General features: G+C 39.1%; 42 protein-coding genes and 1 pseudogene. 31 read left to right on the forward strand and 12 right to left on the reverse strand.

Annotated features, from left to right (window positions below; all coding sequences use genetic code 11):
- The first annotated feature begins 260 nt into the window (after nucleotides 1-260).
- The 4 genes from tsaE to tsaD are packed head-to-tail and all read left to right on the forward strand — an operon-like array spanning nucleotide 261 to nucleotide 2,901.
- Nucleotides 261-716: a tRNA (adenosine(37)-N6)-threonylcarbamoyltransferase complex ATPase subunit type 1 TsaE gene (gene tsaE / locus FS608_RS25980; RefSeq protein WP_144555469.1), complete on the forward strand. Its 456-nt coding sequence runs from the start codon at nucleotides 261-263 to the stop codon at nucleotides 714-716.
- On the forward strand, nucleotides 713-1,411 hold the full coding sequence (gene tsaB, locus FS608_RS25985; RefSeq protein ID WP_144555470.1) for a tRNA (adenosine(37)-N6)-threonylcarbamoyltransferase complex dimerization subunit type 1 TsaB: 699 nt from the start codon (nucleotides 713-715) through the stop codon (nucleotides 1,409-1,411). The genes tsaE and tsaB overlap by 4 nt, the downstream gene beginning before the upstream one ends.
- 21 nt (nucleotides 1,412-1,432) lie before the next feature.
- Complete coding sequence (gene rimI / locus FS608_RS25990; RefSeq protein WP_144555471.1) at nucleotides 1,433-1,882, forward strand: ribosomal protein S18-alanine N-acetyltransferase; 450 nt, start codon at nucleotides 1,433-1,435, stop codon at nucleotides 1,880-1,882.
- The gene (tsaD, locus tag FS608_RS25995; protein WP_144555472.1) at nucleotides 1,879-2,901 is read left to right on the forward strand and encodes a tRNA (adenosine(37)-N6)-threonylcarbamoyltransferase complex transferase subunit TsaD; all 1,023 of its coding nucleotides are present in this window, start codon (nucleotides 1,879-1,881) and stop codon (nucleotides 2,899-2,901) included. The genes rimI and tsaD overlap by 4 nt, the downstream gene beginning before the upstream one ends.
- Nucleotides 2,902-3,183: 282 nt before the next feature.
- On the opposite strand, the gene FS608_RS26000 is transcribed toward tsaD, so the two are convergent.
- Complete coding sequence (locus FS608_RS26000; RefSeq protein ID WP_144555473.1) at nucleotides 3,184-5,103, reverse strand: ABC transporter ATP-binding protein; 1,920 nt, start codon at nucleotides 5,101-5,103, stop codon at nucleotides 3,184-3,186.
- A 178-nt stretch (nucleotides 5,104-5,281) separates the two neighbouring features.
- Between FS608_RS26000 and moaC the strand changes: the two genes are divergently transcribed.
- From moaC to FS608_RS26030, 6 genes are all read left to right on the forward strand, one after another.
- Nucleotides 5,282-5,779 (forward strand): cyclic pyranopterin monophosphate synthase MoaC, encoded by a 498-nt coding sequence (gene moaC, locus FS608_RS26005; RefSeq protein WP_144555474.1) that lies wholly within the window; start codon nucleotides 5,282-5,284, stop codon nucleotides 5,777-5,779.
- A 35-nt stretch (nucleotides 5,780-5,814) separates the two neighbouring features.
- On the forward strand, nucleotides 5,815-6,477 hold the full coding sequence (locus FS608_RS26010; RefSeq protein WP_144555475.1) for a redox-sensing transcriptional repressor Rex: 663 nt from the start codon (nucleotides 5,815-5,817) through the stop codon (nucleotides 6,475-6,477).
- A gap of 272 nt (nucleotides 6,478-6,749) precedes the next feature.
- Nucleotides 6,750-7,373 carry a YhbD family protein gene (locus FS608_RS26015; protein WP_144555476.1) on the forward strand — a complete coding sequence of 208 codons (624 nt, stop codon included), beginning with the start codon at nucleotides 6,750-6,752 and terminating at the stop codon, nucleotides 7,371-7,373.
- A gap of 12 nt (nucleotides 7,374-7,385) precedes the next feature.
- Nucleotides 7,386-8,108 (forward strand): polymer-forming cytoskeletal protein, encoded by a 723-nt coding sequence (locus tag FS608_RS26020; protein ID WP_144555477.1) that lies wholly within the window; start codon nucleotides 7,386-7,388, stop codon nucleotides 8,106-8,108.
- Between the two features lie 16 nt (nucleotides 8,109-8,124).
- Nucleotides 8,125-8,838 carry a cytoplasmic protein gene (locus tag FS608_RS26025; protein ID WP_260871830.1) on the forward strand — a complete coding sequence of 238 codons (714 nt, stop codon included), beginning with the start codon at nucleotides 8,125-8,127 and terminating at the stop codon, nucleotides 8,836-8,838.
- Nucleotides 8,839-8,850: 12 nt separating this feature from the next.
- Nucleotides 8,851-10,365 (forward strand): MDR family MFS transporter, encoded by a 1,515-nt coding sequence (locus FS608_RS26030; RefSeq protein WP_144555478.1) that lies wholly within the window; start codon nucleotides 8,851-8,853, stop codon nucleotides 10,363-10,365.
- A gap of 186 nt (nucleotides 10,366-10,551) precedes the next feature.
- On the opposite strand, the gene FS608_RS26035 is transcribed toward FS608_RS26030, so the two are convergent.
- Nucleotides 10,552-10,770 (reverse strand): YdiK family protein, encoded by a 219-nt coding sequence (locus FS608_RS26035; RefSeq protein ID WP_144555479.1) that lies wholly within the window; start codon nucleotides 10,768-10,770, stop codon nucleotides 10,552-10,554.
- Nucleotides 10,767-11,489 (reverse strand): CPBP family intramembrane glutamic endopeptidase, encoded by a 723-nt coding sequence (locus tag FS608_RS26040; protein WP_144555480.1) that lies wholly within the window; start codon nucleotides 11,487-11,489, stop codon nucleotides 10,767-10,769. Before FS608_RS26040 ends, FS608_RS26035 begins: the two co-directional genes overlap by 4 nt.
- A 371-nt stretch (nucleotides 11,490-11,860) precedes the next feature.
- Between FS608_RS26040 and groES the strand changes: the two genes are divergently transcribed.
- From groES to FS608_RS26065, 5 genes and pseudogenes are all read left to right on the forward strand, one after another.
- Nucleotides 11,861-12,148 carry a co-chaperone GroES gene (groES, locus tag FS608_RS26045; protein WP_026565252.1) on the forward strand — a complete coding sequence of 96 codons (288 nt, stop codon included), beginning with the start codon at nucleotides 11,861-11,863 and terminating at the stop codon, nucleotides 12,146-12,148.
- A 107-nt stretch (nucleotides 12,149-12,255) separates the two neighbouring features.
- Nucleotides 12,256-13,890, forward strand: a complete 1,635-nt coding sequence (groL, locus tag FS608_RS26050; protein WP_026565251.1) for a chaperonin GroEL — start codon at nucleotides 12,256-12,258, stop codon at nucleotides 13,888-13,890.
- 227 nt (nucleotides 13,891-14,117) lie between these two features.
- A pseudogene (locus FS608_RS26055) lies at nucleotides 14,118-14,369 on the forward strand (MrcB family domain-containing protein); the annotation flags it as partial.
- Nucleotides 14,370-14,783: 414 nt separating this feature from the next.
- The gene (locus tag FS608_RS26060) at nucleotides 14,784-17,129 is read left to right on the forward strand and encodes a carboxypeptidase-like regulatory domain-containing protein (RefSeq protein WP_144555482.1); all 2,346 of its coding nucleotides are present in this window, start codon (nucleotides 14,784-14,786) and stop codon (nucleotides 17,127-17,129) included.
- A gap of 58 nt (nucleotides 17,130-17,187) precedes the next feature.
- Complete coding sequence (locus FS608_RS26065; protein ID WP_260871835.1) at nucleotides 17,188-17,451, forward strand: MFS transporter; 264 nt, start codon at nucleotides 17,188-17,190, stop codon at nucleotides 17,449-17,451.
- Between the two features lie 321 nt (nucleotides 17,452-17,772).
- On the opposite strand, the gene FS608_RS26070 is transcribed toward FS608_RS26065, so the two are convergent.
- The 9 genes from FS608_RS26070 to FS608_RS26110 all read right to left on the reverse strand — a co-directional run bounded on the left by FS608_RS26070 (nucleotide 17,773) and on the right by FS608_RS26110 (nucleotide 25,082).
- On the reverse strand, nucleotides 17,773-18,093 hold the full coding sequence (locus tag FS608_RS26070; protein WP_144555484.1) for a DMT family transporter: 321 nt from the start codon (nucleotides 18,091-18,093) through the stop codon (nucleotides 17,773-17,775).
- Between the two features lie 40 nt (nucleotides 18,094-18,133).
- The gene (locus FS608_RS26075) at nucleotides 18,134-18,463 is read right to left on the reverse strand and encodes a DMT family transporter (RefSeq protein ID WP_144555485.1); all 330 of its coding nucleotides are present in this window, start codon (nucleotides 18,461-18,463) and stop codon (nucleotides 18,134-18,136) included.
- A 29-nt stretch (nucleotides 18,464-18,492) separates the two neighbouring features.
- Nucleotides 18,493-19,365, reverse strand: a complete 873-nt coding sequence (locus tag FS608_RS26080; protein ID WP_144555486.1) for a Cof-type HAD-IIB family hydrolase — start codon at nucleotides 19,363-19,365, stop codon at nucleotides 18,493-18,495.
- 132 nt (nucleotides 19,366-19,497) lie between these two features.
- The gene (locus FS608_RS26085; RefSeq protein ID WP_144555487.1) at nucleotides 19,498-20,280 is read right to left on the reverse strand and encodes a DeoR/GlpR family DNA-binding transcription regulator; all 783 of its coding nucleotides are present in this window, start codon (nucleotides 20,278-20,280) and stop codon (nucleotides 19,498-19,500) included.
- A 28-nt stretch (nucleotides 20,281-20,308) separates the two neighbouring features.
- Nucleotides 20,309-21,322, reverse strand: coding sequence for an ABC transporter ATP-binding protein (locus FS608_RS26090; RefSeq protein WP_144555488.1), 1,014 nt, complete (start codon nucleotides 21,320-21,322; stop codon nucleotides 20,309-20,311).
- Nucleotides 21,322-22,194, reverse strand: coding sequence for an ABC transporter permease (locus tag FS608_RS26095; RefSeq protein ID WP_144555489.1), 873 nt, complete (start codon nucleotides 22,192-22,194; stop codon nucleotides 21,322-21,324). The genes FS608_RS26090 and FS608_RS26095 overlap by 1 nt, the downstream gene beginning before the upstream one ends.
- The gene (locus tag FS608_RS26100; protein WP_260871831.1) at nucleotides 22,191-23,048 is read right to left on the reverse strand and encodes an ABC transporter permease; all 858 of its coding nucleotides are present in this window, start codon (nucleotides 23,046-23,048) and stop codon (nucleotides 22,191-22,193) included. The genes FS608_RS26095 and FS608_RS26100 overlap by 4 nt, the downstream gene beginning before the upstream one ends.
- Before the next feature lie 98 nt (nucleotides 23,049-23,146).
- On the reverse strand, nucleotides 23,147-23,980 hold the full coding sequence (locus tag FS608_RS26105; protein ID WP_144555490.1) for an alkaline phosphatase family protein: 834 nt from the start codon (nucleotides 23,978-23,980) through the stop codon (nucleotides 23,147-23,149).
- Nucleotides 23,970-25,082: an ABC transporter substrate-binding protein gene (locus tag FS608_RS26110; protein WP_144555491.1), complete on the reverse strand. Its 1,113-nt coding sequence runs from the start codon at nucleotides 25,080-25,082 to the stop codon at nucleotides 23,970-23,972. Before FS608_RS26110 ends, FS608_RS26105 begins: the two co-directional genes overlap by 11 nt.
- Nucleotides 25,083-25,569: 487 nt before the next feature.
- On the opposite strand from FS608_RS26110, the gene ystJ reads away from it, so the two are divergent.
- The 16 genes from ystJ to FS608_RS26190 all read left to right on the forward strand — a co-directional run bounded on the left by ystJ (nucleotide 25,570) and on the right by FS608_RS26190 (nucleotide 44,885).
- Complete coding sequence (gene ystJ, locus FS608_RS26115; RefSeq protein ID WP_144555492.1) at nucleotides 25,570-26,763, forward strand: NADP-dependent malic enzyme; 1,194 nt, start codon at nucleotides 25,570-25,572, stop codon at nucleotides 26,761-26,763.
- Nucleotides 26,764-26,937: 174 nt separating this feature from the next.
- The gene (gene dcuS / locus FS608_RS26120) at nucleotides 26,938-28,533 is read left to right on the forward strand and encodes a DcuS/MalK family sensor histidine kinase (protein ID WP_144555493.1); all 1,596 of its coding nucleotides are present in this window, start codon (nucleotides 26,938-26,940) and stop codon (nucleotides 28,531-28,533) included.
- A 1-nt stretch (nucleotide 28,534) separates the two neighbouring features.
- Nucleotides 28,535-29,242 carry a response regulator gene (locus FS608_RS26125; RefSeq protein ID WP_144555494.1) on the forward strand — a complete coding sequence of 236 codons (708 nt, stop codon included), beginning with the start codon at nucleotides 28,535-28,537 and terminating at the stop codon, nucleotides 29,240-29,242.
- Nucleotides 29,243-29,364: 122 nt separating this feature from the next.
- Complete coding sequence (locus FS608_RS26130) at nucleotides 29,365-30,333, forward strand: 2-keto-3-deoxygluconate permease (protein ID WP_144555495.1); 969 nt, start codon at nucleotides 29,365-29,367, stop codon at nucleotides 30,331-30,333.
- Nucleotides 30,334-30,554: 221 nt separating this feature from the next.
- Complete coding sequence (locus FS608_RS26135) at nucleotides 30,555-32,270, forward strand: NAD-dependent malic enzyme (protein ID WP_144555496.1); 1,716 nt, start codon at nucleotides 30,555-30,557, stop codon at nucleotides 32,268-32,270.
- A 341-nt stretch (nucleotides 32,271-32,611) separates the two neighbouring features.
- Nucleotides 32,612-34,537, forward strand: coding sequence for a BglG family transcription antiterminator (locus FS608_RS26140; protein WP_144555497.1), 1,926 nt, complete (start codon nucleotides 32,612-32,614; stop codon nucleotides 34,535-34,537).
- 138 nt (nucleotides 34,538-34,675) lie between these two features.
- Nucleotides 34,676-34,810 carry a hypothetical protein gene (locus FS608_RS31495; RefSeq protein WP_260871832.1) on the forward strand — a complete coding sequence of 45 codons (135 nt, stop codon included), beginning with the start codon at nucleotides 34,676-34,678 and terminating at the stop codon, nucleotides 34,808-34,810.
- 195 nt (nucleotides 34,811-35,005) lie between these two features.
- The gene (locus FS608_RS26150) at nucleotides 35,006-35,314 is read left to right on the forward strand and encodes a PTS sugar transporter subunit IIB (RefSeq protein ID WP_026565245.1); all 309 of its coding nucleotides are present in this window, start codon (nucleotides 35,006-35,008) and stop codon (nucleotides 35,312-35,314) included.
- 17 nt (nucleotides 35,315-35,331) lie between these two features.
- Nucleotides 35,332-36,672, forward strand: a complete 1,341-nt coding sequence (gene celB / locus FS608_RS26155) for a PTS cellobiose transporter subunit IIC (RefSeq protein ID WP_144555499.1) — start codon at nucleotides 35,332-35,334, stop codon at nucleotides 36,670-36,672.
- A gap of 89 nt (nucleotides 36,673-36,761) precedes the next feature.
- Nucleotides 36,762-37,082 carry a PTS sugar transporter subunit IIA gene (locus FS608_RS26160; protein WP_144555500.1) on the forward strand — a complete coding sequence of 107 codons (321 nt, stop codon included), beginning with the start codon at nucleotides 36,762-36,764 and terminating at the stop codon, nucleotides 37,080-37,082.
- Nucleotides 37,083-37,183: 101 nt separating this feature from the next.
- On the forward strand, nucleotides 37,184-38,677 hold the full coding sequence (locus tag FS608_RS26165; RefSeq protein ID WP_144555501.1) for a family 1 glycosylhydrolase: 1,494 nt from the start codon (nucleotides 37,184-37,186) through the stop codon (nucleotides 38,675-38,677).
- 169 nt (nucleotides 38,678-38,846) lie between these two features.
- The gene (locus tag FS608_RS26170; protein ID WP_144555502.1) at nucleotides 38,847-39,842 is read left to right on the forward strand and encodes a LacI family DNA-binding transcriptional regulator; all 996 of its coding nucleotides are present in this window, start codon (nucleotides 38,847-38,849) and stop codon (nucleotides 39,840-39,842) included.
- A 188-nt stretch (nucleotides 39,843-40,030) separates the two neighbouring features.
- Nucleotides 40,031-41,482 (forward strand): sucrose-specific PTS transporter subunit IIBC, encoded by a 1,452-nt coding sequence (locus FS608_RS26175; protein ID WP_144555503.1) that lies wholly within the window; start codon nucleotides 40,031-40,033, stop codon nucleotides 41,480-41,482.
- Between the two features lie 58 nt (nucleotides 41,483-41,540).
- The gene (locus FS608_RS26180; RefSeq protein WP_144555504.1) at nucleotides 41,541-43,016 is read left to right on the forward strand and encodes a glycoside hydrolase family 32 protein; all 1,476 of its coding nucleotides are present in this window, start codon (nucleotides 41,541-41,543) and stop codon (nucleotides 43,014-43,016) included.
- 28 nt (nucleotides 43,017-43,044) lie between these two features.
- A complete protein-coding gene (locus tag FS608_RS26185) occupies nucleotides 43,045-44,013 on the forward strand; it encodes a carbohydrate kinase family protein (protein WP_144555505.1) in 969 nt (322 codons plus the stop codon).
- A 164-nt stretch (nucleotides 44,014-44,177) separates the two neighbouring features.
- The gene (locus FS608_RS26190; RefSeq protein WP_144555506.1) at nucleotides 44,178-44,885 is read left to right on the forward strand and encodes a hypothetical protein; all 708 of its coding nucleotides are present in this window, start codon (nucleotides 44,178-44,180) and stop codon (nucleotides 44,883-44,885) included.
- Nucleotides 44,886-45,888: the final 1,003 nt, after the last annotated feature.

A 45,888-nucleotide genomic window follows, 5' to 3' on the forward strand; every position in this document is an offset into this window, starting at 1 on the left:
CCGGTAGTTCAGTTGGTTAGAATGCCTGCCTGTCACGCAGGAGGTCGCGGGTTCGAGTCCCGTCCGGACCGCCATTTATATTGTAAAATGAGTACGAAACAAGGTTTCGTCTTTTTTTATGCCCTTTTTTGCTCAATTGTAAAAAATCAGGTAAACTACATATGAAATAGGACCCTTAGGAGCAATCCTAAGGTTTTTTTGCAGATAAATAAGGTAAAATGAAGATATGTGCCACGATGTTAAAATAAAAAGGTGATTGAATGAAACAATTCGAACGAATTACAACGGATTCTGAGGAGACTTCCCAATTTGCCGAAAGATTGGCTGGGTGCTTACAACCAGGGGATGTCATAGCACTGGAAGGTGATTTAGGTGCAGGAAAGACAACCTTCACAAAGGGGTTGGCTAAAGGCTTAGAAATTAAGAAAACCGTCAACAGCCCGACATTTACCATTATTAAAGAATATAAAGGAAAATTGCCATTATATCATATGGATGTCTATCGGGTTGCGGATGCCTTTGAAGACCTTGGATTTGATGAGTACTTTGAAGGGGACGGAGTGACGGTAGTGGAATGGGCTCATTTGATTGAAGAGCAGCTTCCCGAGGAAAGATTAACCATCTTCTTGTATCGTGAAGAAGGGGACCAAAGACGAATGGTTTTCAAACCACAAGGAAAAAGATATGAGCAATTATGTAAGGAGACATTTTCATGACCATATTAGCGATTGATACTTCTAATTATGCATTAGGAGTTGCGCTTTTAGAAGAGAACCAAGTAATTGGTGAATATATCACCAATTTAAAAAAGAACCATTCAGTTCGAATTATGCCTGCTATTCAAACACTAATGAAAGATTGTGAGCGGGTGCCGGCTGATATAACGAAGATTGTGGTAGCCAAAGGACCAGGCTCCTACACAGGAGTTCGAATTGGGGTTACCATTGCTAAAACGTTAGCCTGGACCCTAAACATACCACTTGTCGGTATTTCGAGCCTTGAAATCCTAGCAGCAGGTGTCAGCCGTTATTTTGATGGCTATGTATCGCCTCTATTTGATGCCAGAAGGGGACAAGTGTATACGGGATTATATCAAAATCATGGCAGTGAATTCCTAACGGTTCAAGAGGATGGCTTGGTCATGTTAGCGGATTGGGCAGAGTCTCTAAAAGGAGCAGGTAAATCAATCTTATTTATCGGAAATGATGTATCACTCCATCAAGCAACAATCGCTGACCATTTGGGATCACAGGCTGTTTTTGCAGCCATTACGGAACATAACCCTCGTCCATCTGAGCTTGCCTTTCTTGGCAAGGATAAACCTGGAGAGGACATACATTCTTTTGTTCCAAATTATATCCGTTTAGCTGAAGCAGAAGCGAAATGGTTAGAAGCGAAAGGAAAAATATGAAATGGATAGGAATAGAGAGTTATGGTAGATTCATTCGTTTTTCGTAACATGAGGGAAGAGGATATTGACCAAATCTTAGAGGTAGAGCATGCATCCTTTACTACTCCATGGAGTCGTGAAGCTTTCTATAATGAATTACACAATAATCGATTTGCTGTTTATATTGTTTTAGAAGAAAATAATAAAATTCTTGGATACTGCGGGGCATGGATTGTCATTGACGAAGCCCATGTTACGAATGTAGCAATCTTGCCTGAATTTAGAGGCCGGAAACTGGGGGAAGCTATATTGCGAAAAATGATGTCAGTAGCCCGGGAGATGGGAGCAAAGAGCATGACACTTGAAGTGCGTGTGTCCAATCATGTGGCACAATCTCTATATCGAAAGCTAGGCTTTCAAAATGGAGGAATTCGTAAAAATTATTATTCTGATAATCAGGAAGATGGTTTAGTGATGTGGGTAAATTTATGATAAAAGATCAATGGATTATGGGAATTGAAACAAGCTGTGATGAGACTGCTGTCGCAATCATTAAAAATGGACGTGAAATTGTTGCGAATGTTGTGGCATCGCAGATTGAAAGTCACAAACGTTTTGGTGGTGTTGTCCCGGAGATTGCTTCCCGCCACCATGTTGAGCAAATTACTATTGTTACGGAGGAAGCATTAAAACAAGCAAATATTACATTTGCCGAGATAGATGCAATTGCTGTCACAGAGGGACCTGGGCTAGTCGGTGCCCTGTTAATCGGGGTGAATGCTGCGAAGGCATTATCTTTTGCGCAAAATAAACCATTAGTTCCCGTTCACCATATTGCCGGACATATTTATGCAAATCGGCTGGTAACCGAAATGAAATTCCCGCTCCTTGCTCTCGTCGTTTCAGGCGGGCATACCGAGCTGGTGTATATGAAGGAACATGGTCATTTTGAAGTGATTGGGGAAACAAGGGACGACGCTGCAGGGGAAGCCTACGACAAGGTAGCGCGTACATTGAATATGCCGTACCCTGGCGGACCTCATATTGACCGCTTAGCGCAGACTGGAAATCCGACGATTAACTTACCTCGGGCATGGCTGGAGGAAGGCTCCTATGATTTTAGTTTTAGCGGTTTAAAGTCTGCAGTTATTAATACGGTCCATAATGCTGAGCAACGCGGTGAGGTGATTGCCCCTGAAGACTTGGCTGCAAGCTTTCAAGACAGCGTCATTGAAGTGTTAGTCACTAAAACAGAAAAAGCTGTCGCGGAGTACGGTGTGGAGCAAGTTTTAGTTGCCGGCGGGGTTGCCGCAAATAAAGGACTTAGACAGGCGTTAGAGAAGGTTTTTTCACAGAAACCTGGGATTGAATTAGTTATACCGCCATTATCGTTATGTACAGATAATGCGGCAATGATTGCTGCGGCGGGCAGTGTGATGTTTGAAAAGGGAATTCGAGCAAATTTGACGTTAAACGCCAATCCTGGGCTTGATATTGAATTATATAATTAATAACTCTTCTGGATAAGAAGAGTTTTTTTGTTGATAAGATTTTTTAAAAAATCATAAAAATCATCATAATTGTGGATAAGTGGCCTTTATTCTGTGTATAATGTGGATAAGTAGGGTTATTATTGTGGATATTGTGGAAAAGTGAAAAAAGCATTGAAAATACTTTGTTTACAATGTGAATAAGCTTGTGGAAAAGTGAATAATTTTTTAAAAAAGTGCATTTAGCGAATGTTGTCGATATATGTCTTATTAGAAAGAAAAAAACCGAGCACTGCTCGGTTTTTACTCTGCCAGCTCCGCCCATGCTTCCATTAGTTGCTCGAGTTCCGCTTTGGCTTTTTCATTTTTTAAGTTGATTTCTAATACTTTTTCATGATTTTGAAAGATATCGGGATCACATAGTTGCTGGTCGAATTCCTGAATTTGTTCTTCCAGTTCTTCAATTCTTTGTTCCACTTCTTCTAATTTTCGTTTGCGCTGGCGTTCTTGTTTTTTACTTTCCTTATCCTGTTGATAAGTATTTTTTTCAAATGCCTCTGTTTGTACAGCCCCTTTTTGAAAATCCGCTAGCGCTAGGGCAACAAGCTCTTCCTGCTCCAATTTCTTCTCTACATAATAATCATAATCCCCTAAATACTCTGTACTGCCATGGCGGCTCAGTTCTAAGACCTTTGTGGCAATTCGGTTAATAAAATACCTGTCATGTGAGACAAAGAGTATCGTGCCAGGGTAATCGATTAATGCATTCTCAAGAACTTCCTTGCTATCTAAATCCAAATGGTTGGTAGGCTCATCCAAAATTAAAACATTGGCTTTTTCCAACATTAGCTTAGCTAAAGCAAGTCGAGCTTTTTCCCCGCCGCTTAAGGTGGAGACAATTTTTAAGACATCATCACCGGAAAATAAGAAATTACCAAGAACTGTTCTAATCTCTTTTTCGTTTTTTAACGGGTAATCATCCCAGAGCTCATTCAAAACACGCTTGTTGGAAGTTAATTCTGCCTGTTCCTGATCGTAATATCCGATGGAAAGGTTTGTTCCATAGAGAATGGTTCCGTCTAAGGCAGGAAGTTTTTTAATAATGGTTTTTAATAAGGTTGATTTACCGATTCCATTGGGGCCCACTAAGGCAATGCTTTCTCCTTTATAGGCGCGAAAAGAAATGGCTTCTGAAACCTTTTCCCCCTGATAACCGACAGCAAGGGAATCAACTGTTAACACGTCATTGCCGCTTTGTTTTTCAATCTCAAACGAGAAAGTTGCCGACTTTTCATCCCCTAGAGGGCGATCCATCAACTCCATCTTCTCTAACTTTTTGCGACGGCTTTGGGCACGTTTGGTCGTTGATGCACGTGCTAAATTCCGGTTGATAAAATCCTGTAGATCCGCCACTTCCTGCTGTTGTTTTTCAAAAAGCTTTAAATCACGTTCATAATTTGCCGCTTTTTGATCTAGGTAGGAACTATAGTTGCCTGTGAAGCGTTGGATTTGCTTGCGGGAGACCTCATAGACCTGCGTAACCACTTTATCTAAAAAATAGCGGTCATGGGAGACAATTAAAATAGCCCCGTGATAACTTTGCAAATATTGCTCCAGCCAGGAAAGTGTATCTATATCAAGATGGTTGGTCGGCTCGTCCAATATTAAGATATCAGGCTTGGTTAATAGCAGCTTACCAAGAGCAAGCCGCGTTTTCTGCCCGCCGCTTAAGCTGGATATCATTAAGGTCTTGTCTGGAAAATTTAACCCATGAAGGACCGAACGGAGCTCTGCCTCGTATTGATATCCACCCTGCTCCTTAAATTTCACTTGAAGATGGTCGTACTCTTTTAAGATTCTCTCGTATCTTCCATTGTCTTCAAATACATGGGGGTCGGCCATTTGTTCTTCAAGAGTTCGGAGTGACTTTTCCATTAAACGCAGTGGTTCAAAAACAGTCAGCATCTCGTCCCAAATCGACAAAGTGGATTCTAAACCAGTATTTTGTGCTAAATAGCCAATCATTACTTCTTTTGGCTTGATGATTTCACCGCCATCATGCGACAAGTGGCCGGCAATAATCTTCAATAATGTCGATTTTCCTGCCCCGTTGCGCCCAACTAGAGCCACACGGTCTCGGGTTTGTAATTCTAATTTAATATTCGATAAAATAAGGTCAGCACCATAATATTTTTGTAGTTGATTAACCTGTAACAAAATCATTCTTATTCACCTCTATATATAGGTTTAGTGTACCTTATTCCCCGTATGTCGGCAATAAACTGCGATGCAGATTAGGTGGCTCAAAGTCTTAAAATCGACAAAAACCTTGATTTTCGTTCAAAGTTTCACAGACAGATAAGGAAAAATAGTGTATGATTTGAAGGGAGGATTTTTTTATATGGCAGAATTTACGCATTTTAATGAAGAAGGCCGAGCAAAAATGGTCGACGTCAGTGATAAGCCAGAAACGGCACGGACGGCACTTGCTCATTCCAGCATTACTGTAAGGAAAGAAATTTACGATAGAATTACGAATAACGAAATTAAAAAAGGCGATGTCTTAGCAGTGGCTCAGGTAGCTGCAGTCATGGCAGCAAAGAAGACGTGGGATTTGATTCCGATGTGTCATCCGATTCCCTTAACAGGGGTTAATATTTCTTTTTCCTGGGAACAGGAATCTGAAGAGAATTATCGTTTAAATATTTCTGCTGCCGTTAAAACCAAGGGGAATACAGGGGTGGAAATGGAAGCGTTAACAGCTGCTTCTGCGTGCGCTTTAACGGTTTATGATATGTGCAAAGCCGTTGATAAAGGTATGGTAATTGGACCCACTTATCTTGTCGAAAAAACGGGCGGTAAAAATGGTGATTTTAAGAGACACGAAAAAGTTAAATGATATTTAACTAAATTATTCATGGGGTGTGGGAGATTATGAGTAATGAAACAATGAAAATACCACAGGCGACAGCCAAACGGCTGCCTCTTTATTACCGATTTCTTAAAAACCTGCATTCTTCCGGTAAGCAAAGGGTTTCATCAGCCGAACTAAGTGAAGCTGTAAAGGTAGACTCAGCCACGATTCGCCGCGATTTTTCTTATTTCGGGGCATTAGGAAAAAAAGGTTATGGGTATAATGTCAATTATTTGATTTCCTTCTTTCGTAAAACCTTGGACCAGGATGAACTGACAAAGGTTGCCTTAATAGGGGTAGGGAATTTGGGTACAGCATTTTTAAACTATAATTTTTTAAAAAATAATAACACGAAAATAGAATGTGCCTTTGATGTGGATCCAGATAAAATGGGGACAACGATCCGCGAGGTCCCGGTTTATCATATGGATGAATTGGAGAAGGTTTTATCTGAGGGAGATATCTCCGTTGCGATATTAACGGTTCCAGCTCCAGTTGCACAGATGATTACTGATCGACTTGTGAGTTCAAATGTAAAGGGGATATTAAACTTTACGCCAGCACGCTTAAATGTTCCTCCACAAATTAGGGTCCATCATATTGACTTAGCAGTGGAACTGCAATCGCTTGTTTATTTTTTAAAGCATTATCCGACGGTGGAATTAGAGGAAGAAGAACAATAAGTAGTTAAGAGCTTTTCACAAAATTTGTGGAAAGCTCTTTTGTGTTGATTAGATATGTATTAAAAATGCGATGGTCCTGACCCCTATTTTGGCAGGTTCATTTTGCTCATAAGTTAAGGAAAGTTAAAAAGAATAGGTCTAAAAGGTCTTTCGCGTTAATCAACGTGAAGGGCCTTTTTTTGAATCATAATTAGGACAACCTAATATTTACATTTGCACTTTACGAGCGTAACAGTGTTATGTTATATTGTTTATGGAAAGGGGTTTTCATTATGAGTGAGGAATTAATCTCAAAGAAAGACCTATTAGAATTAGCGGGAATATCTTATGGGCAGCTATATAGATGGAAACGAAAGGACTTAATCCCGGAAGAATGGTTTGTGCGCAAGTCTACGTTTACAGGACAAGAAACTTTTTTTCCTAAGGAAAAGATCTTAGAAAGAATCGAAAAAATCCAAACGATGAAAGAGAACTTATCCTTAGATGAGCTAGCGGATATGTTCTCTCCTAATGTAGCAAATTTAAATTATAGCAAAGATCAATTAGTAAAACGTAACATTGTTTCGACAACCGTTGTCGATTTTTACTTAGAACAGGAAAAGGGGAGTCTGGATTTTAATTTCACAAGGATGCTAGAAGTGTTTGTATTAGAGAAATTGCTTCAATCGGGTGAAATAAACCTAGAGGAAGGGAAAATGGTCTTGCAGGTGTTAAAGGACCATACAGCATTAATAAAGCAAAAAAGCTGCGAGTTAGTGGTTACTCGGAAGTTGGGGATGTCATCCTGTCTGTTACTCATAAATGCTGAAGAATTTCACTTTGATAGCAGCACGAAGGTTGTCACTGTGCTTTCACTGATGAAGTGCATGGAAGAGATTAAAGCGAAATTATTATAAAGGAGAATGACGATGGATACGAAAAGCAGAGGAGACTTGCTGATTAATGGCTTCGGGGCATCCAACGGGGGGCAGTTCCGCGTTGTTACATTAAATGGCAGAGGGACGATTAACAGCGATTTAGAATGCATGGAACTTGATTGTAATGGTTCAGGTATCCTTAATGGCAATGTTATTTCTGAGAAAGTAAAGGTGAACGGGAATGGGAGGTTCAAAGGGAATCTCGAGGCCCAAAATCTATCGATTGATGGATCTGCACGGATCGACAAAAACCTAACAGTGGAAAAACTAAAGATCTCTGGTAAAGGAACGATAGGCGGCAGGGTCAAAAGTGAGGAAATAAAAATTGAGGGAATCTTTACGGTAAGTGAGGATTGTGAAGCGGAAATCTTTAAAGCAGAATCGCAGTTTACGATTGGCGGACTTCTAAATGCCGACCATATCGACATAAAGATGTTTGGAGAATGTAAAGCAAAAGAAATCGGCGGGCAAACGATTACGGTTAAGCAGAAAGGTTCATCCTTAGTCGGTAATTTGCTTAAATCCTTTTATAAACCACAGCTGGAAGCGGAATTAATCGAAGGGGACAAAATTGAACTCGAAAATACAACCGCCAAAATCGTCCGCGGAAACCAGGTATCGATTGGTCCAAATTGTCAGATTGGCCTAGTTGAATATACAGAGGAATTTTCGATGGAAAAAAAGACCGTAGTTGCTGAATACAGAAAGATTTAAAGGAGGGAAAAGCGAGATGATGGAAAAGAACGGAAATCTTATTATCAATGGATCGGGAAGCTACCCTGGCGGCTGTTATGATAAAATCAGTATCCGCGGGGAAGGGACCATTATGACTGATGTGGAATGTTCGGCTCTCAAAGTATATGGCACAAGTGAAGCTGCCGAAAATGTTAAAACAGGCTCGGTAAAAGTATTTGGTGAAGCTGAGGTCAAAAGGAATATAGAAGCCGAGGATACACTTGTGATGGGGACGATGATGGTCGGCGGCAATGCTCACTTGAAAAAAATTAAGATTTTAGGATTGCTGGAAGTCGGCGATGGACTTACTGGAGATGAGGCAAACATTAAAGGAAGTATTGCGGTGAATGGTGATGTGGAATATGAGACATTTGACTCGAGCGGCGGTTTTGAGATTAAAGGCTTACTGACGGCGGATACCATTAAGGTTGGTCTTCGTTTCGGAGAGAGCAGTGCTGAGGAAATCGGCGGCGGGAAAATAACGGTGAAAAAAAAGAGTAACACACTGCTGCCATTTGGAAAAGAAATCGGGTCTCTTAGTGTGAAAGTTATTGAAGGGGATGACATTTACCTTGAAAATACAAAAGCAGATATTGTCCGCGGTAACAAGGTGAAAATTGGCCCTGGCTGTCAAATTGGAGTGGTGGAATACAGGGACGATTTCACACATAATTCAAAGGCAACGGTAAAAATAACGACAAAGATATAAGGGAGAAATGTGATGGTGACAAAAGAAAGTAAATTAGGATTAGTGGTTGCGGGGCTATTACTGGGGATTTTGATGGCCTCGATGGATAATACGATTGTCGTTACAGCGATGGGAACGATTGTTGGCGATCTTGGGGGACTAGAAAGCTTTGTCTGGGTTGTTTCTGCGTATATGGTCGCTGAGATGGCGGGGATGCCAATATTCGGTAAGCTATCGGATATGTATGGGCGAAAAAGATTCTTTATTTTTGGATTAATCCTGTTTATGGCAGGTTCGGCATTGTGTGGAACGGCTGAAACCATCACACAATTAAGCATTTATCGGGCGATCCAGGGAATTGGCGGCGGAGCACTGGTTCCGATTGCCTTTACCATTATGTTTGACTTGTTTCCTCCTGAAAAGCGTGGGAAAATGGGCGGTCTGTTCGGAGCAGTATTTGGCTTATCGAGTATTTTTGGGCCATTGCTTGGGGCGTATATAACAGACTATATCAGCTGGCATTGGATTTTCTATATTAACATGCCTCTAGGGATTCTTTCACTAATCTTTATTACCATCGCCTATAAGGAATCTCCAATTCACAAAAAACAAATTATTGATTGGTCGGGAGCAGTAACCTTGGTTGGAGCGGTTGTTTGTTTAATGTTTGCGCTTGAACTTGGGGGACAGAAATATGACTGGGATTCTACGGTGATTTTGAGCTTGTTTGGTGGATTTGGGCTTTTGTTTTTAATCTTTTTATTTGTGGAGACTAAAGCGAAGGATCCGATTATATCCTTTTCGATGTTTAGGAACCGCTTGTTTGCAGGCAGTACGATTGTCGGCTTATTTTACGGGGCAGCATTTATGGCAGCAACGGTGTACATTCCGATTTTTGTGCAAGGGGTGTATGGCGGAACGGCCACCAACTCTGGGTTGATATTATTGCCAATGATGCTCGGTTCGGTCGTTACTGCACAAGCGGGCGGTTTCTTGACGACAAAGATGAGTTACCGAAACATCATGTTTATCTCCGGAGTGATTTTGATTGTCGGCTTATTGTTATTGAGCACGATTTCACCGGATACAAAGAGAGCGGTATTGACTCTTTACATGATAATTATCGGTTTAGGGGTCGGCTTTTCCTTTTCAGTGTTAAGCATGGCTGCGATTCATCCGTTTGGAATCGAACAAAGGGGCTCTGCCACATCAACCAGTAACTTTATACGGTCCTTAGGAATGACGATCGGGATTACCATTTTTGGTACGATTCAACGAAGTGATCTTAAGGAAGGATTGGAAAATGCTTTTGCAGGAATGGGACTGATGCCAAAGGGACAGAGTTTCGGGGATTCTCGTGCGTTATTATCGGAGGAAGCGAGAAAACTAATTCCCTCACCATTTCTCGACAAAATCACAGATGCACTCTCAAGTTCGATCGTCCACACCTTCACATGGGCACTCGTCCCAGCAGGTTTAGCTTTCCTATTTATCTTTATCCTCGGGAAAGAGCGGATGGTCATTAACAAGGGGAAAGTGTCGAAATAAGTGTTTTAAAAATAGTATTGTGTCCTCTTTTTTGAGATTTTCAAGTTGTGATTGGTTCTATCAGCGAATTTACTTATCCAATCAGCGAATATGAGGGTTTAATTGGCGAATTTGGACTTCCAATCAGCGAATTGTAAAAAGGTGTCAGGCACATGTGAAGGAAGAATTCACATGGTGCCTGACACCTTAATTTTTTTTCTGATTCTTTTTCTTTAACTGATCTTTGTATTTGAAGTGAAAAATGATCATTTTAAGGCCTGAGCCAAAGTCAAAGGTGGCTAATAGGATAAGGAGATAGCTGAAAAACCCCCAGCCGCTACTTTGAACATGATCAATGGCGAAGTAGGTAAATAACCCGCCAAGAAGAAAGTAAATCAATCCGGAAAACAATGGTGAACGTCTCATAGAAATCCTCCGATAAAGTTTTGAACGGCCTCGGCTTGTCTTTGCAGTCGTTCAATATCGTCTTTATATATAGACTGAACCAAGACAACCATGGTATTCATCGCGACATGGGCAAATATTGGCACGAAAATGGATTTAGTCATGACATAAAGAAAAGCGAACGTAAAGCCCATCGCGGAATAAAGCAAAATGTGCTGGAATTCCATATGTGCTGCAGCGAAAATGACCGAACTAATAAGTGCAGATATAAAGAAATTATAGCGATTATGAAGCGATCCGAAAATGATTTTGCGAAAAACGATTTCCTCTAAGATGGGTCCAATGATACTCGTAACAATAATCGCTAAAGGAAAAGCCTCGATAATCTTAAGAATACCCTTTGTGTTTTCAGAACCCATTTCCACCCCTAATAGGTTCTCAATGATTGCCGCAACATACTGGGCAAAGAGAGCAAGGAAGATTCCGGCAAAGGCCCATATCACTGAATGACCAATTGAACCTTCCTTCTTGCGGAAGCTGTGATCGTTCATTTCCTTCCGCAGCAGTAAAAGAATGATTAATAAGGCAATTGTAAAACTAGCGAGGAGCCATGAAGGAACCGCAAGGCTTTGGTTAATCCCAAAATATTTAAATCCATACAAAAAGAGTGGTACACCGATTAAACTGGAAAACTGCATGGCGATGTAAACAATTATGATCATCCAATAATTCCGTTTCAAATATCTAGTCCCCTTTAGATTCCATTTTATAAATTTTGCAAAATAGGTCATTATAATCATCCAATTTCAAGGATGCCAAATCGCTTAAACCTTAATCTATACTATTCTTCATTCTACTCTTAAAACCAGGATTGTTTCAATTTAGAAAGCTTTTTAAAAAATAGGTATAGAATATTGTGTCTTTCAAATACTTAATAAGGTTGTCAGAAGGATCATTAGACGGTTTCGCTTTTCAATTTTTTTTGTAAAATTTTATGCTTCACACTTGCAAAAGATTTTGAGATTCATTATTATAATAATTGTGTTAGCACTCATTAATAGAGAGTGCTAATAAGTCAGAATTACATATATCTTTGAGGAGGTTGTTTGATTTGTTAAGACCATTAGGTGATCGTATTATCATTGAGCTTGTTGAATCAGAAGAAAAAACTGCAAGCGGGATCGTATTACCGGATTCAGCGAAAGAAAAGCCTCAAGAAGGAAAAGTTGTTGCCGTTGGTACTGGTCGCGTACTTGAAAGCGGAGAGCGTGTAGCACTAGAAGTTTCTGTAGGTGATCGTATCATCTTCTCAAAATACGGCGGTACAGAAGTTAAATATCAAGGTACTGAATACTTAATCCTGCGCGAATCAGATATTCTTGCAGTCGTTGGCGCTTAATTAGAAAAAATGCAGCGCCCTTTAAAAACTAATACGAGGGCGTTCGTGCCTGACAAATAGATAAGTTTACAATAAACAGTTAAACAATATGAGGAGGTTTTTAAACAATGGCTAAAGAGATTATGTTTAGTGAAGATGCACGCCGCAAAATGCTTAGTGGTGTTGATGCTCTAGCAAATGCAGTAAAAGTTACTCTTGGACCTAAAGGGCGCAACGTGGTTCTTGAGAAAAAATTCGGTTCACCACTAATCACAAATGACGGTGTAACAATTGCAAAAGAAATCGAATTAGAAGATGCATTCGAAAACATGGGTGCAAAACTTGTTGCTGAAGTAGCAAGCAAAACTAACGATGTTGCCGGTGACGGTACAACAACTGCAACTGTTCTAGCTCAAGCGATGATTCGCGAAGGCTTAAAGAACGTAACTGCTGGTGCGAACCCAATGGGTATCCGTAAAGGAATCGAAAAAGCTGTTGCAACTGCTGTTCAAGAATTAAAAGCAATTTCTAAACCAATCGAAAACAAAGAATCAATCGCACAAGTTGCTTCCATCTCTGCAGCTGACGAAGAAGTAGGCCAATTAATTGCTGAAGCAATGGAGCGCGTTGGCAACGACGGCGTTATCACTATTGAAGAATCTAAAGGTTTCACAACTGAATTAGATGTAGTAGAAGGTATGCAATTTGACCGTGGTTACACTTCTGCTTACATGGTAACTAACACAGATAAAATGGAAGCTGTTTTAGAAAATCCTTATATCTTAATCACTGATAAGAAGATTTCTAGCATTCAAGAAATCCTACCAGTTCTTGAGCAAGTCGTTCAACAAGGCAAGCCGCTATTACTAGTTGCTGAAGATGTTGAAGGTGAAGCACTTTCTACTTTAGTAGTTAACAAGCTTCGCGGAACATTCAATGCTGTTGCTGTTAAAGCTCCTGGCTTTGGTGACCGTCGTAAAGCAATGCTTGAAGATATCGCTGCATTAACTGGCGGTGAAGTGATCACTGAAGAGTTAGGCCGTGAACTTAAAACTACACAAATCGGCTCTTTAGGCCGTGCGGCTAAAGTTGTTGTAACAAAAGAAAATACAACAATCGTTGAAGGCGCAGGAGATACTAATGAGATCGCTGCACGTGTGAACCAAATCCGTGTTCAATTAGAAGAAACTACTTCTGAATTTGACCGTGAAAAATTACAAGAGCGTTTAGCTAAATTAGCTGGCGGTGTAGCAGTAATCAAAGTTGGTGCTGCAACTGAAACTGAATTAAAAGAGCGCAAACTTCGTATCGAAGACGCTTTAAACTCTACTCGTGCTGCAGTTGAAGAAGGTATCGTATCCGGTGGTGGTGTAGCCCTTCTTAACGTATACAGCAAAGTAGCTGAAATCCAAGCTGAAGGCGACGTAGCAACTGGTATCAACATCGTATTACGTGCGATGGAAGAGCCTGTCCGCACAATCGCTCACAACGCTGGCCTTGAAGGATCTGTTATCGTTGACCGCTTAAAGCGCGAAGAAATCGGCACTGGTTTCAACGCTGCAAATGGCGAATGGGTAAACATGATTCAAGCTGGTATCGTTGACCCAACTAAAGTTACGCGTTCTGCATTACAAAATGCTGCATCTGTAGCGGCTATGTTCTTAACAACTGAAGCAGTTGTTGCAGACAAACCAGAACCTGCTGGCTCAGGCATGGGTATGCCTGATATGGGCGGTATGGGTGGAATGGGCGGCATGATGTAATTAGGGTTTCAAAGCCTTGTTATATCAACGTCTAAAATGATAATATGCTTTTCTTGTCCTCGGATTTGTCCTCGTTTTATAAAAACACGGCAACCTATGACATAAAAGCTAACTATAGGAGAAGGTCTTTCATCAGTTTGCTAAACTGTTGGGAGGCCTTTTCTTCCATATTGGCGGTCATATGAGCATCTTTTACAGCTAGAAAAACACGGAGACCTTACCAAGAAGTCCATCATCTTATCCCTTTAGAGTTTCAAAATGAATTTGAATGCTCTTTGGATTGTATTAGCAATTTGACGGTCTTGTGCAGTCGAGATCATGACTGCTTGCATTACGGTGTACAGGAAGAAAGAGAAGTAATTCTTGGGAAGTTGTTTGATGAACGAGTAGAGTCTTTAGCAAAGTCGGGGATAATTATTACTAAGGCTGAGCTTTTTAACATGTATAGAAAAGAAGCTAATCAAGATGATGAAGAATAAAAAGCGTGCAGTTGTGGAAGAACTACACGCAAAAAACAAAAACAACGTTTGTGGTCTACAGGATTTTTTACAATCACAAAATGATATTGGTACCCTTGATTTTTGAACTGCCCATGAAGTAGACAGTGGAAATAAACGATACTAGGCGGCTTTATCCCTGTATTCTAAGGGGTTAAGGCCGTTTAGACTTATTATAGGGAATTTTCGACACGTTTCATTTTATTCCTTTCGACAACTTTATGAACGAAAAGCTCTTTTTAATTGATTTTCTCGAAAATTTCCATCAAGTATAAAATATATGCCAAAATACCTAGAGGAGTTATTTAGAAAAAATCGAATTAATTAAGTTGGAAAAAAATGGTAGTTTCCAAGAAGAGACTATATTTTTAAAATACTTTAAGAGGGGGATGAGAAATGAGAAAAAAACTAATGTACATGCTATTAATAATTGTATGTATCCTGGGTGTATCAAACGGTCCTGTAAACGCCGCTGCACCAACCAAAGCCAAAGCAGATGTGGTGAAGGGGACGATTAAAGAGCACGGCCAACCGTTAAAGAATACCCAAGTTATGATTAAGGAACAAGGAACGTTAAAGTGGATTCAGGCGATTACAGACACAAACGGAGCCTTTAAAACAAAGTTGGCTGACGGTACATATACGGTAAAAGGGATCAAGGACAAAAGTAATTCCTGGTATAGTACAAACCAAAGTTTTGTCGTAAGTAAAGGTAAGATTCAAGGTTCAACCGGAGGGGAAATCAACCTTTCCAAAACGAAAAAGGGAAAAACTCCTTCAGAAACATCCGGTAACTTCAACGGTGTTTTAAAGGAAGGAAAAAAGGGCTTAAAAGCAGATTTAATTATCTCAAAATATAATGAATATCAAGAAGATATTTATACAGTATCCTCAAAAGGCAATGGAAGCTTTTCAGCTTCATTACCAGATGGGCAATATTTCCTGTTCGATATAGAAGTGGATCATGGCTCTTATCGCTATCAGTTAGCATTCACAGTCAATGATGGCAAGGTATATGTTGGAGATGAACAGCAAACGAGTATATCCATCACCATCCCTGTCAACAAAATAGCAGGGAAGGCAGCAGACTCTACTACTCCATTAACTGAGGCTACGATTCTTGTAGAAAAACGCCTGGAAGATGATATTCAATTTATTCAAAGTGTGTTAACAAACAAAAAAGGGGAATTTTCGTTAAGGGAATTAGCGGATGGAACCTATAGCATTAGTGTTTATCACCCAACCTTTATTTCAGTAGATCCTATCACCGTTGAAATCGTAGACGGAGCTATTTATATCGATGGGAAGAAGACTCCATTACTTACCATTACTGTTCCCGATATTAACGTAAAAGGAACAGTCTCTGATGGTGTGCAGTCCCTGACGAATGCGTATGTCAATTTTGAATGGCAGAAGTCCGAGACAGATTATTATATGTTCGGGACACCTGTTGACGCAAATGGGAACTTTGAGTATCGATTCCCGGACGGCCAGTATACCATTAGGACTATTGATGAACAAAACCGATTTAATAGGGTTGACATTCCATTTGAAATACGTGATGGAAAACTCCTTCAAAATGGAGAGCCAGCTTCAACTTTAGACATTAACCTGCCGCCTGTTTCCTTCCAAGGGAAGCTTGTCGAATCAGGGACTGCCCTTCAAGGTGCGATTAATGTTGAAAAAATTTCTGAAGACGGAACGACGGAGTACTATGATGGCGTAACAGATGAAAATGGAATCTACTCGATGCGCTTGAAGGATGGCAGCTATCAAGTCACCAACACGTTTCTATTTGATGAAGGCGAAAACCTTCAGTTTAATAAGAAGTTTGAAATTGTTAACGGCAAGCTATTCATCGATGGCAATGAGCAATCCTTACTAGAGTTGCGGATTCCGCCAGTTACTGTGCATGGATTAGTGAAAGATGGAGATACTGCTGTATCATATGGCTTCATGTGGATTAGTTCAGCAGACGGAAGTTACTCTAATGGGAAAAACCTAAACCCGGATGGAACCTTCTCCCTGCGTTTAGCAAATGGGGATTATTCAGTAAAAGAAATTAGTTTAGATGATGGAACCGCAGCGTCTATGGATTTCGCTTTTTCAGTTGTGGACGGGAAGACATATGTGAATGGTCAGGTAACGGATTTGCTTGAGGTTACTGTACCTGCGGTCACGGTGACAGGAACGTTAACGGAAAATGGAAATCCGATCATGGGGAACATGTACATCATGGAAACTGGCGATGCAGATAATCCTGTCCAAGCGGGGGGCTTAACCACTGAGGATGGCAGATTCCAATTCCGCCTGCCAGATGGCACATACAAAGTCTATGATATCTATCTTAATGATGGCACAGCTTACAGTCCTGGCACAGAGTTCACTATCGAATCAGGACAATTATATGTAAATGGTGAACAAGCGGAGCAGCTTGACATTGCTGTTGCCCCTGTAACATTATCAGGTACTGTGTATAATGGGGAAAACCTTGTTACCGATGGTTACGTTGCAATCACTTCTTTGGATGGAAACTGGACAGCCGGTTATCCTAGCTGGATCCAATACGGCCTTTATCAAGGTCGCCTGGCGGATGGGCAATACGAGATTTCAGCAGTGGAAGATTTCCAAAATGGTACTTATTACTTAAATAAACAGTTTACCATCTCAGATGGGGAACTTTTTGTAGATGGCAATGAAGTAAGTTCATTAGATCTAAACCTGGCCGACGGCTGGCAATAAACCACTGGCGGATACTGTAGACTATGGTGAATGGAAGTCTGGTGTCCGTGCACTGGGAATTCTTGTTTCCTCTTCAGGAATAGCAGCTAAACTAGGTTCAGGTCTTGGTGGTGCCATTCCAGTTTGGTTACTTGCTGCTGGTGGTTATGTTGCCCATCAAAAGCAATCCTCAACAGCATTGCAAATGATTTCTTTAAACTACATTTGGCTGCCAATTATTTTAAGCGTAGTAGCCATTCTTATTATGGCTTTTGTCTATAAGTGGGAAAAACCGCATGATGAAATTGTAGCTGAATTAGAAGCAAGAAGAGCACAACGTTAATTAAAAGTTTGATAAAAATTAATTAAATTTCCTGGTCTCTTCAATTTAGTGTCCTCGGATTTGTACTCGTCTTCGCTTCTTTTTATTTAAAAATATTGAAGGGAAACTTCAAAAACGCTTATATATTGGTGTTTATTTAAAACCTGTTTCTTTCTATTTTATATAAAAATGAATGGGCGGCATGATGTAAGTCTCTTGAGCCATACATTTGAGAAATAGTTACGGCTATTTTCCCCCCATTTTGAGAAGTCGTCATGTAAATTATTTTTATATCAATAGCAAAAACCACTTCCTAATAAATTAGGGAGTGGTTTTTTAATCTTAATGTCCAGAAGTTATTTTAATACCTGCAGCCCCTGTAATAATACACATAATCAATAGGATTGTTCTTAAACTTCTAGGTTCATTAAAGAAAATCATTCCTGCTAAAACACTTCCAACAGTTCCGATACTGGTCCATATTGCATAAGCAGTCCCCACTGGAAGAGAAGTTAATGACAAAGAAAGAAAATAAAAGCTTAAACTCCCAAAAAAAAGACACCCTACAGAGGGGAGTAATTTTTTAAACCCATTTGCACGTTTCAGGCTTATAACACTACCAATCTCGGCAAATCCGGCAATAAGAAGAAAAAACCAAGCCATTGAATCATCCCCAAACCTTGTATAGATCATTTCATTTCCTTTAATGTTTAGGTTGTGATGGACTAATTTTTATTCCAATTATCCCTAATATCATTAAAGCTACAAAAAATACTTTTAGTTGATTAATAGTCTCTCCCCAAAAAAGTATCCCCGTTACTACTGTTCCCACCGTTCCCAATCCAGTAAAAATGGCGTAACCAGTTCCTAAGGGAATTGAATGTAAAGCTTTTGAAAGTAAAAAGAAACTAAAGATTATAATAACTACCGTTACTATACTAGGTATAATTTTGGTGAATCCGTGTGAATATTTAAGACCAATCACCCAGACAATTTCCAAAAGTCCTGCTATTATGATATAGATCCATGCCATTTTATCGCTCTCTCCTTCGGCGTTGACACTTATTTTTGAACCACGAAGTTCTCCATATATCGATAAATCGCATAAGCTACCCCATTCTCATCATTTTTAAGGGTTGTCGTTGTACAAACAGCTTTTATGACATCTTTCGCATTTCCCATCGCTACACTGTATCCAACTTTCTGGAACATGGATAAATCATTGTTGCTGTCCCCGATTGCCATAGCCTGATCTAAGGAGCCGTTCATCGAGAAGACCAATTTTTCAAGGGACATTCCTTTTGAAGCTCTTTTACTAGTAATTTCAATGTTATGATCAGCAGATGAAACAACCATCAACTCATCAAACTTTTTGAATTGGTTCCATCCTTCCTCTAATTTCTTTTTATCAAAAGAACATGCTATAATGTTATAAAATTCTTCCTCCTGTTTTAAGATATCATCATAGTTTTCAACTAAAACATATCCAAACTGGTCAAATTGCCTTTCCGCTACTTCAACTAATTCTTTCATATCTGTATTCAAATCTGCGCTTTTCAAACTTTGAATCTCATTATGGAAATGTTCTCTTCCCTTTTTAAGAGTATAAATGGCTTTATCAGTAAACACTTCGTAATAATAATTCCTTTCATCTAACCATTGGAGAATAGATTCGACACAATCTTTAGTTATCGTAATAGAAGAAATGCACTTTCCGCTTTTTGAATGAATGGTTGCGCCATTTGTCCCGATTACAAATGGAGAAATCCCGGCTTTTTCACAAATTGTTTGAACGTCAAAATAAGCCCGTCCTGTTGAAATAACTACTTCAAAGCCTTTACCTTGAGCATATTGAATCGCCTTTATATTTTCTTCACTTATTTCATTCTGGTCGTTTAATAATGTTCCGTCTAAATCTATCGCAATGAAATTCATGCTATATAGCTCCTTTTCTCATTCTATCTATTAAATTTTCTTTCTAGCTTTTTTACCTGCTATCAATAAAAATCTAATCAAAAAAGAGAGAGAACTCTCTCATCCGTTTCGATATGTCCTTTTAAGGATTGACTATGCTTGAATCCAATTGATTTCCTCTAATTTTGAATGATTTCTCCATTCCTCTGGAAATGGTTGCTCGCAGACAATCACATCGACTTTTTCTAGAGGACAAATTTTACAAAATGTATCGACACCAATTTTAGAGTAATCCGTTAGCAATACAACTTGCTTTGATACCTCGACCATCTTGCGTGAGACTAATGTTTCATGTAAATGATAATTACTAACCCCACTTTGAATAGAAACACCACCAGCTGAAATGAACGCTTTATCAATATTAAATTGATTTAACATTTGTTCTGTGAGACCGCCGCATATCGATTGCTGCTTTGGATCAATTTGACCACCTAGTAATAGAATTTGTCCTGTAAACTTATTTTGATTGAGCGATTCGGTCAACACAGACGACACAGGAAGAGAATTGGTTAAAATCGTAATGTCTTTTTTATTTTCAATACACTGCGCAAATTCAAGCATGGTTGTCCCTACATCAATGACAATCACATCTCCGTTAGAAATGAGTTCTACTGCTTTTTCACCAACCTTAACTTTCGCTTCTTGATTCACCGTTGTACGCTGTGTGAATGGAGGTTCCTCAAATTCAAAGACTGTTTTAATCGCTCCGCCGTAAACCCTCTTTAAAAGTCCTTTTTCCTCTAATATCATCAAATCGCGTCGAATCGTTTCCTCTGAAACATTATATTGATCAACTAATTCCATAACTTTTACTTTTCCCATTTTGTTCAGTTCTTTTAAAATTTCATTCTTTCTTTCTTCTGGCAATACAGACATATTTCTTCCCCCTACGATCATTAATAATTTATAAAATAATGCATTCTTTCTTCGGTACAAGAATATGAACGCGTGCTCCTTGCTCAAACATTTTCCCTCGGTGGTGAAGATAGTCTACATGGAAGGCTGACAACTCTGTTTCAACTTCATATCTTAAAACATTCCCTGTCATGGTTACATCTTTAACAATTCCTTTAATTCCCCAGTTCGCTTGTAAATCCAAGCTATCCTCTCCAGAAGAAACTAATTGTATAACTTCAGGACGGATAGCGACTTCATTTCCTTTTAATTCCTTACTACGGACAAGTTTATGGAAAACCTCCATGTTACAAACATTATAATTTCCGATAAACTTTGCAACAAATGTATTGATTGGAGTGGTATAGATTTCTGATGGAGAACCAGATTGTACAACGTTTCCTTTATTCATGACAAAGATTCGATCAGACATCGTCATTGCTTCTTCTTGATCATGTGTTACAAAAATAGTTGTAATATCTAATTCCTTCTGTATTCTCTTTAATTCTTTTTGTAAACTTTTTCTAATTTTAGCATCCAGTGCACTTAACGGCTCATCTAATAAAAGTACTTTTGGCTCCATAACCAGGGCACGAGCAAGAGCAACCCTCTGCTGTTGCCCTCCAGATAACTGATGAGGATAAGACTTTTCTTTTCCATTTAAATCGACCATATCAATCATCTTTTTTACTCTTGAATCAATATTTTTTGCCTTCCTCATTTTAAGTCCGTATGCGATGTTATCAAAAACGTTCATATTCGGAAAAAGTGCATAAGATTGAAACACCATACCGACTTCACGCTGACGCGGTGATAAATTAGTAATATCTGTTCCATCAATTAAGATACTTCCTACATCTACATTTTCAAGTCCAGCGATTGAACGCAGTAACGTACTTTTTCCGCAACCACTTTGCCCAAGAAGTGTAACAAATTCTCCTTTGTTCAATGTTAAAGAAATGTTGTTTAAAACGACTTGATTATCATATCCCTTAGTCACTTGATCGATGGTTACGTAGCTCATTAATTTTCACCTTCTAAAGTAGTAGTTTTATGATGATATTGTTTTTTTAAAAACGTAAGAAATCGCTTCTTATTTGATACAACTGAGTTTTTTTCTTTCTTAAACGATAGTTTTAATACGGTCGCAGTTAAAAATAAAATCAATAAATAATATGTGATTACAATTGCACTAGTTAAGTGACCACTGCTGTTTAGTTTGTCTGCAAGATAAATTTGAATCGTTTCAAATCGGCCTCCGACAAGCAAATTTGCAAAAGCAAATTCACCAAATAATAAAGCAACTGATAATAAAGTAGATACTAAAATACCAGACATAATATTTGGAAGTACCACTGTACGAAATGCCTGAAATTTTGAAGCACCAAGTAATTCAGCTGCATCTACAAGTTGGATAGCATTAAGTGTTCGAAGGCTGTTGCGAATACCTTGATACATAAATGGTAGAATGGTTATGAAATAAGCACCAATTAGTATCCACGGTGTCCCGGAAATTTGAAATGGTCCATTTGAATATAGCTTTATTAATCCAACCGCTCCAACAATTGGAGGAATTCCATAAGGAAGCATCGCTATTGCTTGAAGCAAACCTTCCCATTTACTGAAATAGACAGTGACGATAAAGATAGTTGGAAGCATAATAAGGACACTAAGACCTACAGTTACAACAATTAAAAACAGTGTTCTTTCGATAGCATCATAAAACCGTGTATCTTGAAATAAATCACTATACCAATGGATTGTATAACTCTCAGGTAAAATTGAATGATCCCATTTACCAGCAATCGAGAATAAAAATGTTCCGACAAGTGGAATTAATAAATACAAAACTAGTATTCCAACAATCACTTTATACAAGATTTTTGAAGATTTCATCGTAAATCCCTCCTAATGCGACGCATCATTCGTTCGTTGAACCACATTGCCCCAATCATAGTCGATGCTAGAAGAACTCCTAACGCACTACCCAGCTGTGGTTTTAATGTAACGTCACTTGCAACTAAAGAGGCTATTTGCAATGACAATAAGTTATAGTTGCTACCGACCAACGCATAGGCTGTAGCGTAAGCACCCATCGCATTTGCAAACATAATACTAAATGTACCTACAATACTAGGTAAAAGTACGGGTATTCCAATTCGAAGCCAAAATGAAACTTTTGATCCTCCTAATAGTGAAGAAGCTTCTTTCCATTGTTGTTTTATTCCTTGATAAGACGGATAAATTAACATAACAGCAAGCGGAATTTGGAAATAAATATAAACAAGAATTAGTCCTGTCCATGAATATAAATTAAAATCTGCAAACACTTTTAAACCGATCTTGTGAAAAAGTAATGTAAATAATCCATTGTTTCCAAGTAAAATAATATATGAAAATGAAAGGGTAATCCCTTCAAAATTCGAAGTCACATTAGTAAGCATTAGTAATCGATTTTGTACTTTTTGAGAAAACTTAGTAAACGAATAAGCTACAATTACCGCTATAATCACAGAGGTTACAGCTGAAAATAATGAAATAAGAAGGCTGTTTTTAATTCCTTGCATATAAAATTTACTTTTAAATACTGTTAAATATTGATTAATTGTTACGTGAATTCCATCATCTGCATAAAAGCTATTTTTAATCATTGCCACTATTGGCCCAATTTCAAAACCAATTACAAATAGTATAAATGGCAATAAGAGAGCTAATAAGTAAATTTTTTGTTTATTCATTTTTCGCAACACTTCTCGCTCCTCTATGTTTAACAATTTTGGAATTGGTTTAACAATAAGGCAGTTAAACCAATTCCAGTGTTCATTTTATTGATGCATTGAACATTCACTTAAAGGGTAACTTCTTCTTTTAGTCCTGGTAATCGATATGAAATCATTTTATCTGACGGGTTGATATTTAAAAGCTCACAAACAAGTGGTGCAAAAGCTAATTGAGGAATTACCTCACTGTAAACACCTGGCTTAACTTTTGGGCTAATGATAAATAGTGGAACATCACGCTCACCATCAGTTATGCCACCATGGTTGCCGTATTCGCTCATTCCATGGTCAGAAGTTATTAAAATATGATAACCTTCTGAAATCCAAATTGGCAGAAGCTGAGCTAATAAGCTTCCCATTTTTAAAATTTGTTCACGATATTCTTTCGATTCCGAACCATAAATTTCGCCTTTTACATCTACCCCTAGCGGATGAATATATAAAAAGTGTGGATCGTACTTTCTACGCAAAGCTTCTGCATCCATTAGGACATGACTATCTGGATAGTCATCATCCCAATAGAATTTTCCATATTGAATCGCTTTTGACTCGTCATCTTGCTCACGATCTTCAATAAATTGGAATGGTGCACGATTATAAAGTTCGCTTACCCAGTAATACGAAACCGATCCGTTTCTTAAGCCATTTTCTTTCGTTAAATGAAAGAGACTTTTCTCAGTAGATAGACGAACAGCTTGATTAGATGTAATTCCATTCATTGATGCAGGTGTACCAGTTAGTAACACTTCATATAATGGACGAGAAAGACTCGGAAGCTCTGACTTCACTTTATAAAGTGCCGCTTGATTTGTTTCTACTAAATGTTGAATAAATCCAAGTGCTTCACACGCTTTATCGTATCTCATGCCATCAACAACAATAGCGATAACTTTATTTGACATTTACTAACACCTCTTCTTGCCATAATTGTGGTAAAGTAGTAGCAGTTTTTTCCCAAGCTTTTTGATCTTTTACTGGTGTTACATTTTTGTATTCTGCTTTTGGAAGCAATTTGTCTGCTACTTCTTGTGGAAGTTTTACATCACGAATTGGACGAGCAAATCCTTTTGCTAAGTTAATTTGACCTTGATCACTTAAGATATATTCTCTTGTTGCCATCGCTGCATAAGGATGTTTCGCGTACTTATTAATGATCGTTGTATAACCACTTACGACCGAACCTTCTTCTGGAATACATACATCAAATTGGTCTCGGTTGATTTGGCTAGCATAACTAAGTGCATTGAAATCCCAAACAATTGCAACTTCTACTTCGCCTTTTTCAATGGTAGCTGGTTTAGCATCTGTTAGACTAAGACGACCTTGTTTAGCAAGCTTAGCGAAGAAGTCAAGTCCTGGTTTAATATTCGTTTCATCACCGCTGAAAGCCATTGCTGCAGCAAGAACACCCATCTGATTCTGCGCTCCGCGTTGAACATCTCCAATCGTTACTTTGTAATTTCCTTCTAAAATGTCATTCCATGATTTCGGTGGATTTTTCACCAAATTTTTATTAGTAAGAAATGCGATTGTTCCTTGATATCCAACAACCCAATCTCCATTATCATCTTTCGCCCATTTTGGTATTTCACCCCAATGAGAAGTTTTATATGGAAGTGTTAAACCTTTTTGTTCAGCAATTGGTCCAAAAGATATTCCCACATCACCAATATCGGCTGTTGCATTTTCTTTTTCAGATTCCATTTTTGCAATTTCTTCAGCACTCGACAAATCTGTATCACTGTGTTTCAAGGTATATTTATTCGTAACATCATTCCACGTTTCTCCCCAGTTAGCCCATGAATCAGGCATACCGACACTATTAATTGCTCCCTCTTCTTTTGCCTTTTTTTCAATTTCTTTCAGGGTTAACGAACTTGAATCCTTAACAACTGGAGCAGCCTCCTCTTTAGTAGCTCCACAAGCAGCTAATCCTATTACACTCACTCCTAACATCACAGCTTGAATAGACTTGTAACATTTCTTCTTGAATGTGTAATTCATAAAAGTGCGCCTCCATTTAGTGTGGAATTTTTAATGTTAATTACTGTTTGTTACGGGTTAATCATAATCTGACAATGTTAATGCCACATTAATCCAACGTTAAGACTTTGTAAATCAGCTCTTTATTTCTCCAATTCATCATCTTTGTGAAAATGTTGTTTACTATCTTTACGGGTATTGCTCAAATTGAGAGATTTAAATTCTGAAAGGAAAGCTTCGGTGAAGATATTCCCATGCTTGGAAAAACTTATGGTTTTTTTAATTACAAAAAAGCTTTAATTAATTAAATATTCTATTAAAGTAGTCTGTTTATTTATAAGATTGGGTTATATTTATTGTGCTTTCGAGGTAAAGCGTTTTCAAAACGGATAAGTTGTTTTCTTCTAAGGATGATTGTGAAATAGAGCACAGAAGCATGGAAAGCTTAAATAAGCTTTGGAACAATTTTTGGGTCGAAGTAATATTTCTTGAAAAGGGAGAGGTAATCATGGAAACATTGCGTGACAGAGCGTTACAAATCCACCGGGATAAACAAGGGAAATTAGAAGTGAAAGCAAAGGTAGAGATTAATAATGCAAATGATTTGAGCTTAGCGTATTCACCTGGTGTCGCAGAGCCTTGTATGGAAATCTATGAAGATCCAAATAGAGTATATGAATACACGATGAAAGGTAACACCATTGCCGTCGTTTCAGATGGCTCAGCAGTATTAGGGCTTGGGAATATTGGGCCGGAAGCAGCGATGCCAGTAATGGAAGGCAAAGCAGTTTTATTTAAGAATTTTGCTAACGTAGATGCATTCCCTATTTGTTTAAATACACAGGATGTTGAAGAAATAATTGAAACAGTTAAGCACCTTGAACCAACATTTGGCGGGGTAAATTTAGAAGATATTTCAGCTCCAAGATGTTTTGAAATTGAAGAACGCCTGAAAAATGAAACAAATATCCCTATTTTTCATGATGACCAACATGGTACAGCCATTGTAACGGTTGCCGGATTAGTAAATGCTCTTAAACTAGTAAATAAGAAAATGGAAGAAATTAAAGTCGTAATAAATGGTTCGGGTGCTGCGGGTGTAGCAATTGCTCAATTGCTAAATCGTTTTGGTGTGTATGATGTGATTCTATGTGATACAAAAGGTGCCATTTATGAAAATCGTCAATATGGAATGAATCCAATTAAAGAAAAGATTGCTGGACAGACGAATCGTAACAATGCAGAGGGAAGCTTAGAGGAAGTCATCGTCGGTGCAGATGTTTTTGTTGGTGTATCTGTTGCAGGTGCAGTAACAAAGGAAATGATTTTAACCATGAGAAGGGATGCAATTATTTTTGCAATGGCAAACCCTGTTCCAGAAATTATGCCAGATGAGGCAAAAGCTGCTGGAGCAAAAGTAATAGGAACAGGACGTTCAGATTTTCCAAATCAGGTCAATAACGTGCTCGCTTTTCCAGGGATTTTTCGGGGAGCTCTAGATGTTCAAGCAACAGAAATAAATGAAGAAATGAAAAAGGCTGCCGTATACGCCATTTCTTCACTCATTTCAGAAGAAGAACTATCAGAAGACTATGTGATACCTAACCCTTTTGATGCCCGAGTAGCATCTGCAGTAGCAAAAGCTGTTGCAACTGCAGCTGTAGAAACAGGTGTAGCACGGAAATCTTTTGTCACCATGTAACAAAAGTGAATTGGGGTGACAGGCACCATATCCAATTATGGCGGAGGCCATTTTTCTAATTGGATGATTTATGATAAAGGCTGCTTAAAGCTCTTTTATGAGCTTAGCAGTCTTTTGTCATTTTATGCTTAAGTCTTATACATACTAACATTATTGATATAGCTGGAGGAGATTATGAAGAAAGGCAAACTTAGTTTACAAGCCATTATTATTATATTTGTATGCATTGTCGTCGCTTTATCACTTGGAATAACTGATTTCATCATAAGCAAAAGAATTACCGCCAGTGTGGAGGAAACACAGAAAGAAAAATCCCTCCATATTGCAAGGATGATATCCCTAAGCCCACTGGTGATTGATGCTTTAGATGGGAGAACTAGTCATGCGGGTATACAAGAATATGCCAGCCAAGTGAAAGATAAAACAAATGTTAACTTCGTTGTCGTTATGGATATGAAAGGAATTCGGCTTTCCCACCCAGATCCCAGTAAAGTGGGGAAGCACTTCAGGGGAGGAGATGAAGGGCCAGTTCTTAAAGGAAAGGAGTATGTTTCCATTTCAAAGGGAACGCTCGGTCGATCCATGCGAGCATTTACTCCAATAAAGAATTCACATGGAAAACAAGTCGGTGCGGTTGCTGTAGGAATTTCTTTAGAAAACGTTACAAAGGCGGTCCATAAAGGACGGATGGGGATCGTTATAGGGACGTTAATTGGAATCCTCATAGGTGTAATCGGTGCGGTGGGTCTGGCAAGATACATAAAAAAAACCCTTTTAGGACTTGAGCCATTTGCAATTGCTAAGCTGCTTGAAGAACGTAGTTCCATGCTTCAGTCTGTGCGTGAAGGAATCATAGCCATCGACCAAGAAGGGAAAATCACACTTGTGAATAGGGCAGCCAGTAAGCTTTTTACGAGAGCCGGTCTTGAAGAGAATCCTATGGGTATGAACATTGAAGCTTATTTGCCAGAGACACGGTTAACTCGCATTATAAAATCGGGTGAAACCGAATTGGATCAAGAACAAATCCTGAATGGGGTGACCATTTTAGTAAACAGGGTACCGGTGGTTGTGGAGAATAAGCCAGTGGGGGCAATCGCTACATTCCGTGATAAAACCGAAGTCCGGTTGTTGGCCGAACAGCTCACAGGTGTGCGTAACTATGCGGATGCTCTCCGTGCCCAGGCGCATGAATTCATGAACAAACTTCATGTCATTCTTGGCCTGGTTAGAACTGAACAATATGATACACTTGCTAACTATGTGAGTGAAACGGTTAACCACCGTGAAACAGAAATGGGCTTTGTAACGGAGAAGATTAAAGATCCTGTTCTTGCTGGATTTTTAATTGGCAAACTAAGCTTTGCCAGAGAATGGGGTGCTTCTTTATCTTTTGATTGTGTAAGTGAACTTCCCAAGCCTGCAAACTCGGACATCACACATGAGTTGATCACAATCATTGGAAATCTTCTCGATAATGCAATGGAGGCAATTGCGGACAGTCCATACAAAAAAGTCGACCTTAAACTTGACTATGCAGAGGATATTTTAACGATTGAGGTTAAGGACACAGGGATGGGAATCACGAAATCACTCCAAAATAAAATCCTGGATAAAGGCTTCTCTACGAAAGGGGACAACCGCGGGTTCGGGTTATATCTTTTGGCACAGGCAATTGAAAGACTGGAAGGAGACATGATTATATCGTCCAAGCCTGGAAAGGGAACAAATTTTGCCGTGTATATACCTTATAAAGCAGAGGATGAATAGAATGATTAATGTTATGATTGTCGAGGATGACCCGATGGTAGCAGAAATAAATAAACAATATCTTGCTAAAATTGATGGGTTCCGGTTAGCTGCAACAGTCAATTCAGTAGCTGAAGCCATTCTATTTTTGGGAAAGAATGATATTCAGCTCATTCTTCTGGATATTTTTATGCCGGGAAAGCAGGGCCTAGAGCTGTTAGCGTACCTTCGGAAAAATGACCTTGAAATTGATGTCATCATCATTTCAGCGGCCACAGATCTTGAACGAATTAAGAAGGCATTAAGGTATGGTGTTGTCGACTATTTAATTAAGCCTTTCGAGTTTGAACGGTTTAACGCTGCACTTGCTGCTTACCTTGAGCAAACTCGGTTTATTGATAAACAGGATTCCGTTAGTCAGCAGGAGCTCGATCACTTACTTTTGCACAGAGACGAAGCTGTTGTAGCTGAAGAACTGCCCAAGGGGTTAACGAAGGATACCTTAAAGCAGGTGTGGGATGCAATTCATGGATTGAAGGACGGGCCTTTTTCCACTGATGAAGTAGCAAATGTTGTAGGAATATCAAGGGTTTCGGCAAGAAAATATCTGAATTTCTTAAAGGACTTAGGAATTCTGGAAGTCAAGGTTATTTATGGAACGGTCGGTAGGCCAGTATACCAGCATGAATATAACAAATTTAAAGAGCATTTAATAAAAAATTTTCTGTAAGCAGTTTTTGAAACTGCTTACTTTTTTTATTTACAAAAAGAATTATTAAACTTTCATAATCTATGAAAACGGTTTAATGGGGAATATGATAGACAAGTAGCAAGACAAAGGAGGATATAAAAATGCAAATTCCAATAAAGAAAACGCTTGATAAAATTCCAGGCGGTCTCATGGTTGTTCCACTTTTTTTAGGGGTATTAACAAATACATTTTTTCCGCAAGTTTTACAAATTGGAAGTTTTACAACAGCTTTATTCAGTAAAGAAGCTTCATCAACCATTTTGGCATGTTTTATGTTTTTAATTGGTTCACAAATTAATTTCAAATTAGCACCAAAGGCATTAAAAAAAGGTGCAATTTTATTAACAGGAAAATTTATCGTGGGTGCTGGTATTGGTTTAGCTGTAGCAGCGATTTTTGGTCCCGCCGGAATACTAGGATTAACACCATTAGCCATCCTTGCAGCGTTGTTAAATGCTAATGGCGGGTTATATGCATCTCTTGCTTCATCGTATGGTGACGAAACGGATGTAGGCGCATATGCGTTATTTTCTTTAAAAGACGGTCCATTTTTCACATTAGTGGCATTAGGTGCATCCGGCCTTGCCACCATTCCTTTTCAAACACTTCTAGGAGTATTAATTCCAATCGTAATTGGAATGATTTTAGGAAATATTGATCCTGATATGAGAAAGTTCCTTGGAAGCAGTAAATTATTATTAATCCCATTCTTCTCATTCCCATTAGGTGCCGGAATGAATCTTTCAACGATTGTAAAAGCTGGGGGGCCTGGGATATTACTAGGATTAATTGCTGCCTTCACTGGAATTGGAGCTTACTTTCTATTGAAGTTATTTAAAGAAAATCCTATCGTTGGTTTAGCGACAGGGTCAACTGCAGGTAATGCGGTAGCTACACCAGCGGTTGTGGCAGCAGCAGATCCAACCTTAGCTGCAGTAGCATCTTCAGCCACTGCACAAGTTGCAGCTGCATGTGTTATTTCTGCCATCGTCTGTCCGATTATTGTGAGCTATGTATTTAAACGGTCCGGGAAGAAAAAATCGAAACCTTCGATTGCAAGGGCAGCCTGATTAAAAGTAACGTAAATTTTATAAACATAAAAAAGGTAGAAGATAGAACAAAGCAGTCAGAAGGTTTTTACTGTCTGCTTTGTTTAATTACAAAACAGGATCATTAAATTAAAAAACCTAGTGTGATAGGGAGAATGTTATTAACATAGATAGGTAACAAATCTATGTTCCGGTATTGTCCGAATAGCTATTTTAAGATAGAAAGAAGGAAACACCACACCATGAATGTACCTGAGAATGTTATTATTACAACTTTAAAAGGAAAAGAAGTTCTTACTAATCCTTTTTTAAATAAAGGAACGGCTTTTACGAAAGAGGAAAGGGAAGACCTTGGACTTGACGGTCTGTTACCTTCCCAAGTGCTTTCCCTTGATGAACAAGTAAATAGGGTTTATGAACAATATTCGATGCGAACTACGAATCTATTTAAACACGGTCTTCTTTATGATTTATATAACCGCAATGTTGTTCTGTTTTACCGATTATTGAAAGAACACCTAGCAGAGATGCTTCCAATTATCTACACTCCTACTGTCGGTGAGGCGATCCAGTCATACTCTCACAGCTACCGCCGCCCGGGTGGCTTATATCTTTCAATTGATGATCCTGAGGGCATTGAAAAGGCATTTTATAATCTTGGACAGCCCAAAAACGACATCGATTTAATCGTCGTTACCGACTCTGAAAGCATTTTGGGTATTGGGGACCAAGGGGTAGGCGGAATTAATATTGCGATTGGTAAACTTGCCGTATACACAGCGGCAGCTGGTATTGATCCTAGCCGAGTTCTGCCAATCGTGCTAGATGTTGGTACGAACAATCAGGCTTTGGTTGCCGATCCTATCTATATTGGCAACAAATTCGCCCGTGTCCGTGGTGAGCGTTATGATCAATTCATTGATTTATTCGTTCAGACTGCAAGAAAGTTCTTTCCAGAGGTTCTTATTCACTGGGAGGACCTTGGCAACGTGAATGCTCGTAAGATCATGGACAAATACGGTGACAAAATCCTTACCTTCAACGACGACATCCAGGGAACAGGTGCAGTGACCCTTGCTGCTTTGATGTCTGGATTAAAAGTAACAGGAACTGCTCTGAAGGACCAGCGTATTGTTGTCTTCGGACCAGGGGCTGCTGGCATCGGTATAGCTGACCAAATCTCTGATTCCATGGTTCTTGACGGACTGACTAGAGAAGAAGCCTATGACCGTTTCTGGACAATTGACTATCGGGGGTTATTAACGGATGAAACACCAGACGTCCTAAACTTCCAGAAGCCTTATGTAAGAAAGGCGGATGAAGTCAGAGACTGGGATAAGAATGAGGACGGGCTTATTTCATTAATGGAAGTTGTTCAGAAGGTGAAGCCAACCATCCTGATTGGTACTTCTGGACAAGCCGGTGCCTTCACCGAGGAAATTGTAAAAGAAATGGCCAAACACGTTGAGCGTCCGATCATCTTGCCAATGTCCAACCCGACTGCATTGACTGAAGCAGTGCCGGAAAACCTGATGAAATGGACAGATGGCAAGGCTCTAATTGCCACCGGCAGCCCGTTTGCCAATGTGGAATACAACGGTGTTTCCTATGAAATTGGCCAGTCAAATAATGCATTTGTCTTCCCGGGTCTGGGCCTTGGAGCCATTGTGGCAAAAGCTGAAGTGATCTCAAAAGGAATGTTCGCAGCAGCTGCCTATGCGGTTGCAAGAATGTCTGACGTCAGCACACCTGGAGCATCCCTGCTGCCATCCATTGAAAAACTACATGAAGTGTCAAAATATGTAGCCATTGAAGTCGTTAATGCGGCGATACACGAAGGAATTGCAAGAGTGGATATCCAAGATGTTGAGACTGCTATTGAAGAGGCTATGTGGAAACCTGAGTATAAGGAAATCAAGAGTGTAGGGATTTGGACAAACATTCATTCCTATGCATGATTAATTAGATAAATAAAATGCCTGTACTCTAAGATAACCTAAAGAATATAGAGGAATTAAGCGGAGGCTTCACATAAGTTGAGTAAACTTATGTGAAGCCTCTTTTTTATGATTATTTAGAGATGTGCAGTTTTTGTAAATCATCCCAAAATCCAAGCCTATCCATTATTTTGTATAAATTTATTAACAGTTAAAAGAAAATTGAACTTTTAGACGGGGAGATATAACATTCATTTTAAGAGATAAACTGTTATTATTATTTAATTAGTGTGCTATACCTCAGAAGATGGAAAGCAGTTAATTGTATGATGATCAACTCATTAGGAAAGGTGAGTAGATAAATGGTATCGAAACGACAGAAGGACATCGTATTATCTTTAATGAAGGAGCAAGAACCTGTTACAGCCGAATGGATGGCCAAAGAACTTGGTGTGAGTGATAGAACTATTCGTACCGAGATCAAAGAACTTCAATCACAATCCACTTCGCTAGGAATCATTATTGAATCAGTTCGAGGAAAAGGGTATCTATTAGATATAAGGGATTATGAAGTGTTTGAGCAGGAGTTTATTTCTAATGCGAATGATCCAATAAATGAAAGCCAATCTGATTTTTCTGAACAGGAAAATCGGGTTTTGTATATGTTAAAACGATTTTTATTAGAAAAGGAACCTATAAAATTAGAAAGTCTTGAAGAAGAGCTATTTGTTTCCAAGCCAAAGCTTCAAAATGACTTAAAAATCGTCCGTGAATTATTGGAAAGTTATCATTTAAAGTTAGTTACTAGACCGCATCATGGTTCCCAGGCAGAAGGCGATGAATATATGAAGCGGCTATGTTTTTCAAATAATATTCTACGGCGAAATAGCAACTTAAACATTGACAGTAATTCCTTTCAACTTTTGGATCAAAATCTGTTTGAAAAGGTAAAGGAAACGATCATAAAAAAAGTGAATGAATACAAAATTGAGGTATCAGACATAGCACTCGAAAATTTGGCAACCCATATCACAATAGGATGCAAGAGAATTGAAGAAGGATTTGTCATTGAAAACCTTCAACAAGATTTAATAGGAAAATATCCATTTGAAAAAATAGTGGCCAATGAAATTGTAAAAGAGGTAGAAGATTTTACGGATTTGGAATTTCCCAAATCTGAGATTGACTATATTATTGTCCATTTGTTGGGGACAAAATTAATTCATAAGAATACGTTGAATGAATTTAGTAAATTTGATGAATTGGGCACCATCATTCATTGCATGCTGGAAAGATTGAAAAACGAATTAAATTGGAATTTCCAAGACGATACCGAATTCATTCAAGCGCTGACTTTGCACATACGGCCTGCAATGAACAGGTTACGCTATAATATGAACATTCGGAATCCATTATTAGAGGAAATTAAACGAAAATATCCTAGTGCCTTTGAGGGGGCAGCCATTGCGAGCAGATGCATCGACGAATATTTGGAGAGAGAAGTAGGAGAACACGAAATTGCTTATATTGCCTTACATATCGGAGTGGCATTAGAAAGAATGAAGACAAGGCAGAAAAGGGCAAAAAGGGTACTTGTGGTATGTGCATCTGGTGTGGGAAGTGCAAAGCTTTTGTTTTATCGATTACGAAATGAATTTAATGATGAAATAGATATTGTGTCTACAACCAATTATTATCAATTAAAAGAATACGATCTATCGTCTATTGATTTTATTATTAGTACAATCCCTATAAAAGAAGAGATAGGCGTTCCAGTACTTGTTGTTAATACGTTTTTAGGGGAAGGAGATATTGCTAATATTAGGAAAGGTGTATCTTCAGGAAAAGAGTGTGAGGGTCAGAGCTATTTAGATATATCGAAAGTTTTTATTCATAAAGACTTGAAGGATAAAGAAAGCGTTATCCGTTTTATGTGTGATGAATTATACAAACAAAAACTCGTCTCCAAAGATTATGTGAATTTGGTATTGGAAAGGGAGGAGGTCGCTCCAACTAGCTTTGGGAATCTTGTGGCCATCCCTCATCCGCTTACGCCGGAAACAGATGAAACATTTTGGACCGTTTGCACATTAAAAAGGCCAATCGAATGGACAGACAAACATAGGGTTCAATTTATTTGCTTGTTGAACATAAGAAAAGTACCAGAGGGTGATCTGGATAGGATGTATAAAAGACTCATTGCCCTAATTGAAAACAGTACAACGGTCCAAAAAGTTATAAAGAGTGACTCAGCTGAAGAAATTATTAAGATATTAAATGAATCTTAACTTATGCATAGGAAAAGAACGAGGGTATTCCAAAAGGAATTCCCTTTTTTAGTTTGGGGCTAAACTTTACATGACAGTAACTTCATTATAATTTTTAGGCTGTGTTTAAGGAAGGTTAATGTTGATTTTGGCACACTGTTGCCCTTCGTTCCAGGCACGAAGACTCCTGCGGGAGTACGGGACAGGGGAGACCCCGCAGGAGCGCAGCGACGAGGAGGCTCCCCGGCACGCCCGCGGAAAGCGAAGTGCCTGGAACGGAAATCAAATGACTAGTTTAACACAGCCAATTTTTATTATTTTTCCGTTACCTAACGGAAAAAACCTTTCTGTAAAATTAAACGCTTTCAACGTAAACTATAAAACATAAAGAGGTTAAGCACTCTTAAAACAATGGCTAATTAGCTTGTTAGTTTAATTAATGTTTTGTTTTTCAAAATAACTTTTATGAATAATAGGAGGAATAAATCGATGAATATTTTATTATGTTGTGCAGCCGGAATGAGTACAAGTTTACTGGTAACCAAGATGGAAAAAGCAGCCCAAGAACAAGGTTTGGAAGGGAAAATCTGGGCAGTTGCAGCTAACTCAGTCAATCAACATATTGACAATGCGGATGTCCTTCTTTTAGGACCTCAAGTTAGATACCTTCTTTCAAATATGAAAAAGTTAGGTGAAGAAAAGGGCATTCCAGTGGATGCCATCAATCCAATCCACTACGGGACGTGTAATGGAGCAGAAGTTTTAAAAACAGCTATAAATCTAGCCAATAATAAATAATAAAAGGAGTAAAGAAAATGAGTAAATTCAACAGCTTTCTAGAAGAGAAAGTCATGCCTGTTGCAGGAAAAATTGGTGCGCAAAGACACTTATTGGCTCTTCGTGATGGTCTTATCGCGACCATGCCATTCATTGTCATTGGTTCATTTTTCTTGATCGTGGCTAATTTGCCGATTCCAGGTTATTCTGATTGGATGACTTCTATTTTTGGCCCAACATGGGCTGCAAAATTAAGTTATCCAGTAGATGCAACTTTCAATATCATGTCACTTATTGCAGCATTCGCAGTAGCTTACCGGCTAGCAGAAAGTTATAAACTTGACGCGATGAGTGCAGGGGCTATTTCAGTTGCTGCTTTCATGTTGACAACACCATTTAGTTTCTTATTTACTCCTGCTGGAGCTGAAGAGGGAGTTCTGGTAACTGGTGCTATTTCAAAAGCTTTTTTAAGCAGTAAAGGTTTGTTTGTTGCGTTACTGTTTGCAATTATATCTACAGAAATTTATCGTTGGACCGTTAAAAAAAATATTGTTATTAAAATGCCAGCGGGTGTACCGCCTAGTGTTGGTAAATCATTTGCAGCTTTAATTCCAGGATTTTTTGTTCTTCTAGTGGTTTGGGTAATCCGTTTACTTGTTGAATTGACTCCTTATCAAAGTATCAATGGCTTAGTTACGACCCTTTTAGGTGACCCGCTAAAAATGGTAGGTCTTACCCTAGGTGGAACCATTGTTGCTGAATTATTCGTAACTTTATTATGGGCTACTGGATTACACGGGACAAACATTGTTAAAAGTGTAATGGAACCAATTTGGTTTGGTGCGATGGGTGACAATATGACGGCCTATCAAGCTGGCCAACCTCTACCACATATTGTTACACAACAATTCTGGGATAACTTCGTCCACATCGGTGGAACAGGTGTAACCTTTGGTTTGGTTCTATCAATGGTCATGTTTGCTAAATCCCAACAAATGAAAAGTCTTGGTCGTTTGGCGTTTGCTCCTAGTATATTTAACATTAACGAGCCATTAATCTTTGGTATGCCAATCGTGTTAAACCCAATTATGATCATTCCATTTGTCCTTACTTCAATAGTTACCGTTATTGTAACATTCCTAGGAATGGATATGGGATTGGTCGCAAAACCATCCGGTATTGCAGTGCCTTGGACAATGCCGCCAATTATCTCAGGATATCTTGCTTCTGGTGGACATATTTCAGGTGCTATCATGAATGTAGTTAACATTGCTATTTCTTTTGTAATTTATCTTCCATTCTTCAGAATATATGATAAAGCGAAAAAGAGAGAAGAAGATGCGATGAACAAAGGTGAAGCAAAGGAAATTATCGCCTGAGAAAGAGACGGGGTATTAGTTTTGGGACCCAAAATTGACAGGAGAGGATATTGTCCTCTCCTAGTAAATCATATGAAAGGCTGTTAATCATGAATAAAGAGGAACTTTACAATCATGCATTTCAATTAATCCTTCATTCAGGAAATGCAAAAAGCTTAGCAATGGAAGCGATGTATGCAGCTAAAGAAGGTAATTTCGATGAAGCGGAAGCAAAACTAGCCGAAGCAGATTCTGCATTCAATGAAGCACATCATGTTCAAACTGATTTAATCCATAAGGAAGCAGGCGGAGATGAATTCAATCTTCCTCTTATTATGATTCATGCACAAGATCATTTGATGAACTCATTGACCCTAAAAGATTTAGCGAGAGAAATCATTGAATTGCATAAACTTATCAAAAAGGCTTAAAACAACTGAAAAAACGTCTGTCCTTTTTAATTGCCCAATACTGGGCTTTTTTTATTCAAGATTATTTCACATACTCATTCTTAGAAAGGGATTGAAATGAAATGAAAAAAACATTCCCAGAAAATTTTTTATGGGGTGGAGCTACTGCAGCAAACCAATATGAAGGTGGATACAATGAAGGTGGAAGAGGGCTTGCAACAAGTGACTTCATAAAAAATGGTTCTGCAGACCGTCCGAGAAAAATTACAATTAAGTTAAATAATGGAACAAAAACATTGGTAAACCGACGACCTACTGGGGACCCGAAAGTTGATACGATACCAGAAGGCGCATCAGGCTATATTGATGAAAATGTTTATTATCCAAGCCATAAAGCGGTTGATTTTTATCATCATTACAAAGAAGATATTGCCCTTTTGGGAGAAATGGGGTTTAAGTGTTTCCGGCTATCTCTTAGTTGGTCACGTATCTTCCCAAATGGTGGAATTGAGGGAGAACAACCAAATGAGGAAGGGCTAAAATTTTACGAGGATATTTTTAAAGAGTGCAAAAAATATAATATCGAACCCTTAGTCACTCTTTATCATTTTGAAACTCCTGCTTATTTGGCTGAACATTTTAATGGTTGGGGCGGACGTGAGACGATTGATTGTTTCTTAAGAATGTGCAAAGAAGTCTTTACAAGGTATAAAGATTTAGTTAAGTATTGGATCACCATTAATGAAATTAATGTATTAAATGGTTATGCCTTTATGGGAACCAGGGAGGCTGCTGCGCAGGTACGTTTTCAAGCAAAGCACCATATGTTTGTTGCGAGTGCCCTTGCCAATAAGCTTTGTCACGAGATTATTCCTGATGCAAAAATTGGCTGTATGGTTGCATTAAGCTGCATTTACCCGAAAGATTGCAAGCCGGAAAATGTATTTGGAGCTTTGGATTATCGAAGAGGAGCTCTGATCTATTCTGATATCATGATGAGAGGGTATTATCCATCTTACGCTGACCGCTTCTTTGAAGAGATGGGGGTAACTATAAAAAGGGAACCAGGGGATGATGAAATAATCAGGGCGTATCCTTCAGATTTTTTATCATTTAGTTATTACCGCAGCAGTGTATACCATACTGAAATCGTTCAGAATACCGATACCGGCGGACAAATGGGGGATGTAAATCCTTTCGTAGAAAAAACGGAGTGGGGTTGGGCTATTGACCCAATTGGGCTAAGATACACTTTATCTGAACTTTATGACCGATATCAAAAACCTCTCTTTATTGTTGAAAATGGAATGGGAACCATTGATAAAGCCGATGAGAATGGATATGTAGAGGATGATTATCGGATCCAATACTTCCGGGATCATATTGCAGAAATGAAAAAGGCGGTTACTTTAGACGGTGTTGAATTAATGGGCTATACACCATGGGGCTGCATTGATTTAGTTTCAGCAGGAACTGGAGAGATGAAAAAACGATATGGTTTTATTTATGTAGATATGGATGACGAAGGAAATGGAACATTAAAAAGAACAAAGAAAAAATCATTTGATTGGTATAAGAAAGTGATTGCAACTAACGGTGAAGACCTTAGTTTTTAGATTAATTAATATCAAGATTAACAAAACATAAAACAGGTGCTCAGTATCTGTTTTATGTTTTATTTACGCGCTTAAATCATCAAGATCCTGGCTTCAAAATTTAATGCAGTTGACTTTCCATGATACTATAATGAGTATATGAATTTGAAATGTAATGAGGTTGAGGATCATGAGTACAATTTTAGATATTGCCAAGCTTGCGGGTGTGGCGAAGAGTACGGTTTCTCGGTTTTTAAATGGCGGCTCTGTTGGGGAAGCGACGAAGAAGAAAATTGAACAAGCGATCAAGGAAACCGGGTATACTCCGAATCCATTTGCGCAGAGCTTGAAAGCGAAGAAAACGAATATTATTGGCACAATTGTCCCTCGGCTTGATTCCTACGCTTCTTCGCAAACGTTAATTGGTATTGATGAGCAATTAAAGCAGATGAATTATCAAATGCTGATCTCCAATACAAGTCAAAATCTGGAGCGAGAGATTGAAAGCATTTATAGCTTTGCCAATCAAAAGATGGCGGGGATTATTTTGCTTGCTACCGAAATCACTGATCAGCATATCGAGGCGTTTGAAGCCGTTAAAGTTCCTGTTCTGCTAATAGGACAAGAGCATGAGGATTTTTATAGTCTGATTCATGATGATTTTTGCGCAGGTTATGAAATGGGGCGGTATGTCCTTGAAAAAGGATATCGGAAAATTGCTTATCTAGGCGTAACGGAACGGGATATCTCAGTTGGAGTGAAGCGAAAGCAGGGCTTTAAAAAGGCAATTCAAGAAGTAGAGGATTGTGAGGTTCGCTTCTATGAGACTTTGTTCAAGATTCCAGCTGCGCAAGCTAGTGCCATCGAAATCATCCATGAATTTCAACCTTCTATCATTGTTTGTGCGACCGATAATATTGCCCTTGGGGTGATGAAGGCTGCGTATTCAGAGGGGCTAACAATTCCAAAAGATATTGCGTTAACAGGTTTTGGTGGATATGATGTGACAGAGATCATGCATCCGGGCTTGACGACGGCGAAGTTTTTTTACAAAGAAGCAGGGGAAACGGCTGCAAAACATATTGTAGAGTTAGTTAATGAGCGCCCTGTGGAAAAAGTAACCATTTCTAAATTTGAAATTATTGAGCGAGAAAGCGTTGACAATTTCTTTCATCGTCCACTATAATAAAAACAACGAAACCGGTTCCAATCAAGAGAACCTTTTCACTTGGTAACAAACGAATTCGGTTTCTCTTTTAATCAATTATTTTTTTACTATACTTTGGAACCGGTTCCGTAAATGAAGGGTTTTATTTTTTACCTAACTTTGGAACCGGTTCCTAAGTCAAATCAAAGAAAAAGAGAGGGATTAAGATGGATCATAAAAAAATTGCACGGGAAGTTCTTAATGCCATTGGTGGTCAGGAAAACGTATCTGCTGCAGCGCATTGCGCCACACGTTTACGTCTAGTTTTACATGATGAATCAATCGTTAACCAAGCAGCGTTGGATAACATGGATGTTGTGAAAGGGACCTTTTCAACGGGAGGTCAGTTTCAAATTATCTTAGGATCTGGAACAGTGAACGAGGTCTATAAGCACTTGGCGGAGATGTCTGGTCAAACGGAAATGTCAACGAGTGATGTGAAAGACGTGGCAGCGAAGAAACTGAATCCAGTTCAGCGATTCGTCAAAATGCTGTCAGACATTTTTGTTCCGATTATCCCAGCGATTGTAGCTGGTGGTTTACTAATGGGAATCAACAATATCCTAACGGCTCCAGACTTGTTTATTGAAGGAAAATCTTTAGTGGATGCTAATCCAGAAATGGCGGATTTAGCTGCACTCATTAATACTTTTGCAAATGCAGCCTTTGTCTTTTTACCAATTCTAATTGGTTTTTCAGCAACGAAACGGTTTGGAGGTAATCCTTTCCTTGGGGCCACACTTGGAATGCTAATGGTTCATCCGGATTTATTAAATGGGTACGGTTACGGTGCCGCGTTACTGAAAAATGAAGTCCCTGTTTGGAATCTTTTTGGCCTAGAAATTGAAAAGGTGGGTTATCAGGGAACCGTACTTCCTGTTCTTGCCGCGTCTTTTATTCTAGCAAAAATTGAAACATCTTTACGGAAGGTTGTTCCTTCTGCTTTAGATAATCTATTAACACCATTATTGTCTATCTTTATTACCGGAGTTTTAACGTTCACCTTGGTAGGACCACTAACACGCTCAGCTGGTAATCTATTAACAGATGGAATTGTCTGGTTATATGACACAACAGGTGTTATTGGCGGAATCATCTTCGGTTTACTTTATGCACCAATTGTTATTACAGGTATGCACCATAGCTTTATTGCGGTAGAAACGCAATTGCTTGCCGATGTTGTGAAAACGGGTGGATCGTTTATCTTCGTCATTGCGGCGATGTCAAACATTGCACAAGGAGCCGCGACACTTGCTGTGCTAAAGACAACGAAAAATGCCAAGATCAAAGGAACCGCTTCAGCAGCTGGGATCTCTGCCTTATTAGGGATTACGGAACCAGCGATGTTTGGGGTTAACTTGAAATTACGCTATCCCTTTATCGGTGCCATTATTGGATCTGCTGTGGGATCTGGCTTTGTTACGGTGTTCAAGGTTAAAGCGACTGCGTTAGGGGCAGCGGGTATACCAGGAATTATCTCGATTCGTCCAGATTCAATTATTTCTTATGTGATCGGTATGGCCATTGCGTTTGCCGTAGCATTTATCGTTACGATTGTTTTAGCGAAGAGAGAAGAAAAAATAGCAGACAAAAAAACATCTGGTCAAGCAGCTGCATAATAAAAGACTGAAAAGGGGAATCCAGTGATTCTCCTTTCTGTATTAGGAGTGAATCAGCATGGAATGGACAACCGAACAACGATACAGAAGCATGGACGACGTAAACGAAAAGGAAATTCAAGCGTTAGCTAAACTTGTGAATCAATGTCCATGGCGGCAGACTTTTCATATTCAGCCGCTGACAGGATTGTTAAATGACCCGAATGGCTTTAGTTATTTTAACGGGGAATATCATTTATTCTATCAATGGTTTCCGCTTGGACCGGTTCATGGGTTGAAGCATTGGTATCACACGAAGTCTAAAGACCTTGTTCATTGGAAAAATGTTGGAATGGGCATTGAGCCGTCGAATGAATTTGATAGTCATGGGGCGTATTCTGGAAGTGGAATTGAACATGCTGGGAAATTATATTTAATGTACACTGGCAACACGCGTGATGAAAATTGGAATCGACACCCGTATCAATGTTTGGCTGTACTGAATCCGGATGGAAGCCTTGTGAAAATGGATGCACCTGTGATTGGTGATATTCCAAGTGGCTATACCGATCATTTTCGCGATCCAAAGGTTTGGCAGCATGGGGATCATTTCTACGCGGTAATTGGCGCTCAAAGGAAAAATGAGACAGGAAGTGTCGTCTTGTATCGCACTAGTGATCTAAAAGATTGGCAGTTTGCGGGTGAATTGAAGACTGGTTTAGGTGAAGATTTCGGTTATATGTGGGAATGTCCGGATTATTTTGAGCTGGACGAGCAAGGTGTGTTCCTTTTCTCCCCACAAGGGTTAAAGGCGGAAGGCGATCATTATCAAAACATTTATCAATCAGGGTATGTAATTGGAAGTCCAATAGATCTAGAGAATATTGAATTAAAGCATGGTGCATTTCATGAGTTGGATCGTGGGTTTGATTTTTACGCACCACAATCGACGGTGGATCATCAGGGGAGACGGATTTTAGTCGGCTGGATGGGATTACCGGAGATTGATTATCCCACTGATAAAAATGGGTGGGCACACTGTTTAACACTCCCTCGGGAGCTATCGGTTAAAGATGGAAAGCTGGTTCAGCAGCCAGTGCCTGAGCTAGAATTGCTGCGCGGGGAAAAGGTGGAAACCAGTCAAGTAGTAGATAATGAAAATGTTAGTTTGGATCACTTCGAGGGAGACGTGTATGAGCTTCTTGCGGAATTCTCTGATAGTACAGCAGAGGAGTTTGGTTTAGAACTTCGAGTCGGAGAAATAGAGAAAACCGTGATTAAATACGATGCGGTTGCGAAAAAGGTTGTATTTGACCGGACTGGGTCGGGCGAATCTTTTGCTGAGGAGTTTGGTACCGTAAGGAAATGTAGGTTGGACGCTGAAAAGATTTCGTTCCGAATCTTTGTGGATGTCTCCTCTGTCGAAGTGTTTGTAAATAATGGGGAAGAAGTATTTACGGGACGGATTTTTCCTGGTAAAAATAGTAATGGAATCCGTGTGTTTGCTCGTGGTGGCCAAACGAAGGTAAAGGCTGTTAAATGGGATATCATATAAATTTATTAGACTTACTTGAGGTGACAGAATGGGAAAGCTTTTTTCGATTGGTGAAGTGTTAATTGATTTTATTCCACTTCAAAAAGGGGTGGCTTTAAAGGATGTTTTTTCTTTTGAGAGGGCTCCTGGCGGGGCGCCGGCAAATGTGGCCGCGGCCGTTGCGAAATATGGGCAGAAAGCAGCGATGATTTCTAAATTAGGAAACGATGCGTTTGGCGACTTTTTAGTCGAGCAGCTTGTCGAGGCTGGTGTTGAGATGAACAAAGTATACCGAACTGGGGAAGCGAATACGGCTTTGGCTTTTGTCTCGTTAAAAGAAAACGGGGAACGTGATTTTTCATTTTACCGTAATCCTTCCGCTGATTTGTTGTTAAGTGAGGAGGAAATCGTGCCAGCATGGTTCCAAGCGGGAGATATTCTCCACTTTTGCTCGGTTGATCTTGTGGAAAGCCCAATGAAACAGGCGCATAAAAAAGCAATAGCGGCTGTCTCAGATGCGGATGGCTTGGTCAGCTTTGACCCAAATGTACGGCTGCCGCTTTGGGAAAATCCAGAAGAATGTCGTAAGGCGATTCTCGAATTTCTACCGACTGCGGATATCGTAAAAGTTTCCGATGAAGAGCTAAATTTTATTACGGGAATAAAAGATGAGTCGGATGCTATTCAATCGTTGTTTGTTGGAAACGTGAAGGCAGTTGTCTATACAAAGGGAGCTGCTGGTGCGGATTTGTTTTTAAAGGATGAAAGGATTGAATCGAGAGGATACTCAGTTAATCCTGTGGACACTACTGGAGCGGGTGACGCCTTCATGGGCGGATTTTTATATCAATTGCTAGAATTGAAAGCAAACCCGGCTAATCTCGAGGATGTATTACGGGGCAATCAAACAGAAATATTGCAATTTGCCAATGCAAGTGGTGCTCTCACCACAACAGGCAAAGGAGCAATCTCTGCTCTTCCGACTAAGGGGGAAGTTGAGGCGCTTATAGGAAAGTGATAACAAAGGTTTTCCATTAGTTCTTTGAACGTTTGGGAAGCCTCTTTTCATTTCTTTGAGATATTTCCCCCATATCGATGGGCAGAATCATTTCATATCGCAGGGCGATATGTCTTGCAAAAAAGTCTAAAAACCTTCATATTTAATAGAAAAGGAGGTCCGATATGCGACGTGATATACAACCGAATGAACGTGCTTTCTCTTCCAAAGAAGCGGCAGAAGAAGTAGGGATTGCAACGCCCACTGTTCGAAAGTATGGGCAAATCTTAGAGCGGAATGGATATGAGTTTTTGAAGGATGGCGACCGACGTATCTTTGTTCAATCTGATATCGAAGCGCTTATAGCGTTACGCGATACGGACAAGCCCCTAGACGATACGGCTAAGGACATTGTGTATGAACAAAAAGAAAGATTAGAAGGATCGAATGAAACGGAGATCGCGGTGCAGGAAATATTTGGGAACTTACCTCAAGACCCCAATCAATTAAAAGAGGTCTTAATGTTTTTAGTCAATGAACTTGCTGCTGCACGTGAAATGAATGTCCAATTGACAAACGATATGTCAGGGCTGAAAACCTCGGTTTCCCGACTTCAGCAAGATCACCATGTTATAAGTTCTAGTATTGCAAACTCAGCGCAAAAAACAAATGCAAAAATTGAAAAATTAACTGAACAACAAAATAAACACTATGAAACATTGATGCAACAAGAAATACAAAAAAGTGAATCCTTACAAAAAGAGATACAAAATATACGGGACGAACTGGAAAAAGAATGGCGTTCACAAAATGATTTTAATAAACGCTTAGAAGAAGCAATAGAAAAACCTAAAATAAAATGGGGAGGGCTTTTATCGATATTTCGAAAATAAAGTGCCTGTTTAGGTGGCTCTATTTTGTATTTCGTATCGCAGGGCGATATATTTTTTTCGTATCGCTAGGCGATATACTAAGTGTCTTGTGCACCCACAAAAAGAAAGATTAGAAAAACCATTGCGATACCCAATACAAATGAAATTCTACCCCACGACCATAATCAATTAAAATTTCACTATTTTTCAAATTTCAACAAATTCCCGGGAAATATCTACAAATTCTGAGTATGTATCGACAAAATTAAAAGCTATTATAAATATATATGTTTAGATGAATGGAAGGCCTAATGTAATATCACTATTTCTCAAAAAAGCATCAAACCTTGATTATTCTGGTTTAATGCTTTTTTTATTTATGCTATTTTCGGTATTATTGTTGTTTTTGGAACCGATATAGTCATAAAAATCTACAGAAGGAATTATAATTCGGAAACGATTGCCTTTGAAACTACGAAAGCGGTCCGAAGACGACCGATGTTCGGACACGATTGCCTTTGAAATCACCAAATCTGTCCGAAGACGACCAATGTTCGGACACGATTTCCTTTGAAATCACCAAATCTGTCCGAAGACGACCAATGTTCGGACACGATTTCCTTTGAAATCATGAAAGCTGTCCGAAGACGACCAATGTTCGGACAGGATTGCCTTTGAAATCATGAAAGCTGTCCGAAGACGACCAATGTTCGGACACGATTGCCTTTGAAATCACCAAATCTGTCCGAAGACGACCAATGTTCGGACAGGATTGCCTTTGAAACTACGAAAGCGGTCCGAAGACGACCGATGTTCGGACATGATTGCCTTTGAAATCACCAAATCTGTCCGAAGACGACCAATGTTCGGACAGGATTGCCTTTGAAATCACCAAATCTGTCCGAAGACGACCAATGTTCGGACAGGATTGCCTTTGAAATCAACAAATCTGTCCGAAGACGACCAATGTTCGGACAGGATTGCCTTTGAAATCACCAAATCTGTCCGAAGACGACCAATGTTG

This window comes from Bacillus sp. X1(2014), assembly GCF_007678255.1.

Coding starts and splice junctions, on each gene's coding strand:
- ystJ (WP_144555492.1), top strand. CDS start 25,570: ATGGAAACATTGCGTGACAGAGCGTTACAAATCCACCGGGATAAACAA.
- FS608_RS26150 (WP_026565245.1), top strand. CDS start 35,006: ATGAATATTTTATTATGTTGTGCAGCCGGAATGAGTACAAGTTTACTG.
- celB (WP_144555499.1), top strand. CDS start 35,332: ATGAGTAAATTCAACAGCTTTCTAGAAGAGAAAGTCATGCCTGTTGCA.
- FS608_RS26105 (WP_144555490.1), bottom strand. CDS start 23,980: ATGTCAAATAAAGTTATCGCTATTGTTGTTGATGGCATGAGATACGAT.
- FS608_RS26110 (WP_144555491.1), bottom strand. CDS start 25,082: ATGAATTACACATTCAAGAAGAAATGTTACAAGTCTATTCAAGCTGTG.
- FS608_RS26025 (WP_260871830.1), top strand. CDS start 8,125: ATGATGGAAAAGAACGGAAATCTTATTATCAATGGATCGGGAAGCTAC.
- FS608_RS26165 (WP_144555501.1), top strand. CDS start 37,184: ATGAAAAAAACATTCCCAGAAAATTTTTTATGGGGTGGAGCTACTGCA.
- FS608_RS26125 (WP_144555494.1), top strand. CDS start 28,535: ATGATTAATGTTATGATTGTCGAGGATGACCCGATGGTAGCAGAAATA.
- FS608_RS26085 (WP_144555487.1), bottom strand. CDS start 20,280: ATGTCTGTATTGCCAGAAGAAAGAAAGAATGAAATTTTAAAAGAACTG.
- FS608_RS26160 (WP_144555500.1), top strand. CDS start 36,762: ATGAATAAAGAGGAACTTTACAATCATGCATTTCAATTAATCCTTCAT.
- FS608_RS26035 (WP_144555479.1), bottom strand. CDS start 10,770: ATGAGACGTTCACCATTGTTTTCCGGATTGATTTACTTTCTTCTTGGC.
- FS608_RS26180 (WP_144555504.1), top strand. CDS start 41,541: ATGGAATGGACAACCGAACAACGATACAGAAGCATGGACGACGTAAAC.
- FS608_RS26030 (WP_144555478.1), top strand. CDS start 8,851: ATGGTGACAAAAGAAAGTAAATTAGGATTAGTGGTTGCGGGGCTATTA.
- moaC (WP_144555474.1), top strand. CDS start 5,282: ATGGCAGAATTTACGCATTTTAATGAAGAAGGCCGAGCAAAAATGGTC.
- FS608_RS26090 (WP_144555488.1), bottom strand. CDS start 21,322: ATGAGCTACGTAACCATCGATCAAGTGACTAAGGGATATGATAATCAA.
- FS608_RS26070 (WP_144555484.1), bottom strand. CDS start 18,093: ATGGCTTGGTTTTTTCTTCTTATTGCCGGATTTGCCGAGATTGGTAGT.
- FS608_RS26080 (WP_144555486.1), bottom strand. CDS start 19,365: ATGAATTTCATTGCGATAGATTTAGACGGAACATTATTAAACGACCAG.
- tsaD (WP_144555472.1), top strand. CDS start 1,879: ATGATAAAAGATCAATGGATTATGGGAATTGAAACAAGCTGTGATGAG.
- FS608_RS26135 (WP_144555496.1), top strand. CDS start 30,555: ATGAATGTACCTGAGAATGTTATTATTACAACTTTAAAAGGAAAAGAA.
- rimI (WP_144555471.1), top strand. CDS start 1,433: ATGGTAGATTCATTCGTTTTTCGTAACATGAGGGAAGAGGATATTGAC.
- FS608_RS26185 (WP_144555505.1), top strand. CDS start 43,045: ATGGGAAAGCTTTTTTCGATTGGTGAAGTGTTAATTGATTTTATTCCA.
- FS608_RS26010 (WP_144555475.1), top strand. CDS start 5,815: ATGAGTAATGAAACAATGAAAATACCACAGGCGACAGCCAAACGGCTG.
- FS608_RS26095 (WP_144555489.1), bottom strand. CDS start 22,194: ATGAAATCTTCAAAAATCTTGTATAAAGTGATTGTTGGAATACTAGTT.
- FS608_RS26175 (WP_144555503.1), top strand. CDS start 40,031: ATGGATCATAAAAAAATTGCACGGGAAGTTCTTAATGCCATTGGTGGT.
- FS608_RS26060 (WP_144555482.1), top strand. CDS start 14,784: ATGAGAAAAAAACTAATGTACATGCTATTAATAATTGTATGTATCCTG.
- tsaB (WP_144555470.1), top strand. CDS start 713: ATGACCATATTAGCGATTGATACTTCTAATTATGCATTAGGAGTTGCG.
- FS608_RS26170 (WP_144555502.1), top strand. CDS start 38,847: ATGAGTACAATTTTAGATATTGCCAAGCTTGCGGGTGTGGCGAAGAGT.
- tsaE (WP_144555469.1), top strand. CDS start 261: ATGAAACAATTCGAACGAATTACAACGGATTCTGAGGAGACTTCCCAA.
- FS608_RS26000 (WP_144555473.1), bottom strand. CDS start 5,103: ATGATTTTGTTACAGGTTAATCAACTACAAAAATATTATGGTGCTGAC.
- FS608_RS26015 (WP_144555476.1), top strand. CDS start 6,750: ATGAGTGAGGAATTAATCTCAAAGAAAGACCTATTAGAATTAGCGGGA.
- dcuS (WP_144555493.1), top strand. CDS start 26,938: ATGAAGAAAGGCAAACTTAGTTTACAAGCCATTATTATTATATTTGTA.
- FS608_RS26020 (WP_144555477.1), top strand. CDS start 7,386: ATGGATACGAAAAGCAGAGGAGACTTGCTGATTAATGGCTTCGGGGCA.
- groL (WP_026565251.1), top strand. CDS start 12,256: ATGGCTAAAGAGATTATGTTTAGTGAAGATGCACGCCGCAAAATGCTT.
- FS608_RS26075 (WP_144555485.1), bottom strand. CDS start 18,463: ATGGCATGGATCTATATCATAATAGCAGGACTTTTGGAAATTGTCTGG.
- FS608_RS26130 (WP_144555495.1), top strand. CDS start 29,365: ATGCAAATTCCAATAAAGAAAACGCTTGATAAAATTCCAGGCGGTCTC.
- FS608_RS26140 (WP_144555497.1), top strand. CDS start 32,612: ATGGTATCGAAACGACAGAAGGACATCGTATTATCTTTAATGAAGGAG.
- FS608_RS26190 (WP_144555506.1), top strand. CDS start 44,178: ATGCGACGTGATATACAACCGAATGAACGTGCTTTCTCTTCCAAAGAA.